The organism is Streptomyces sp. WM6378 (assembly GCF_001279695.1).
GTDB lineage: Bacteria > Actinomycetota > Actinomycetes > Streptomycetales > Streptomycetaceae > Streptomyces.
Genome location: NZ_LGDD01000268.1, coordinates 1 through 56,289, shown reverse-complemented (window position 1 = coordinate 56,289; position 56,289 = coordinate 1). Strand labels below are relative to the sequence as shown.

At 72.2% G+C, this 56,289-nt stretch carries 51 protein-coding genes, 2 pseudogenes and 1 riboswitch (1 of these 54 only partly in view); of the genes and pseudogenes, 22 read left to right on the top strand and 31 right to left on the bottom strand.

From position 1 onward, the window contains the following. The 4 genes and pseudogenes from ADK54_RS20765 to ADK54_RS48575 all read right to left on the bottom strand — a co-directional run. A protein-coding gene (locus tag ADK54_RS20765; RefSeq protein WP_053727162.1) for a hypothetical protein crosses the window boundary here: on the bottom strand, positions 1 to 57 show its beginning. 468 nt of this gene lie to the left of the window's left edge; the window shows 57 of its 525 coding nt (coding positions 1-57); it begins with the start codon at positions 55 to 57; its stop codon lies off the left edge, out of view. Between the two features lie 133 nt (positions 58 to 190). Next, positions 191 to 1,033: a helix-turn-helix domain-containing protein gene (locus ADK54_RS20760; protein ID WP_053727161.1), complete on the bottom strand. Its 843-nt coding sequence runs from the start codon at positions 1,031 to 1,033 to the stop codon at positions 191 to 193. Next, positions 1,030 to 1,344 carry a DUF6879 family protein gene (locus ADK54_RS48580; RefSeq protein ID WP_324610187.1) on the bottom strand — a complete coding sequence of 105 codons (315 nt, stop codon included), beginning with the start codon at positions 1,342 to 1,344 and terminating at the stop codon, positions 1,030 to 1,032. Before ADK54_RS48580 ends, ADK54_RS20760 begins: the two co-directional genes overlap by 4 nt. A gap of 61 nt (positions 1,345 to 1,405) precedes the next feature. Next, a pseudogene (locus tag ADK54_RS48575) lies at positions 1,406 to 1,756 on the bottom strand (DUF6879 family protein); the annotation flags it as partial. Between the two features lie 459 nt (positions 1,757 to 2,215). On the opposite strand from ADK54_RS48575, the gene ADK54_RS20750 reads away from it, so the two are divergent. Further along, a complete protein-coding gene (locus ADK54_RS20750; protein WP_078966505.1) occupies positions 2,216 to 2,782 on the top strand; it encodes a DUF1990 family protein in 567 nt (188 codons plus the stop codon). Positions 2,783 to 2,971: 189 nt separating this feature from the next. After that, on the top strand, positions 2,972 to 4,057 hold the full coding sequence (corA, locus tag ADK54_RS20745; protein ID WP_053727193.1) for a magnesium/cobalt transporter CorA: 1,086 nt from the start codon (positions 2,972 to 2,974) through the stop codon (positions 4,055 to 4,057). Between the two features lie 24 nt (positions 4,058 to 4,081). Here the strand turns inward: corA and ADK54_RS20740 are convergent, their stop codons facing one another. Beyond that, the gene (locus tag ADK54_RS20740) at positions 4,082 to 4,351 is read right to left on the bottom strand and encodes a hypothetical protein (protein WP_078966509.1); all 270 of its coding nucleotides are present in this window, start codon (positions 4,349 to 4,351) and stop codon (positions 4,082 to 4,084) included. Positions 4,352 to 4,484: 133 nt separating this feature from the next. After that, positions 4,485 to 4,946, bottom strand: a complete 462-nt coding sequence (locus ADK54_RS20735) for an RNA-binding S4 domain-containing protein (protein WP_078966504.1) — start codon at positions 4,944 to 4,946, stop codon at positions 4,485 to 4,487. A 79-nt stretch (positions 4,947 to 5,025) separates the two neighbouring features. Between ADK54_RS20735 and ADK54_RS20730 the strand changes: the two genes are divergently transcribed. Continuing rightward, positions 5,026 to 5,256 (top strand): DUF2277 domain-containing protein, encoded by a 231-nt coding sequence (locus ADK54_RS20730; protein ID WP_053727158.1) that lies wholly within the window; start codon positions 5,026 to 5,028, stop codon positions 5,254 to 5,256. A 52-nt stretch (positions 5,257 to 5,308) separates the two neighbouring features. On the opposite strand, the gene ADK54_RS20725 is transcribed toward ADK54_RS20730, so the two are convergent. The 4 genes from ADK54_RS20725 to ADK54_RS20710 form a co-directional block, all read right to left on the bottom strand. Then, entirely contained in the window at positions 5,309 to 5,935 is a 627-nt protein-coding gene (locus tag ADK54_RS20725; protein ID WP_053727157.1) for a DedA family protein, read from the bottom strand. A 307-nt stretch (positions 5,936 to 6,242) separates the two neighbouring features. Then, entirely contained in the window at positions 6,243 to 6,701 is a 459-nt protein-coding gene (locus ADK54_RS20720) for a DoxX family protein (protein ID WP_053727156.1), read from the bottom strand. A gap of 82 nt (positions 6,702 to 6,783) precedes the next feature. Continuing rightward, positions 6,784 to 8,457, bottom strand: coding sequence for an alkaline phosphatase D family protein (locus ADK54_RS20715; protein WP_053727155.1), 1,674 nt, complete (start codon positions 8,455 to 8,457; stop codon positions 6,784 to 6,786). Between the two features lie 102 nt (positions 8,458 to 8,559). Continuing rightward, positions 8,560 to 9,228 (bottom strand): HNH endonuclease family protein, encoded by a 669-nt coding sequence (locus ADK54_RS20710; protein WP_053727154.1) that lies wholly within the window; start codon positions 9,226 to 9,228, stop codon positions 8,560 to 8,562. Between the two features lie 251 nt (positions 9,229 to 9,479). On the opposite strand from ADK54_RS20710, the gene ADK54_RS20705 reads away from it, so the two are divergent. After that, entirely contained in the window at positions 9,480 to 10,232 is a 753-nt protein-coding gene (locus tag ADK54_RS20705; protein ID WP_053727153.1) for an ABC transporter permease, read from the top strand. A gap of 255 nt (positions 10,233 to 10,487) precedes the next feature. Continuing rightward, on the top strand, positions 10,488 to 11,069 hold the full coding sequence (locus ADK54_RS20700) for a TMEM165/GDT1 family protein (RefSeq protein WP_053727152.1): 582 nt from the start codon (positions 10,488 to 10,490) through the stop codon (positions 11,067 to 11,069). Between the two features lie 88 nt (positions 11,070 to 11,157). Here ADK54_RS20700 and ADK54_RS20695 read toward each other — a convergent pair whose 3' ends face one another. Both ADK54_RS20695 and ADK54_RS20690 read right to left on the bottom strand, forming a co-directional pair. Continuing rightward, complete coding sequence (locus ADK54_RS20695) at positions 11,158 to 11,832, bottom strand: HAD-IA family hydrolase (protein WP_053727151.1); 675 nt, start codon at positions 11,830 to 11,832, stop codon at positions 11,158 to 11,160. Positions 11,833 to 12,052: 220 nt separating this feature from the next. Then, positions 12,053 to 12,898 (bottom strand): peptidoglycan-binding domain-containing protein, encoded by an 846-nt coding sequence (locus ADK54_RS20690; protein ID WP_053727150.1) that lies wholly within the window; start codon positions 12,896 to 12,898, stop codon positions 12,053 to 12,055. A 193-nt stretch (positions 12,899 to 13,091) separates the two neighbouring features. On the opposite strand from ADK54_RS20690, the gene ADK54_RS20685 reads away from it, so the two are divergent. Continuing rightward, positions 13,092 to 15,134, top strand: a complete 2,043-nt coding sequence (locus ADK54_RS20685) for an MDR family MFS transporter (RefSeq protein WP_053727149.1) — start codon at positions 13,092 to 13,094, stop codon at positions 15,132 to 15,134. A 22-nt stretch (positions 15,135 to 15,156) separates the two neighbouring features. Here ADK54_RS20685 and ADK54_RS20680 read toward each other — a convergent pair whose 3' ends face one another. Then, a complete protein-coding gene (locus ADK54_RS20680; RefSeq protein WP_053727148.1) occupies positions 15,157 to 15,660 on the bottom strand; it encodes a GNAT family N-acetyltransferase in 504 nt (167 codons plus the stop codon). Between the two features lie 60 nt (positions 15,661 to 15,720). After that, positions 15,721 to 16,050: an antibiotic biosynthesis monooxygenase family protein gene (locus ADK54_RS20675; protein ID WP_053727147.1), complete on the bottom strand. Its 330-nt coding sequence runs from the start codon at positions 16,048 to 16,050 to the stop codon at positions 15,721 to 15,723. Between the two features lie 204 nt (positions 16,051 to 16,254). Between ADK54_RS20675 and ADK54_RS20670 the strand changes: the two genes are divergently transcribed. Beyond that, positions 16,255 to 17,256, top strand: a complete 1,002-nt coding sequence (locus ADK54_RS20670; RefSeq protein ID WP_078966503.1) for a serpin family protein — start codon at positions 16,255 to 16,257, stop codon at positions 17,254 to 17,256. On the opposite strand, the gene ADK54_RS20665 is transcribed toward ADK54_RS20670, so the two are convergent. After that, the gene (locus ADK54_RS20665) at positions 17,222 to 18,310 is read right to left on the bottom strand and encodes a DUF2330 domain-containing protein (protein WP_053727146.1); all 1,089 of its coding nucleotides are present in this window, start codon (positions 18,308 to 18,310) and stop codon (positions 17,222 to 17,224) included. The genes ADK54_RS20670 and ADK54_RS20665 overlap by 35 nt on opposite strands. A gap of 193 nt (positions 18,311 to 18,503) precedes the next feature. On the opposite strand from ADK54_RS20665, the gene ADK54_RS20660 reads away from it, so the two are divergent. Further along, positions 18,504 to 20,564, top strand: coding sequence for a bifunctional glycosyltransferase 87/phosphatase PAP2 family protein (locus ADK54_RS20660; protein ID WP_078966502.1), 2,061 nt, complete (start codon positions 18,504 to 18,506; stop codon positions 20,562 to 20,564). Here the strand turns inward: ADK54_RS20660 and ADK54_RS20655 are convergent. The 3 genes from ADK54_RS20655 to ADK54_RS20645 all read right to left on the bottom strand — a co-directional run bounded on the left by ADK54_RS20655 (position 20,468) and on the right by ADK54_RS20645 (position 23,542). Continuing rightward, complete coding sequence (locus ADK54_RS20655; RefSeq protein WP_053727145.1) at positions 20,468 to 21,178, bottom strand: pyridoxamine 5'-phosphate oxidase family protein; 711 nt, start codon at positions 21,176 to 21,178, stop codon at positions 20,468 to 20,470. The genes ADK54_RS20660 and ADK54_RS20655 overlap by 97 nt on opposite strands. Before the next feature lie 62 nt (positions 21,179 to 21,240). Then, complete coding sequence (locus tag ADK54_RS20650) at positions 21,241 to 22,212, bottom strand: phosphotransferase family protein (RefSeq protein ID WP_053727144.1); 972 nt, start codon at positions 22,210 to 22,212, stop codon at positions 21,241 to 21,243. Between the two features lie 82 nt (positions 22,213 to 22,294). Further along, positions 22,295 to 23,542 carry a cytochrome P450 gene (locus tag ADK54_RS20645; protein ID WP_053727143.1) on the bottom strand — a complete coding sequence of 416 codons (1,248 nt, stop codon included), beginning with the start codon at positions 23,540 to 23,542 and terminating at the stop codon, positions 22,295 to 22,297. A 237-nt stretch (positions 23,543 to 23,779) separates the two neighbouring features. Between ADK54_RS20645 and ADK54_RS20640 the strand changes: the two genes are divergently transcribed. Together ADK54_RS20640 and ADK54_RS20635 are read left to right on the top strand one after the other, a co-directional pair. Then, positions 23,780 to 24,949, top strand: a complete 1,170-nt coding sequence (locus ADK54_RS20640; protein ID WP_053727142.1) for a steroid 3-ketoacyl-CoA thiolase — start codon at positions 23,780 to 23,782, stop codon at positions 24,947 to 24,949. A gap of 475 nt (positions 24,950 to 25,424) precedes the next feature. Further along, positions 25,425 to 26,636 (top strand): alpha/beta hydrolase, encoded by a 1,212-nt coding sequence (locus tag ADK54_RS20635; RefSeq protein WP_053727141.1) that lies wholly within the window; start codon positions 25,425 to 25,427, stop codon positions 26,634 to 26,636. On the opposite strand, the gene ADK54_RS20630 is transcribed toward ADK54_RS20635, so the two are convergent. From ADK54_RS20630 to ADK54_RS20600, 7 genes are all read right to left on the bottom strand, one after another. Continuing rightward, entirely contained in the window at positions 26,633 to 27,055 is a 423-nt protein-coding gene (locus ADK54_RS20630; RefSeq protein WP_078966501.1) for a transglycosylase SLT domain-containing protein, read from the bottom strand. The genes ADK54_RS20635 and ADK54_RS20630 overlap by 4 nt on opposite strands. A 308-nt stretch (positions 27,056 to 27,363) precedes the next feature. After that, positions 27,364 to 28,182 carry an ECF transporter S component gene (locus tag ADK54_RS20625; RefSeq protein WP_053727140.1) on the bottom strand — a complete coding sequence of 273 codons (819 nt, stop codon included), beginning with the start codon at positions 28,180 to 28,182 and terminating at the stop codon, positions 27,364 to 27,366. Next, positions 28,179 to 29,942 carry an ABC transporter ATP-binding protein gene (locus tag ADK54_RS20620; protein WP_053727139.1) on the bottom strand — a complete coding sequence of 588 codons (1,764 nt, stop codon included), beginning with the start codon at positions 29,940 to 29,942 and terminating at the stop codon, positions 28,179 to 28,181. The genes ADK54_RS20625 and ADK54_RS20620 overlap by 4 nt, the downstream gene beginning before the upstream one ends. Continuing rightward, the gene (locus ADK54_RS20615) at positions 29,939 to 31,297 is read right to left on the bottom strand and encodes an energy-coupling factor transporter transmembrane component T (RefSeq protein WP_234392149.1); all 1,359 of its coding nucleotides are present in this window, start codon (positions 31,295 to 31,297) and stop codon (positions 29,939 to 29,941) included. Before ADK54_RS20615 ends, ADK54_RS20620 begins: the two co-directional genes overlap by 4 nt. 7 nt (positions 31,298 to 31,304) lie before the next feature. Then, entirely contained in the window at positions 31,305 to 31,949 is a 645-nt protein-coding gene (locus tag ADK54_RS20610) for an SCO2322 family protein (RefSeq protein ID WP_234392148.1), read from the bottom strand. Further along, the gene (locus ADK54_RS20605) at positions 31,949 to 33,175 is read right to left on the bottom strand and encodes a prenyltransferase/squalene oxidase repeat-containing protein (protein WP_053727138.1); all 1,227 of its coding nucleotides are present in this window, start codon (positions 33,173 to 33,175) and stop codon (positions 31,949 to 31,951) included. Before ADK54_RS20605 ends, ADK54_RS20610 begins: the two co-directional genes overlap by 1 nt. A gap of 114 nt (positions 33,176 to 33,289) precedes the next feature. Next, a riboswitch (cobalamin riboswitch) is annotated at positions 33,290 to 33,406 on the bottom strand. Between the two features lie 429 nt (positions 33,407 to 33,835). Next, on the bottom strand, positions 33,836 to 34,930 hold the full coding sequence (locus ADK54_RS20600; RefSeq protein ID WP_053727137.1) for an MBL fold metallo-hydrolase: 1,095 nt from the start codon (positions 34,928 to 34,930) through the stop codon (positions 33,836 to 33,838). Between the two features lie 286 nt (positions 34,931 to 35,216). On the opposite strand from ADK54_RS20600, the gene ADK54_RS20595 reads away from it, so the two are divergent. From ADK54_RS20595 to ADK54_RS20575, 6 genes and pseudogenes are all read left to right on the top strand, one after another. Further along, positions 35,217 to 36,677: an aldehyde dehydrogenase gene (locus ADK54_RS20595; protein ID WP_053727136.1), complete on the top strand. Its 1,461-nt coding sequence runs from the start codon at positions 35,217 to 35,219 to the stop codon at positions 36,675 to 36,677. Further along, positions 36,677 to 36,910 (top strand): ferredoxin, encoded by a 234-nt coding sequence (locus ADK54_RS20590; RefSeq protein WP_053727135.1) that lies wholly within the window; start codon positions 36,677 to 36,679, stop codon positions 36,908 to 36,910. The genes ADK54_RS20595 and ADK54_RS20590 overlap by 1 nt, the downstream gene beginning before the upstream one ends. Before the next feature lie 186 nt (positions 36,911 to 37,096). Next, entirely contained in the window at positions 37,097 to 39,694 is a 2,598-nt protein-coding gene (gene lanKC / locus ADK54_RS20585) for a class III lanthionine synthetase LanKC (protein WP_053727134.1), read from the top strand. Between the two features lie 51 nt (positions 39,695 to 39,745). Next, positions 39,746 to 39,880 (top strand): SapB/AmfS family lanthipeptide, encoded by a 135-nt coding sequence (locus tag ADK54_RS44990; RefSeq protein ID WP_107090581.1) that lies wholly within the window; start codon positions 39,746 to 39,748, stop codon positions 39,878 to 39,880. Positions 39,881 to 39,968: 88 nt separating this feature from the next. Continuing rightward, the gene (locus tag ADK54_RS20580; RefSeq protein WP_234392147.1) at positions 39,969 to 41,624 is read left to right on the top strand and encodes an ATP-binding cassette domain-containing protein; all 1,656 of its coding nucleotides are present in this window, start codon (positions 39,969 to 39,971) and stop codon (positions 41,622 to 41,624) included. After that, positions 41,624 to 43,006, top strand: a pseudogene (locus tag ADK54_RS20575) (ATP-binding cassette domain-containing protein); the annotation flags it as partial. The gene ADK54_RS20580 and the pseudogene ADK54_RS20575, both read left to right, overlap by 1 nt. A 213-nt stretch (positions 43,007 to 43,219) precedes the next feature. Here the strand turns inward: ADK54_RS20575 and ADK54_RS43635 are convergent. Both ADK54_RS43635 and ADK54_RS20570 read right to left on the bottom strand, forming a co-directional pair. After that, positions 43,220 to 43,828: a response regulator transcription factor gene (locus tag ADK54_RS43635; RefSeq protein ID WP_078966500.1), complete on the bottom strand. Its 609-nt coding sequence runs from the start codon at positions 43,826 to 43,828 to the stop codon at positions 43,220 to 43,222. A gap of 463 nt (positions 43,829 to 44,291) precedes the next feature. After that, positions 44,292 to 44,909, bottom strand: coding sequence for a TetR family transcriptional regulator (locus ADK54_RS20570; RefSeq protein ID WP_053727132.1), 618 nt, complete (start codon positions 44,907 to 44,909; stop codon positions 44,292 to 44,294). A 235-nt stretch (positions 44,910 to 45,144) separates the two neighbouring features. On the opposite strand from ADK54_RS20570, the gene ADK54_RS20565 reads away from it, so the two are divergent. The 4 genes from ADK54_RS20565 to ADK54_RS20550 all read left to right on the top strand — a co-directional run bounded on the left by ADK54_RS20565 (position 45,145) and on the right by ADK54_RS20550 (position 49,057). Further along, a complete protein-coding gene (locus tag ADK54_RS20565; protein ID WP_053727131.1) occupies positions 45,145 to 46,470 on the top strand; it encodes a glycosyltransferase family 4 protein in 1,326 nt (441 codons plus the stop codon). 73 nt (positions 46,471 to 46,543) lie between these two features. Next, entirely contained in the window at positions 46,544 to 47,299 is a 756-nt protein-coding gene (locus tag ADK54_RS20560) for a class I SAM-dependent methyltransferase (protein ID WP_053727130.1), read from the top strand. Continuing rightward, a complete protein-coding gene (locus ADK54_RS20555) occupies positions 47,296 to 48,372 on the top strand; it encodes a prenyltransferase (protein WP_053727129.1) in 1,077 nt (358 codons plus the stop codon). The genes ADK54_RS20560 and ADK54_RS20555 overlap by 4 nt, the downstream gene beginning before the upstream one ends. A gap of 88 nt (positions 48,373 to 48,460) precedes the next feature. Next, positions 48,461 to 49,057 carry a hypothetical protein gene (locus tag ADK54_RS20550; RefSeq protein WP_053727128.1) on the top strand — a complete coding sequence of 199 codons (597 nt, stop codon included), beginning with the start codon at positions 48,461 to 48,463 and terminating at the stop codon, positions 49,055 to 49,057. Here ADK54_RS20550 and ADK54_RS20545 read toward each other — a convergent pair. The 4 genes from ADK54_RS20545 to ADK54_RS20530 all read right to left on the bottom strand — a co-directional run bounded on the left by ADK54_RS20545 (position 49,054) and on the right by ADK54_RS20530 (position 52,788). Further along, the gene (locus tag ADK54_RS20545) at positions 49,054 to 50,064 is read right to left on the bottom strand and encodes an LLM class F420-dependent oxidoreductase (RefSeq protein WP_053727127.1); all 1,011 of its coding nucleotides are present in this window, start codon (positions 50,062 to 50,064) and stop codon (positions 49,054 to 49,056) included. The two genes, ADK54_RS20550 and ADK54_RS20545, sit on opposite strands and share 4 nt — an antisense overlap. 100 nt (positions 50,065 to 50,164) lie before the next feature. Further along, positions 50,165 to 51,013, bottom strand: coding sequence for a DUF5336 domain-containing protein (locus tag ADK54_RS20540; protein WP_053727126.1), 849 nt, complete (start codon positions 51,011 to 51,013; stop codon positions 50,165 to 50,167). 144 nt (positions 51,014 to 51,157) lie between these two features. Continuing rightward, positions 51,158 to 52,138, bottom strand: a complete 981-nt coding sequence (locus ADK54_RS20535; protein ID WP_053727125.1) for an N-acetylmuramoyl-L-alanine amidase — start codon at positions 52,136 to 52,138, stop codon at positions 51,158 to 51,160. Between the two features lie 56 nt (positions 52,139 to 52,194). Next, positions 52,195 to 52,788, bottom strand: coding sequence for a class I SAM-dependent methyltransferase (locus tag ADK54_RS20530; RefSeq protein WP_053727187.1), 594 nt, complete (start codon positions 52,786 to 52,788; stop codon positions 52,195 to 52,197). A 224-nt stretch (positions 52,789 to 53,012) separates the two neighbouring features. On the opposite strand from ADK54_RS20530, the gene ADK54_RS20525 reads away from it, so the two are divergent. Further along, complete coding sequence (locus ADK54_RS20525) at positions 53,013 to 55,172, top strand: acyl-CoA dehydrogenase (RefSeq protein WP_053727124.1); 2,160 nt, start codon at positions 53,013 to 53,015, stop codon at positions 55,170 to 55,172. A gap of 15 nt (positions 55,173 to 55,187) precedes the next feature. Continuing rightward, a partial coding sequence (locus ADK54_RS20520) for a thiolase C-terminal domain-containing protein (RefSeq protein ID WP_053727123.1) occupies positions 55,188 to 56,289 on the top strand: 1,102 nt, incomplete at its 3' end.

The following is a 56,289-nucleotide window of genomic DNA, read 5'->3' as shown; positions in this document are numbered from 1 at the left end:
CCTGTCCGACTTGGACTCGGTGAGGGGAGTTGCTGGTGATGGGCCGGGAACGGTCATGGGGTGCCTCCGTCGTGGGGTGCTCGAAGAGGCGCGGGCGCGCCGTGACCAGCAACGTAGGAAGAACCCCGGGGCGTCGGCTGGGCGATTGCGTGCGATTGCGTACGGCAGGCAGCAGGTTCGCCGCGATTGCTCACATGGTGTTGGGGGACGCTCGGGCTCGCGCGATGATCCTGTGCGCGTGCGGGCCGTACACGGCTGACTCGGCCAGCCAGTCCCACGCTCGTTCGTACAGCTGGATCGAGTCCTCGTCACCGATCCACATCTCTGTGTCGATTGTTTCCACGATGACGAGACGGCGGTCATAGATCCAGAAGCCATGGGCCGGAGTACGCCGCAACTGTGCGCCCAGGGGCACGATCCCAAGCTCGATGGTGTCCAGGCCGATCAGGCTGATGAGCCGGTCCAGCTGCGCGGCATGAACCTCGGCGGAGCACATCCGCACGTACAGGGCTGCCTCCCACACCAGGAACCGAAACCTCTTGCCCGGCTCGTAGAGCGCTTGTTGGCGGCGCATGCGCGTGCGCACCGCGTCGTCAATGTCCTTTGCGATCTGCCGGAATTCGGAGTTGGCCGCAAAGGTGGCCCGGGCGTAGTCCGGCGTCTGGAACAGGCCGGGGATACGCGCGACTTCCAGCCCGCGGATTGTCTTGGTGTCCGCGGTCTCGGCGATGGCGAGTTCCTGCCTGGCGCGGTGCCCTGTCGCCAACTGCCTGCGCCACGAGCGGTACTTCGTCTCGATCCCGGACAACCGACCGGTCAGCTCGCCTGCCAGGTCCGGTCGGCCAACCGCGTGCGCCCAGGAGTTCAGGTCGCTCGTGGTTGGCGTCTGCTTCCCGAGTTCCAGGCGGGACACCTTGGAGCGCTGCCAGCCGAGCCGTTCGGCGATCCCTTTACCGCTCAGGCCTGCCTCGGTGCGCAGTTCGCGCAGTCGCGCACCGAGGGCGTGCCTTGCGCTCTGGAAATCCGTGGTCACATCGTGGAACGTACCCGCCGCTGGAACTCCTCGGTACGTACCGCGTGATGCCAGGCCTTGTCGCGGGCCTGGCAGGCGGCGAGGACTTCGGTGGGGTCTTCGCTGACGATGACGCCCAGGGTGGTGTCCTGGTCGTCGAAGACGAAGCGGACCAGGGTGCGGGAGTCGAAGAGCCAGAAGTCCCAGTCGGGCAGGCCGAGCTTCTCGGCGTCCACCCGGGCTAGGTTGCGGATGTCCTCGCCGGCGAGGACATTGCCGAGACCTGAGGCCAGGAGGTACCGCTGTCCTTCCGTCGGCGGGTCGTCGACCAAGGCGTACTCGCTCGAACCGCTTCCCCTGCTCGGTCTGCTCGCGGACGTTGGTGCGCCAGTCGTCGAACGGCTCGGCGGCGATGTCCTCGCCCGCCTGCCAGCGCTGCCACTTGGCGCCCTTGCGATCGGATGCGTACCCGCGGCGCGTCTCAAGGCGCCATGCCGTGTGCTTGAAGTCCTTGAAGAGGTGGGTCACTTCGGTGAAGGGCACCAGGTCGGCTACTGCCTCCCGCGGGGCATAGCGGGTGAGGAGGTTCCGGGGGACGACGACGAAGGTCTCGGACTCCTTCACGTCGCGCAGCCGCGCCAACTGCTCCGGGTCGGTCACCCGCTCTCCTTGGACCAGGACGTTGTCGGTCCCTTCGACCTCGTACAGCGTGGGGCACTCGCCGTCGTCACTGGTGGTGCCCATGAACCGGAGCGTCATGTTGCTGCCTTCCATCCGGGCTGGTTGGTAAGCCAGGATGCGACGGACCACCCCCGCCCCGCTCAGCGATTGCGGCAGATTGCGAAGCGGAGGCTCCCGGGGGCCGGTTGCGCGCAATCTGGGGGCGGCGGGGGCGGCCATGGCGACCCGCTCCGTCCAGCGACAAAATGGGGGCGCGCCGCGTTCAGCGGGAAGCCCCGCCGGGGTGCGGACGGGGCTTCTCGGCCGGGGCCACAGCGCGCTCGGGGATGCGCTCGGCGCCGGAATTCCGGCGGGTCAAGAGCGGGGAGGACTCCGCCGGATGGCTGAGATTACGCCTGTGGTTGGCTGAAACGTAACCCCTGTGCAGGGTGGGGTCCGGCGGATTCATGGGGTCCCGGGGGCTTGGTGGTTCGGGTGCGGTGCCGTGTGGTTTCGGGATGGAATGTGGTGCGGGGTGAGCACATGGCCGGCGTGAAGCGGAGTCTGCGAAGGGCCTACCGCCGTGCCCTCGCTACGGAGCCCGGTTACGCCGAGGTCGGCGCGACGGAAGGCCTCGTGCTGCCCGGCGGATACCGGACCTTCCGGCGGCGGATCCTCGTCGGGTACGGGCAGGACACCTTCGAGCGGGCCGGGGCGCACGTGCTGGCCTGGGGCGCGCAGCGCGGCGCCGGGTTCGGGGTGTGGCCCGCCGCTCCCGCCGTGCCCGGCGCGACCGCGCTCGTCGTCCTGCGGCTGCCGGGGCTGCCGTTCCCGCGCCTCGTCATCCCGTGCCGCGTCGTATGGACCGTACGCGCCGCCGAACGCATCGGATTCGCCTACGGCACCCTGCCCGGGCACCCCGAGTGCGGCGAGGAGTCGTTCGTCGTGGGGCGCGAGCCCGATGGGCTTGTCTGGTTCGAAGTCACTGCTTTCTCGCGGCCCGCTCGCTGGTACTCCCGCCTCGGCGGGCCCCTCACGCGGCTGCTCCAGGACCTGGCCACCCGGCGCTATCTCGTGTCGGTGGCGGCCGGCGTCCGCCGGGGAACGTAGGCGGGGCCCGCCTCGTCTCCCAAGGAGGGCGCCTGCCAGGTGGGCCCCTCCTGGCCGGGGTGTCTCCCGGCCAAGGCGTCTCCCGGGCGAAGTGTCTCCCGGCCAAGGCGCCTCCCGATGTGGTGCGTACAGGAGACGGTGGCACACTGGCCGCTCGTTCGGTGACGGGAAGGGAAGCTGGTCGTGGCGATGATGCGGAATCTGCGGAGGGCGGTGCGCCGCGCCTACCGGCGGACCGTCGACCTCAGCCATCCGGCGCGCTCGCCCCTGGGGAGCGCCGTCGTCAACTGTGCGGTGTACGTCGACGGAGTGCGGCAGAAGGACGACTGCCCCGTCGACGAGGCGCTGCGCCGGGTGCGCAAACTGGGCGACGGGGCCTTCGTCTGGATCGGGCTGCACGAGCCGACCCAGGAGGAGTTCGCCGGGCTCGCCGAGCTGTTCGGGCTGCACCCGCTGGCCGTCGAGGACGCGGTGACCGCGCACCAGCGCCCCAAGGTCGTGCCGTACGACGACATCCTGTTCTCCGTCTTCAAGACGTGCCGGTACGTCGAGCACGAGGAGCTCACCGCCAGCAGCGAGGTGGTGGACACCGGCGAGCTGATGGTGTTCACCGGATCCGACTTCGCCATCACCGTGCGGCACGGCATGCACGGTTCGCTCGGCCCGCTGCGGGAGGAGCTGGAGCAGGAGCGCGAGCGGCTCGCCAAGGGGCCCTCCGCGGTGTTGCACGCCATCGCCGACCACGTCGTCGACGAGTACCTCGCCGTCGTCGACGCCATGCAGAGCGACATGGACGCGGTCGAGACGGCCGTGTTCGCCGAGAACGCCGGACGCGGCGACGCGGGCCGGATCTACCAGCTCAAGCGCGAACTGCTCGAACTGAAGCGGGCGGTGGCTCCGCTGGACCGGCCGCTGCAGAAGCTCGCCGGTGAAGCGATGCCTTCGGTCGCCCCGGAGGTCAGGCCGTACTTCCGCGACGTCGCCGACCATCTGCTCCGTACCACCGAACAGATCGCCGCCTTCGACGGGCTGCTCGACTCCATCCTCCAGGCCCACCTCGCCCAGGTCACGGTGGCCCAGAACGAGGACATGCGGAAGATCACCGCGTGGGCGGCCATCGTCGCCGTGCCGACCATGGTGTGCGGCATCTACGGCATGAACTTCGAGAACATGCCCGAACTGCACTGGCGGTACGGCTACTTCATGGCGCTCGGGCTCATGGCGGCGGCCTGTTTCGTCATTCATCGGGGGTTCCGGCGCAACGGCTGGCTTTAGTCAGTCAGCCGTCGCGCCGCTCGGTCAGTTGCGGTGGCGGGAGAACAGGCCCTGGCGTTCGCGCCGGTATCGGCGCTCCCAGCGGTCCATTCGGTCCCGGCGGGCGCGGTAGGCGCGGTAGTCGGCGTCCATGCGGCCGGCCCCGCCGCCTCCGCCTCCGCCGCCCGAGCCGGAGGCCGGGCCGCCGCCCGGGCGGCGCAGGACGGTGAGCAGTACGGCCACGACGGCCACCCAGAAGATGATGCTGCCGAGGCTGAGGCCGAATCCGTACAGGATCAGAGCGAGAAGGATCATCCAGAGGATCATGGTGGGTCCTTGAGGGACGGATCGGGGGCTTCCCCTGGCCCCCGGTTCAAGCCACCAAGCTACTCCGCAACAGGGGAAGTTGGCCCCTGAGTTAATCGGCGCGGAACTCCGGCCGGTGCCCTCAGCCCGCCGTGCGGCGGCTCTCCGCGAGGCCGCGCAGGCGCTCCATCTCGCGCCGGTCGCGCTTGGTCGGCCGGCCGAGACCCCGGTCCCGAACGCCGGCCGCGAGCACGTCCGCGCGGGCGGGCGGCGGCGGGCTGTTGTCGATGTACGCCTCGACCGCGACCGGGGCGCCGACGCGCTTGCGCAGCAGCGTGACGACCTTGACGATCCGCTCCCGGCCGTCCATGCGCAGCCGCACCTCGTCGCCCACCTTGACCTGGTGGGCGGCCTTCACGCGCTCGCCGTTGACCTGGACGTGACCGGCCCGGCAGGCCGTGCCCGCCTGGGAGCGCGTCTTGGTGAGCCGGACCGACCAGATCCAGCTGTCGACGCGTACGGGGCCGGTGCTGGTGCCTGTGCCGTTCGCCTGTTCCGCCATGCCTTCGACTTTAGACGGATGCCCTGGCGGAACCTCGCGCATTTCGGACGCGGACCACGGGGGAGCGGGCGGCTCCCAGGAGCCCGGGGTCGTTGTCAGTGGTGTCGGTCACACTGGGGGCATGTGCAGAAGCATCAAGACGCTCAGGCCGCCGGCCATGCCGGAGGAGGCCACCGACGACGACATCAGGGCCGCCGCCCTCCAGTACGTACGCAAGGTGTCCGGCTTCCGGGTGCCCGCCGCGCACAACCGGGAAGTGTTCGAGCGCGCGGTGGACGAGATAGCCGAGGCGACGCGTGAGCTCCTCGCCGGGCTTGAGGTGCGGGGAGCCGCCGCGAGGAGGCCCGCGTAACGCTGCCGAGGGCCCGTAACCGGGGTGCCTGAAGGTGTGGCGCGCGCCCTCGTCAGGACGCCGAGGCCGCCGCCGGGGCCGGGCGCTTCATGACGTACGCCGCGAGGCCGCCCGCCGCGAACAGGGCGAGCACCGACACCGCCGTGCCCAGCCAGGTCGCGCCCAGCCACTGCCCGCCGAAGTAGCCGAGCCCCACGCTGTACGTCGCCCAGGCCACGCCCGCCAGCGCCGACCAGGGCAGGAACTCGCGGACCTTGCGGTGCGCGGCGCCCGCGCTCAGCGAGACGACCGAGCGCCCGGCGGGGGCGAAGCGCGCGATGACGACGAGGCCGCCGCCGCCCCGGCTGAGTGCGATGCCGAGTCGTTCCTGCGCCCGGGTCAGGCGGCGGGAGCGGGCGATGGCGCGCTCCAGGCGGGCGCCGCCGCGCCGCGCGAGACGGTATGCGATGAGGTCGCCGAGGACGGAGGCGGTCGCGGCGCACGCGGCGAGGGCGAACAGATCGGCGTGCCCGGTCTGAGTGGCGGCGCCGGCCCCGGCGGACCCGGCCGCCGTGGTCGCCGCCGTGATCACGAGCACGCCGCTGGGCAGCACGGGAAGGAACACGTCGAGCAGCACGGAGAGCGTGACCACGGCGTAGATCCAGGGGCTGGACGTCAGCGCCCCCACACTCTCCAGCACGTTCGCTCCTCTGCGGCTTCGTCGGTTCCCCGGGACCCGGAATACCGCGGTGTCGCGGGGAAGCGGCAGGGGCAGCGGTACAGCCGTACAGCGTACGCCCGGGCCCCTGTGCGTTTCTTTCAGGGGTGGGTGGTGGCACAGCACAGGGGGAGTCGAGCGAGTCATGATCGCCAGGAGCGGCGACCGGGAAGCCGACGGGTGACGGCATGCCGCTGCCCGGAGTTCGGCGGCTGAACTCCGGGCAGTGGAGCGGGCGTTGGGGCATGAGCCTCAGGGGTGCCCGCTCGGGCGGTGGCCGTCGGTCCGCTCAGGCGGTGACGGTCTCGCGCTGGGCGTCGGCGGCCGGCCGGGCGGAGCGGCGGGCGCCGAGGAACTGGTCGAGGGCGAGCGCGCCGGGACCGGTGAAGACGAGCAGCAGGAACGCCCAGCAGTACATCGCGGAGGCCTCGCCGCCGTTCTGCAGCGGGAGCAGCGCGTTGGACTGGTGGACGCTGAAGTAGGCGTACGCCATCGAGCCGGACGAGACGAGGGCCGCCGGGCGGGTGAACAGGCCGGTCAGGACCAGGACGCCGCCGACGAGCTGGATCACCGCGGCGTACCAGCCGGGCCAGGTGCCCGCGGGGATCGAGCCGCCGCCCATCGCGCCGCCGAAGACGCCGAACAGGGACGCGGCGCCGTGGCAGGCGAAGAGGAGGCCGATGACGATGCGGAACAGGGCGAGCGCGTAGGGGCGCGCGCGCTCGGCGTCGAGCGTGGGGGAAGCCATGGGGGGCTCCTTCGGTTGGGGACGTGACCGATGGGGTCCACAGGTTAGGCAGCCCTCAGTAGTGCTTGCAAGTTCAACATTCTTAATGTCTTGTTTCAGTCGGGTGAATTGAGCCAGCTGTGGTGTCGGGGGTCAGTGGCCGGTCCAAGATGGTTTTCAGTTGGACTGGACCAATCCGCAGGCCTCTCGCGCGGCGCGCCCGGTCGAGCCGCAGGCGTGCCGAGCGGCCGTGCAGCGTAAGGGTCATGAGCTGATTGCCGAACCATGGTCCACCGGTCCTGCGCCAGTCGAGCGGCGGCCGAACCACCCGCCCGTGCCGGGCCAGGGCGCGCCCGAGCCGGCGGCCGAAACGGCTCCAGCCGAAGCGGAATCCGGCCCGCACGGGGGCCGGAACGGAGTTGTGGACCGGCGAACAGGTCAACTGGGCGATACGCGCGGTGAGTTGGGGCACGGAATTTGGCCAGAAGGGCTCCGCCACGTATGCGTGGTGCACATCACCCGACAGGACGCTGATGGTGGCGGGCGCGCCGGGATCCGAGCCCGCGCGGACGATCAGCTCGGTGAGGAACTCGAACGAGGCGGGGAACGCGGCCCAGTGCTCCAGATCGGCCCGGCGCCGCAGCTTCTCGCCGATCCGCGCCCAGCGCGGGCCGCGCGAGCCCGCGCACAGCGCCGCGTCCCAGCCCTCCGCGTCGTGGATGAGCGGCGGGAGCAGCCACGGCAGCGAAGTCCCGATCAGGAGGTGGTCGCAGCCGCCCGGCGCCGGCAGCTGCGCCCGGAGCCACCGCGCCTCGCCCTCGTCGAGCATCGCCCGCCGCTCCTCGTCCAGGACGCGGGCCGCCCGGGTGTCCACCATCAGCAGCCGGGTGCGGCCGAAGTCGCGCCGGTAGCTCCAGCGCACGGCCGCCGGGTCCGCGTCGGCCAGCGCGGCGAACGCGCGCAGCGCCTCCGTGCCGTCCGGCGTGCCCCGCACCGCCGCGTACAGCGGGTCGGCGGCGAGCTCGGCGGGGGACAGGTTGCCCAGGTGCTGGTGGACCCAGTACGACATGAGGCCGCTGATCACCCGCTCCTGCCACCAGGGCGTGGCGCGCATCTCGGCGAGCCAGGCGGCGCTGGTGTTCCAGTCGTCGATCACGTCGTGGTCGTCGAAGATGTGGCAGCTCGGGACGGTCGACAGGAGCCAGCGCACCTCGGGGTCGAACCAGGACTCGTAGTACAGCCGGGTGTACTCCTCGTAGTCCGCGACCTGGGCGCCCGGCGCGTCCCGCAGGTCCCGGCGCGCGCCGAGCCAGCGGCGGGTCCGCGCCGAGACGCTGTCCGCGTACACCTGGTCGCCGAGGAGCAGCAGCACGTCCGGCCGCTCGGCCTCCGGGTCGGCCGCCAGGCCCGCCGCGAGCGCGTCCAGCGCGTCCGTGCCCCCGGGCTCGGGCGCGCGCCGGCACGAGCCGAAGGTGACGCGGAGCCGCGCGGGGCCCGGGACCGGGATCGTGCTGGTCGGGAAGCGGGAATCCGGCGGTGGCCAGACCGGCCGCCCGTCGAGCAGCACCTCGTACGCGGTGGCCGTGCCCGGCGTCAGGCCGGCCAGCGGGACCAGGGCGTAGTGGTGCCCGGCGATCTGGAACGTACGCGAGGAGCCCTCGGTGCCGTCCGCGCAGCGCACCCGGGCCGTGCAGGGCCGGTCGGCCTCGACCCAGACCGTGGCGGCCCCTCGCTGATCCACGTACCGCAGCAGCGGCCCCAGGCGAAGCCCGGCCATGTGGTGCCCCCTCCGTCGCCGGTCGTTCGTACGGTACGGAACGACGGAGGGGGGCGACAGGTTTCAACAGCCGCCCAATTCAGGGCAGTTGGGGTCAGGCTGTCAGCAGCCGTTGAGGATGCCCTGCAGCGCGGACTTCTCGGCGGAGTCGACGGTGAGGTTGTGGTAGTGCTTCACGTCGACCCACATCCGGGCGTACGTGCAGCGGTAGGAGGTCACCGAGGGCAGCCACTTGGCCGGGTCCTTGTCGCCCTTGGCCTGGTTGACGTTGTCGGTGACCGCGATCAGCTGGGGGCGGGTCAGGTCGTTGGCGAAGCCCTGGCGCTGGGGGGTGGTCCAGTTGTTGGCGCCCGAGCGCCAGGCCTCGGCGAGCGGCACGAGGTGGTCGATGTCCACGTCGGAGGCGGCGGTCCAGGTGGCGCCGTCGTACTCGGAGTACCAACTGCCGCTGGTGGCCGCGCAGCTGGAGTCGGTCTTGACGTTCACGCCGTCCCGCTTGAGGACGACCTCGCGGGTGTTGCAGGTGCCGGACTGGGTGATCCAGTGCGGGAACTTGTCGCGGCTGTAGCCGGTCAGCGAGCCCTCCGCCCGCACGGTCAGCTGGCCGAGGTAGGTGCGGGCGGTGGCGGCGTCGACCGGGGTGGGCGGCGAGGCCACGGCGGCCGGGGCGGTGATGAGGGCGGCGCCCGCGGCGAGCGCGGCAGCGGCAGCGAGGACGGCCGTGCGACGCGCGTAGACGCGGGGCGTACGGTTTCCTGTGGCGGCTGACATGCGAACTCCCTTGAAGTGGGGGGAACTTGACCGGCAACGGGATGGGCGGCCCGGCCAGCGTGACGGCGCCAGGTTTCCTTCGGGTGGGCGCCAGGTAACAGCGTGGCGACATGGGCACGTCAGATCAAGAGTCCGGACGGCACCGGAAGGAAAGGGAACTGACGGTCCGTTCGCGCGACGGCGTCCTGCCGGGCCGCACCGCCCCCGCGAGGGGTGACGTCCCGGCGAGGCGTCCGTCGTACGGTTGGCGCGTGCTGCTGCCGGTGAATGTCACGCTCGGGGTCGTCCTCGTCGCCCTGCTCCTCGTCGCCGCGGGCGTCGCCGCGGCCGCGCACCTGGGGCGGCACCGCGAGATCCTGATCGCCGGGGTCCGGGCGGCCGTTCAGCTCGCCGTGGTCGCCCTCGCGATCCACTGGGTGGTCGGCTCGGTGCCGCTGCTGCTCGGATTCCTGGCCCTGATGTACGCCGTCGCCGTTCGCACCGCGGGGCGCCGCATGACCGCCAACACCACCTGGTGGTGGGCGGCCGCGCCCATCGCGGCCGGTGTCGTCCCGGTGGTCGCGGCGCTGCTGCTGACCGGGCTCGTCCCCGTCAAGGGCATCGCGCTGATCCCGGTCACCGGCATCCTCATCGGCGGCGCGCTCACCGCGACCGTGCTCGGCGGCCGCCGGGCGCTCGACGAGCTGACCGCGCGGCGCGGCGAGGTGGAGGCGGGCATGGCGCTCGGCCTGCTCGACCGGGACGCCCGCCTGGAGATCGCCCGGCCCGCCGCCTCCGACGCGCTGCTGCCCGGCCTCGACCAGACCAGGACGGTGGGCCTGGTCACCCTCCCGGGCGCGTTCGTCGGCATGCTGCTGGGCGGCGCCTCCCCCGTGCAGGCGGGCGCGGTCCAGCTCTTCGTCCTGGTCGCACTCATGGCCGTACAGGCGGTCGCGGTGTCGGTCGTGCTCGAACTGGTCGCGCGCGGCAAGGTGCACCGGGACGTACGGGACCAAAGTCCCTGATGGGGTGCGTACGGCATGCCGTACCCTTGAGGGCGCAGAAGGGGAGTAGCTCTTCGCCGGAACGTCGACATACTGCCGAGTCCCTCAGGGGTTCTTGGCCGGCGCCCGGAGGCGAGTGCCCGCGAGGGACCCGCCAGCGAGACCTTCGGCCGCAGTGACATGACCATTCATGGCGCTGCCGTGCCGAAGCGACCCCGGATTCTGTCCGATCTGCTCTCGGTGCGGCCGTGCCCGACCGATTGAGGAACTCCTTCCGTGCTCAGCTTCACGATCATGGCGATCACCTTCGGTGTGATCTTCCTCGCCGAACTCCCCGACAAGACCGCGCTCGCGGGCCTGATGCTCGGCACCCGCTACAAGGCCTCGTACGTCTTCGTCGGCGTAGCGGCCGCCTTCGCCGTCCACGTCGTCCTCGCCATCGCGGCGGGCAGCGTCCTCACCCTGCTGCCGCACCGGCTGCTCCAGGCGATCGTCGGCGTGCTCTTCCTCGCGGGCGCGGCGATGCTGCTCTTCAAGAAGGGCGAGGACGACGAGGAAGTGAAGGCGCCCGCCGACCAGTCGTTCTGGAAGGTGTCGGGGGCGGGCTTCATGCTCATCCTGGTCGCCGAGTTCGGCGATCTGACCCAGATCATGACGGCCAACCTGGCCGCGCGCTACGACAACCCGCTCTCCGTCGGCCTCGGCGCGGTGCTCGGCCTGTGGGCCGTCGCCGGGCTCGGCATCGTGGGCGGCAAGGCCCTGATGAAGCGCGTGCCGCTGCGCCTGATCACCAAGGTGGCGGCCTGCCTGATGCTGGCGCTCGCGGGCTTCAGCCTGTTCGAGGCGATCGCGGGCTGAGGTTCCTCTCGTAGGCATGCGGATGTGAAAACGGCCCCCGTGGTAGGACGGGGGCCGTTTGTTCATGGGGCTGCGCCAGGCGGGTGGGTCAGCCGTTGATCTCCAGGCGGAGGGTGCCGTCCGCCTGGGCGGTGACCGTGAGGTGCGTGAGGTCGGGGACGTACGCGGTGGGCTCGTGGGCGTTGGCGCGCGGGCCGACGCCGACGACGCGCATCCCCGCGGCCTTGCCCGCCGCGATGCCGGCCTCCGAGTCCTCGAAGACGATGCAGTCCGCCGGGGCGAAGCCCAGCTCGGCCGCGCCCTTGAGGAAGCCCTCCGGGTCCGGCTTGCTCGCGCCCACGCTCTCGGCGGTGACCCGCACCTCGGGCATCGGCAGGTCCGCGGCCGTCATGCGGGCCCGGGCGAGCGCGGCGTCGGCCGAGGTCACCAGGGCGTGCGGCAGGCCGGCGAGGGCGGCCATGAAGGCGGGCGCCCCGGCAACCGGCACGACACCGTCGGTGTCCGCGGTCTCCTCGGCCAGCATCACCTTGTTGTCGGCGTGGTTCTGCTCCACCGGCCGGTCCGGGAGCAGCACGGCCATCGTGGCGTAGCCCTGGCGGCCGTGGACGACCTTGAGCGCCGCCTCCGGGTCGAGGCCGTTGCGCTCGGCCCAGCGGCGCCAGCAGCGCTCGACGACTGCGTCGGAGTTCACGATCGTGCCGTCCATGTCCAGGAGGAAGGCGCGGGCGGTCAGGACGGTGGTGGTCGTGGTGCTGGCCGACATCGGCGGACTCCAGGGCGCGGGAGCGGGGGCACAGAAACACAAAGGTGATCCCCGCCCGCCGGTCAGGGAGTACAGGCAGGGATCACTTTGTTCCACCACGATACAAAACGCGGAGGGGGTTGTGCCACCCGGCCCCCTTTTGTCGCCCGGGCGGGGGTCGGTCGGGGGCCGGCGCGAGGCGTTCGGGGTGACCGTTCCCCCGGCCGGGAGCGGAAGCCGCCTACGGCCGGTCCGTCATCGACTCCAGGGCGCGGCGGGTCGCCGGGCCGTAGACGCCGGCGGGGTCGCCGTCGACGCCCGTGTACGACTGGAAGTCGCGCACCGCACGCTCCGTACGGGACCCGAAGCCGCCGTCCGGGGTGCCGGTGTAGAGCCCCAACTGGCCCAGTCTTTCCTGGAGTTCGAGCACCGCAGGCCCGCTGTCGCCGCGCCGCAGCGTCGTGCTCGGCGGCGGCGCGAGCGGATGGCCGTCGGGGGAGTTCGAGGGCTGCCCGGATGCGGGAGCCGAGGGAGTGGGCGCGGGCTTCGGCGGGGCCGGCGGCGCCGGCTTGGACGCGGACGGCGTCGGCGAGGGCCGTGCGGAGGGGGAACGGCTCGGGGCCGCCTTCCTCGTACGGGAAGGAACGGCCGAGGGGGCCTCGGCGGAAGCGCTGTCGGTGCCGCTGTACGGGACGCCGCTGTCCGCGACGTCGGGCAGCGCCTGCTTCGGCGTCGCGTCCCCCGCGAACAGGGTGCTCGCGAACGCCGCCGTACCGATGACGACCGCGGCAGCGGCGCCGATGGCCAGCGCGGCGAGGCGGCGCCGTTTGCGAGGCGCCTGCGCGGGGCCCGGGGGCTCCGGATCCGCGGCCGGGGCTTCCTCCGCCGGGACCGCCCCGAGCCGCATGGTCTGCTCGGAGACGGCCTCGGGGGCGTGGGGCGGTCCGTCCGCGGAGTTCGGCAGCATCACGTACGGCCGGATCCGCAGCGGGTCGAAGTCCTCCGCTGCGGCGGCCTCGGCGGCGCGTTCCGCGTGCAGGGTCTCGGCGGCGCGCTCGGCGCAGGCGCAGCCGGGTCTGCCGTCCACCCCGCGTTCCGCACCGCATTCAGGACAGCCGTGTCCGGTCATCGTCGGGTCCCCTCCCCATGGACTGCGAGCGATTATGCCCGGCGGCCCGCGGGCACTCAGGGTGCGCGGACGACTCCGGCAGGCCATTTCCGTACATTCCGATCAAGATGGTGGGAGCGAGTCGGAGCACACACACGGATGGGACGTGGCCATGGCTCAGGGAATCGCTCCCGCCACCGTCGCCCCCGGCGCGGGGCAGGATCGGCGGACCGTACGGGTCGCCATCGGCGCGCTGCTGCTCGGCATGCTGATCGCCGCGCTCGACCAGACCATCGTCTCGACCGCGCTGCCGACCATCGTCAGCGACCTGGGCGGAATGGAGCACCTGTCGTGGGTCGTCACGGCCTACATGCTGGCCGCGACCGCCGCGACACCGCTCTGGGGCAAGCTCGGCGACCAGTACGGCCGCAAGAAGCTGTTCCAGGGCGCGATCGTCATCTTCCTCATCGGCTCGGCGCTGTGCGGCCTGGCGCAGAACATGGGGGAGCTGATCGGCTTCCGTGCGCTCCAGGGGCTCGGTGGCGGCGGCCTGATGGTGCTGTCCATGGCGATCGTCGGCGACATCGTCTCGCCGCGCGAACGCGGCAAGTACCAGGGCCTGTTCGGCGCGGTCTTCGGCGCGACCAGCGTGCTCGGCCCGCTGCTCGGCGGGTTCTTCACCGAACAGCTCAGCTGGCGCTGGGTGTTCTACATCAACCTGCCCATCGGGGCGATCGCCCTCCTCGTCATCGCCGCCGTGCTGCACATCCCGGCGCGCGGAACCCGGCACACCATCGACTACCTGGGCACCTTCCTCATCGCCTCCGTCGCCACCTGCCTGGTCCTGGTCGCGTCCCTCGGCGGTACGACCTGGGCCTGGGGATCGGCGCAGATCATCGGGCTCGCGGTGCTCGGCGTGGTGCTGCTCGCGGCCTTCATAGCCGTCGAGCGCAAGGCGGTCGAGCCGGTGCTTCCGCTGAAGCTGTTCCGGATCCGCACCTTCACCCTCGTCGCGGTCATCAGCTTCATCGTGGGCTTCGCGATGTTCGGCGCGATGACGTACCTGCCGACGTTCCTCCAGGTCGTACAGGGCATCTCGCCGACGATGTCCGGCGTGCACATGCTGCCGATGGTCCTCGGCATGCTGCTGACCTCGACGGCGTCCGGCCAGATCGTGTCGCGCACGGGCCGCTGGAAGGTGTTCCCCATCGCGGGTACGGGCGTCACGACGATCGGCCTGCTGCTCCTGCACCGGCTCACCGAGACGAGCCCCACCTGGGAGATGAGCGTCTACTTCTTCGTCTTCGGCGCGGGCCTCGGCCTGGTCATGCAGGTCCTCGTCCTGGTCGTCCAGAACGCGGTCGACTACGCGGACCTGGGCGTCGCGACCTCCGGCGCCACCTTCTTCCGCTCCATCGGAGCCTCGTTCGGCGTCGCCATCTTCGGCACGATCTTCACCAACCGGCTCACCGGCAAGCTCGCCGACGCGCTGGCCGGACAGCAGCTGCCGCCCGGCGTCGGCCCCGGCACCATCGCCGCCGACCCCCGCGCGATCGGCCAACTCCCGCCCACCGCACGGCAGCCCGTGCTGCACGCGTACGCGTCCTCAATCACCGACGTCTTCCTGTACGCGGCGCCGGTCGTCCTCATCGCCTTCGTGACGGCGTGGTTCCTGAAGGAGGACAAGCTGCGGGGTGCGGTCACCGCGCCCGACACCAGCGAGACCCTCGCCTCGAACCCCGTCCAGCGGTCGTCGTACGACGAGTGCGCGCGGGCCCTCTCGGCCCTGGGCACGCGCGAGGGCCGCCGCAAGATCTACGAGACGATCACGGCCAAGGCGGACCTGGACCTCCTCCCGGCCGCGAGCTGGCTGCTCCTGCGCATCAAGAAGTACGGGTCCGCCGACCCCGGGGTGCTCGCCGAGCGCGTCACCGTTCCGCTGCACGTGATCACCGAGGCGGCCCGCCAGGTCGAGGAGCGCGGGCTCGCCCGGCGGGACGGCATGCCGCTGGTCCTCACGGACCAGGGCCACGAGGTCGCGCTCCGCCTGGCGACGGCGCGGGAGGAGTCCTTCGCCGAACTGCTCGGCGACTGGTGGGGCCCGAACCGCCCCAGGGACCTGGAGAAGCTGGTGGCGGAACTGTCGTCGGAGCTGTCGGGCTCGGACGGGGAACAGCCCACGGGGCCCCCGGCTCCGAGGGACCACGCGGCGTGAGCCCGCGGGGGCGACGGTGGGCTCACAGCTCCTTCGCGAACCACCGCTCGCTGTACGGGCCCTCGCTGTACGCGGCCACCTCGCGATAGCCGTGCTTGGCGTAGAGCCCGCGGGCCTCGACGAGGTCGTGCCGGGTGTCGAGGGCGAGCCGCCGGGCGCCGAGGCGGCGGGCCGCGTCCTCAAGGGCGGAGAGCAGCGCCGCGCCGCCGCCGGTGCCGCGCGCGAAGGGGCGGACGAACACGCGGGTGAGCTCGGCCGTGGCCGGGGCGGTCCCGTCGATGACGGGCGCCTCGCCACAGAGCAGCACACCCCCGCACGCCGCAGGCCGCCCCTCGTACCGCCCGACCACGAAGTCCCCGGTGGGCGGCCGCAGTTGATCGGCCCCGTCATCGGTGAGCCCCTGCTCGATCTCCTCGACGGTGGCGGGCCGGCCGTACCACCGGCTCGCCACCTCGTCGTAGTAGTCGCGCCGCAGCAGGCTCGCGTCGGGGGTGTCGGGCCGCTCGGTAGCCATGATCCAACTCATGGCCACTACCTATCCCGGGTGCGGCGGCCTTGGCCACCGAATTAAGCGGGCCGCCGGGCTTCAGGCCTTGGGCGCGGCCTGCTGCACGACCTCGAAGGACCACAGCTCGGATCCGGAGGCGGCGGGCTTGGGCCGCTCGCCGCCCTCGCCCTGGGCGCCGCCGTGCGCGCCCCGCATGGAGGTGGCCATCCAGTTCTGGAAGTCCTCCTCGCTGCGCCAGCGGGTGTAGACGAGGTACTGGTCGGTGCCCTCGGCCGGCCGAAGCAGCTCGAACCACTCGAACCCGTCCGAGTTCTCCACCGACCCGGCCCGAGAGGCGAACCGCTTCTCCAGCACCTCCCGCTGCTCTTCCGGCACGGTCAGTACGTTGATCTTTACGACGCTGGGCACGCGACACCTCTCGTCAGAAGGCCGCCGGGGGCGGGGGCCTTCGCCTCGTCCTTGTGCGATCAGTGTGCTACACAGCTTCCCTTTGGGTGCGGCGGGGCGACACGGGAGGTTGAGTTGACCGGCGTTGAAGGGCTGACCAGGCACGGAGCGGCCGTACGCGAGCTGGCAGGGTGCTGGTTGCCTCACCTCCGCGAGGGAGACTTCGTGTGCTCGCCCGCCGGTCTGTGGCTCGCCCTCGGTGTGGTCGCGGCCGGCGCGCGCACCGAGACCGCGGACGAACTCCGTGCGCTGCTCGGCGTCGCCGGGGACGAGGCCGCCGACGCGGTCACCGCCTCCGCCCGGTATCTCGCGGCCACGGACGCGCTCGTCGTGGCGACCCGGGCGTGGGCCCGTGTGCCGCTGTACCGCGCCTACCGGGAGTCGCTGCCCGGCATCGTCTTCGGCCGCGTCCCGGACCAGCGGGAGTGCGACGCCTGGGTACGGGAGGCGACCGGCGGGCTCATCGAGGCCCTGCCCGTCACGCTCGACGCGGATACCGCCCTCGCCGTTGTCAACGTCCTCGCGCTGAAGGCGCGTTGGGAGCGGCCGTTCCTGGCGTGGAGCACGCGGCCGTGCCCGTTCACCGATGCCCGGGGTGTCGAACACGAGGTGGCGACCATGCACGGCGCGGTCGAGCCGGCGGACGCATGGCGGGCGCCGGGCGGCGTACGCGTCGTCGAACTGCGCACCGCAGGGACCGGCGTACGAACCGGCGCCCGGGTGCGGTTCCTGCTCGGGCCGCCCGGCGTCGAAGCCCGCGATGTGCTGCCCGCCGGGTGGGCCGAGGAGCGCGAACCCCTGGGCGCCGACGAGATACGCCTCGCCCTGCCCCGCCTCGACCTGCGCACGCGTCTGGACGTCGTCCGCCAATTGACCGCCCTGGGCGTGGAGTTCGCGACCGACGACGAACTGGCCGACTTCTCCGGGATGTCGCCCGAGCCGTTGCGGGTCGGCCAGGTGGTGCAGGAGGCCGTCGTCAAGGTCGCCGAGGAGGGCATCGAGGCCGCCGCGGTCACGGTCGCCGCCATGGACTGGATGGGGGCGGACGAGGAGCCCCGCCGCATCGAGCGGATCGCCTTCGACCGCCCCTTCGGGATCGTCGTCCTCGATGCCACCGGCGAGGTCCCCCTCTTCACCGCCTGGCAGTCCTCCGCGCCCGAATCGTGAGGCCACCCCCGGCCCCCAGCGCCGCCAGCACACCCCCCGCCGTCAAAAGCCAAGCCGGTACCCCGCCCACCGTCGTCAACTCATCGGTGTACCAAGCCCGTTGGAAGGGAGTGTCGTCCGGTGCTGCCCTCAGCTCGTGGTCGCCGGTGATTTCGGGCGGGTGCGGGAAGTACTGGGTCAGCGTCGTCAGGTAGACCGGGTTGGTGCGGCCCACCAGGTCGGCCAGGGAGCCCGAGGGGTGCTCGATCCGGCCGGCGAACAGGGTCTCCGGGGCGGCGCCGCCGATCGGTGACGCCGTTTCCATGCGGTGGGCCGCCAGTACGTACAGGTTCAGGGTCTGCGGGGTCTTCGCCAGGCGGGACAGGCGCATCGGGTAGACCAGGTGGTCGCTGGTGAAGGTGAGGCTCAGGGGGTCCAGGGGGCCGCCCAGGGTCTGGCCCGGCTGGTCGGGGGCCAGGCGGATCGCCACGTACTCCCACTTCTGCTCGACGTACGGGCGCAACTCGGTGGCCAGCGCGGGCGGGAGCTGGAAGCCGTTGCGGGTCAGCCAGTCGCGCAGGGCCGTCGGATCGGTGGCGGTGAGGCGGGCCACGTCGAACGGGCCGAGGCGCTCCCTGCCGACCACTTCGACGGGAGGCTTCGCCGCCGCGTTCGGGGCTCCGTCGCCCACGCTGCGGGTCTTGGCGAACGGCCAGTCGCCGTCCCTGGGCCAGAAGTGCGAGCGGGTGCGGTGCACCGGCTCCGAGAGCTCCTCCAGCTGATCGAAGAGGTGGCGGTCGCCGAGCTTCACCGTCGCCCGGCTCGGCACCGGCATGATCCACGCCGCCTTCGGCGCGTTCCCGTCGACGGTGAGCCGCATGACGATCTGCTCGGTGTGCCCGTCCCAGCGCACCGCCGACGTCTCCTGCTTCACGCTCAACTGCCGCCCGCTCTGCGGCACCATCGCCCCGCAGCCACAGGCGTACGCGGGCGCCACCAGCGAGCCCAATTGCAGTGCCACCAGCGCCAATGCCACCAGCAGCGCCCGCCGCCAGTGTCTGTGGCCGTCCCGCATCTCCGCGTACCCCCGTGTTGATCGATCGACGGGAGCTACGACGGCGTTGCGGGGTCTTCGGTTCCGGTACGTTGCCCGTTCCGGCCACATCCGCGTGACAGTCAGGCGAAGAGGCGGTTGACGGAGTCTTCATTCCCGGGCGGTGCCAAGGTGGGGAAACAACCCAACGGTTCGGTGGGAGGTTCGGCGGGGCGTGGCGAATGCGGAGCACGGCGGCGGACGTGACAGCGCGGTGGACACCGGCACGGTGGACCCGGGAATCCGAACGGCCCGCGTGGTCCTGTGGCTCCTCGCGGGTGTGCTCGCGGCAAGACAGATCGCCGCCGTACTGAGCCGGTCACCCGGCGAACGGCTGACCGACCTGGAGACCTGGACCCGCGCGGGCGGCGCCCTCCAGGCGAAGGGCTCCCTCTACGGAGCCGGCACCGATCACTTCACCGGCACGCCCTTCGCCGGACTCGTGCTCAAGCCGCTCGCGCACGCCGCCGAGCAGGCGCTCGGCGTCGGCTGGACGTTCGGCACGCTGCTGCTCGTCGTCGTCCTCGGCCTGGTCGTGGCCCGCGCCCTGCCCGGCCCGGTCCCGCGCCGCAGCTCGCTGCTCGCCGCGCCCGTCACGGTCAGCCTGCTCATGGTGTCGCTGCCGGTGCGCAACGCCTTCCACCTCGGCCAGACCGGCATCATCCCGGTCCTGCTCGTGCTGCTCGGCCTGTTCGTCGTACGCGGCGAACGCTTCTGCGGAGTGCTCGTCGGCCTCGCCGCCGCCCTCCAGCCCACGGTGCTGCTCTTCGTCCCGCTGCTCTGGCTGACCGGCCGCAGGCGCGCGGGCGCCGCCACCCTCGCCGCCTTCGCCGCCGCCACCGCGCTCGCCTGGGCCGCCCTCGCGCACGACTCGTGGACGTACTGGGTGCACCACGTGGCCGGGGCCGGGCTCGGCGGCCCGGCCGACAGCCTCGCCAACCAGTCGCTGCACGGGGCGCTCCTGCGCCTCGGCGTGCACGGCCCGCTGGAGATCGTCCTCTTCCTCGCCCTCGCCGCGGCCGTGATCACGCTCGGCGTGCGCCGCGCGGTCCGCTACGCGCGCGACGGCCAGCTCCTGCTCGCCGTCGCCCTCACCGGCTGCGTCGCCGTCGCCGTCTCGCCGACCGCCTGGCAGCACCAGCTCCTCTGGGTGCTGCTCGCCGCCGTCGGCCGGGCCGGGCGCCGGGCCGCCGACCGCAAGGTCTGGCCCGCCCTGGTGATCCTCACCCTGACGCTGCCCGCCGACGTGATCCTGCCGTACATGACGGTCCTCCAGCCGCTGCGCGACAACCTGCTGCTCATCGTCGCGCTCGCCGCGGCCTGCGCGGTGCCGTTCGTGCCGCGCGCCGACGAGCGCTTCCGCACCCCGGTCCCCGCGACGTACGTGAGGCCCGTCCCGGCCCGCTGGGCGCGGCTCCCGCTGCTGCCGTTCTGGCACCGCGCGCTGACCCGCCCCAACCTGATCCTCGAACTCGTGGTGATCCGGGTCGGCTACTCCGGCTACTCGTCCATCAGGTCCGCCGTCGACGGCAGCCGCGCGACCGCCGAGGCCCACGGCCACGCGGTCGTACGCCTGGAACGCACCCTGGGCATCAACATCGAGCACTGGGCCAACTCGGGCTTACGGCAAGCGAGTTGGCTGAAGAACTTCTTCGACTTCTACTACGAGTCGTTCCACTTCGTGATCCCGCTGGCCATCCTCGCGGTGCTGTACGTGCGCCGCCCCGCCGACTACCGCTGGGCCCGCGCCGCGCTCGGCTTCGCCACGCTGCTCGGCCTGGTCGGCTTCTGGTTCTTCCCGCTCGCCCCGCCGCGCCTGATGCCGGGCCTCGGCTTCGTCGACACGGTGCACGGCCCGCAGGACTTCGGCAAGCCCGACTACGGCGTGATGACGGACGTGACGAACCAGTACGCGGCGATGCCCTCGCTGCACTTCGGCTGGGCGCTGTGGTGCGGCGTCGTCATCGTGCTGTGCGCGCCCAAGCCGTGGATGAAGCTGCTCGGCGTGCTGCACCCGCTGTTCACGGTCTGCGCGATCCTCGCCACCGCCAACCACTGGGTGCTCGACGCGGTCGGCGGCGCGGCGGTCGTCGCGGCCGGCTTCGGGCTCGTGTACGTCCTCGCAGGCCCGCGCCGCATTCAGCTCCCCGGGCTGCCGTCGCCCAGAGCCGCGACATGGTCGGGCACGGCGATGCCGACGGGAAGCGCGGGATCGGCCTCGGGCGCCCCGAAGTAGCTCCGCAGCGGCACCACCCCGGCCCACAGGCCGAGTTCCGCGTCGGGCCCGTCCCCGTCGTCGGGCGGGCCCGCGGCCACCTTCACGGACGCCTCCTCCAGGGAAAGGGCGAGCAGTGAAGTGGCCGCCAGTTCACGGGAGTTGGGCCGCCGCGCGTAGTCCCACTGGCCCGGCGCGCAGTGCTCGGTGACGACCCTGAGCCCGTGCAGGAGCTCGTCCCCGCCGGTGATGAGCCGGGGCACGGCGTAGACCATCGCGCTGCGGTAGTTCACCCCGTGCTCGAAGACCGAGCGGGCGAGCACGAGCCCGTCGATGTGCGTGACGCTCACGCAGACCGTCGCCGCCGGCGCCTGAACGATGCTGCGGCTGGCGACCGAGCCGTGCACGAACAGCGTCCGGCTCTCGAAGTCCACGCCGTACGCCGTGGGCACCACCATGGGCGTGCCGTCGACGACGACCCCGAGGTGGCACACGAACCCGGCCCTCAGGATCGCGTCGAGATCCGCGACCCGGGTACTGCCCTGGTCACGCAGCCGCCGGTGCCGGGTCCGCTCGGTGACGGCCAGTTCCACCGGTGTCGGCTGATTGTGTTGATCCGGTCGCTCTATGTCCATTTTCCTGCCGATTCAGTTGCGTGAGTGCTCCAGATCAACTGTTTCAGCAGGAAGGGCGGTCATCAAGAGGCGTTGGCCTCCCGTGTGCAGAGGTCGAGCACGGCCTGGAGGTACGTCTCCAGGCGCTCCTTGACGAGGTCCGGGGTGAGGTCCGTGCGGCCGAGGGCGCGCCACGGGTCGGCGACCTTCTCGGCGTCCGGGGCGAAGGCGAGGGCGTCGAGGAGGCGCCAGTACAGGCGGTCGTACGGGTCGGGTGCGAGCTGTCCGCCCGCCGCGACGTACTGCTCGGCGAAGGCGAGCCCGGCCGGGGCGCCGTGGAGCAGCGCGAGGTTGGTCGAGCAGTGCGCCACGTCGAGGTCGGCCGGACCCCAGGACGTCTCGACCCAGTCGACCACGCCGCTGACGCCCAGCTCGGGGCCGGCGCCGGTGAACAGGACGTTGCCGGGATGGAAGTCGCGGTGCAGGAACACCGGCTGATATGTGGGTGGTTGGCGCCGGATGACGTCGACGGCGCGCCGCCAGACGTCGGGTCGGCGGGTGTCTTCGGGTGCCTCGACTTCGTCGGCGGAGGTCCAGGCCTCGTAGTCCCGGGGCCGCTCGGACGCGCCGACCTCGACGCGGTGGATGTCGAGGAGCTGGCGGGCGAGCAGCGGAGCGCGCTCGTCGGCCCCGGACGCGTCGAGGCGTACCTCGCCCGGGAGTAGCGACATGAGCAGCGACGGGTGGTCGCAGTGCGCGCCCTCCGGGTCGACGGCGATGAGCTCGGCGGCCGGTACGCCGGTACGGGCGAGCAGGGTCAGGACGGCGGCCTCGCGCGTGAGCAGCCCGGGGGCGTGCCGTACGTAGAACTCCTTGACGAAGGAGCGGAGCACGGCCGAGCGGGGCCGCTCCCCGGCGACGTACAGGCGCCGCATCTCGGAGGTCCACCCGCCGCGCAGCGCGACCGCGTGCTCGATGCGCGCGCCCAGGCTCTTCTCCGCCCACAGCCGGGTCGCGCCCCAGCCCTGATCTGTGTCGTCCACCCCGTTGATCATGGGACGAGCGTAACGGGGCGCCCGGGAGGAGACAGGGGCGGGGCGTAGGGGGGATGGCCCCTGCCTCCCGGTTCTGGGTGGGTCAACTCCGGGTTACCTGAAGCCCCTTGATGCCGTTCAGCCAGGCCGAGCGGAGCCGGCGGGGGTCGCCGGCCAGGCGCAGGTCGGGCAGGACGTCGGCCACCGCGTTGAAGATCAGGTTGATTTCGAGGACCGCCAGGGACTTGCCGAGGCAGAAGTGCGGGCCCCCGCCGCCGAAGCCGAGGTGGGGGTTGGGGTCCCGGGTGATGTCGAAGCGCTCGGGGTCCTCGAAGACCTCGGGGTCGTTGTTGGCGGAGGAGTAGAAGATGCCGACGCGGTCGCCGGCCTTGATCTTCTGGCCGCCGAGTTCGGTGTCCTGGGTCGCCGTCCGCTGGAAGGAGACGACCGGGGTCGCCCACCGCACGATCTCCTCGGCCGCGGTGTCGGGGCGCTCGCGTTTGTAGAGTTCCCACTGATCGGGGTGGGTCAGGAACGCGTGCATGCCGTGGCTGATGGCGTTGCGGGTCGTCTCGTTGCCCGCCACCGCGAGCAGGATGACGAAGAAGCCGAACTCGTCCGAGAGCAGGTTGCCCTCGCCCTCGGCCGCGACCAGGGTCGAGACGATGTCCTTCGCCGGGCACTCCTTGCGCGCCGCCGCCAGGTTCATCGCGTACGAGACCAGCTCCATCGCGGCCTCGGCGCCGATCTCCTCGGTGATCGCGTACTCGGGATCGTCGTACGCCGCCATCTTGTTGGACCAGTCGAAGATCTTGGTCCGGTCCTCCTGGGGGACGCCGATCAGTTCGGCGATGGCTTGGAGGGGGAGCTCGACGGCGATGTTGGTGACGAAGTCGAAGGTGCCGTTGTTCTTGTTGGCTTCCGATAGTGCCGCGTCCACGATGCTGCGGGCGCGGTCGCGCAGGGCCCCCTCCAGGGAGCGGATCGCGCGCGGAGTGAAGCCGCGCTGGACGATCTGGCGGACCCGGGTGTGCTCGGGCGGGTCCATGTTCAGCATGATCAGCTTCTGGACGTCGATCTGCTCGCGGCTGATCGACTCGTTGAAGCGGATGACCGCGGTGTTGGTGTTGGAGGAGAACAACTCCGGGTGCGTGGACACGTATTTGACGTCGGCGTGCCGCGTCACCGCCCAGTAGCCGTCGTCCTGGAAGCCGGCGATGCCGGCCGGCTGGGCGCACCACCACACCGGGGCTGTCTTCCGCAGCTCGGCGAACTCCGGGTGCGGCACGCGGGATTGGAGCAGGTCGGGGTCGGTGAAGTCGAACCCGTCGGGCAGGTGGGGGCAACGCATTGGCCACTCCATGTCTGACGGTCCATCAGAAGTTGTCCGAAAGGTAGTAACGGGTTCTACAAGAGGCAAGGGTCGCGGCAGCATCTGTTGCGCACTGAACTCCCTACGCGGGACGTGCACAACCCTTGCGTACCCGGGGTAGCTCTCATAAGACTGCACTCAGAACTAGAACGCGTATCAGTTCGTGGCCGTGCGGTGCCGGGACACCCAGCGGCTGTGTCAGGAGAGGACGAGCTCATGGCCGCGGAACCCGTCATCGTCGAAGCCGTACGCACGCCCATCGGCAAGCGCGGAGGCGCGCTCGCCAATCTGCACCCCGCCTACCTGCTGGGCGAGACCTACCGCGAACTCCTCGGCCGCACCGGCATCCACGCCGACTGCGTCGAGCAGATCGTCGGCGGTACGGTCACGCACGCCGGCGAACAGTCCATGAACCCGGCGCGCAACGCCTGGCTCGCGGTGGGGCTGCCGTACGAGACCGCCGCGACCACCGTGGACTGCCAGTGCGGATCTTCGCAGCAGGCCAGCCACATGGTCGCCAACATGATCGCGGCGGGCGTCATCGACGTAGGGATCAGCTGCGGGGTCGAGGCGATGTCGCGGGTGCCGCTCGGGTCGGGATCCAAGCACGGCCCGGGCAAGCCCTGGCCGGACGAGTGGAACGTGGACCTGCCGAACCAGTTCGAGGCGGCGGAGCGGATCGCCCGCAACCGGGGCCTGACGCGCGAACGCGTCGACGCGCTGGGCCTGTTGTCGCAGGAGCGGGCGGCGGTGGCGTGGGGCGAGGAACGCTTCAAGCGGGAGACGTTCGCGGTTCAGGTGCCCACGACGGAGGAGGAGCAGGCGGCCGGGCAGGGCATGTGGCGGCTCGTCGACCGGGACGAGGGGCTCCGCGATACGTCCCTGGAGGCGCTCGGCCGGCTCAAGCCGGTCATGCCGACGGCGGTGCACACGGCGGGCAACTCCTCGCAGATCTCGGACGGTTCGGCGGCGATCATGTGGGCCTCCAAGCGGATGGCCCGCGCCCTGAAGCTCAAGCCCCGGGCGCGGATCGTCGCCCAGGCACTGGTGGGGGCCGACCCGCACTTCCACCTCGACGGCCCGATCGACGCGACGCGGGCGGTGCTCGGCAAGGCGGGCATGTCGCTGCGGGACATCGACCTCGTCGAGATCAACGAGGCGTTCGCGTCGGTGGTGTTGAGCTGGGCGCAGGTCTTCGAGCAGGACCTGGAGAAGGTGAACGTGAACGGGGGTGCGATCGCTCTGGGGCACCCGGTGGGGGCGACCGGGGCTCGGCTGATCGCAACGGCGTTGCATGAGCTTGAGCGGCGGGACAAGGAGTTCGCGCTGGTGACTATGTGTGCGGGTGGGGCGTTGGCTACGGGGACGATCATTCAGCGGCTGTAGTTCTCCCCACCCCGCCCCTTCCCGAGACCCTCCGGGGGGTTGAGATGGGCTGAGGTTCGTTACCGGGGGCGCTGCCCCCGGACAACCCCCGCTCCTCAGGCGCCGGAGGGGCTGAGTGTGGTCCGCTTTCGACTGCGGATCGTCTGTGGCTGGTCGCGCGGTTCCCCGCGCCCCTGGGGGGGTTGTCCCTGGCGGAGTGCGGCGGGAAGCCCCGCCGCTCCTAGCGCGGTTGGAGTGGTGGGGCTCGGGCTCGGCTCTGGGTCTGAGCGGAGCCTGCGAAGCCGGACCATTGGCCGTCCCATGGGTTGAACTCGCCTCTCTGCATGGCGAGTTGGGGCGCCCACGGGATCGCCGGCCGGCCCGGTAGGGGGGTCGGGGTGGGGGAAGGGGCCTCCCCATGGTGGGCCTAGGCACCCTTCCGGTGCGGGGGCTGGTCGGATGGTCCCGGGTGGGTGGGACCGGCCAGGGTTTGCGTATGACGAAGTCAATCGCTCGGGCCGCCGTTGCAACTGCCTTGCTGGTCAGCACAGTTGGGGCAGCCGCGCCGCTCGCCCAGGCCCGCACCCAGGAACACCGCGGCGACCTCCTGTCCCTCACGCCCGTCTCCGACCTCACCCCCGCCCAGGTCTCCGGCTTCCTCAAGGACGCCGGTGTCGACAGCGCCACGGTCCGCTACGGCGTGCGGGGGTACCGGGTCACGTACCGGACCATCACCCCGCAGGGGCGCCCCACGACCGCCACCGGCCTGCTCGTGCTGCCCGTCGACGGCCGGCGCGGGCGGCTCGATCTCGTCGCGGACACCCACGGCACCATGGTCGACCGGGACTACGCGCCCTCCGTCGGCGAGGACGACGGCCGGCTCTCGCCGTATCTGCACGCCTCCGACGGGCGAGCCGTCGCCGCGCCCGACTACCTGGGGCTCGGGAAGGGCCCCGGCCGGCACCCGTACATGGACACCGCCTCGTCCGTGTCCGCCTCGCTCGACATGCTGCGGGCCACCCGTACCGCCGCCCGCGAGCTGGGCCGGCCGCTGACCGGGGACGTGTACGGCACCGGGTTCTCGCAGGGCGGGCAGGTCGCCATGGCGCTAGGCAAGGCGCTCAGCCAGGGGGCCGATGCCCATTTCCGGCTGAAGGCACTGGCGCCGGTCTCCGGACCGTACGACCTAGCGGGGCAAGAGGTGCCTGCCCTCTTCGACGGCCGGGTCAATGACACCAGTGGGGTGCTTTACATGTCCTACTGGCTCACTGCCCAGAATCGGCTCCGCCCCCTCTACAAGGAGCCCGGGGAAGCCTTCCGCGCGCCCTACGCGCGGGTCGTCGACGGGCTGCTCGACGGGACCCACACCGAGGAGGAGATCCTGGGCGCGTTGCCGGGCAATGTGAAGGACCTGCTCACGCCCGCTTTCTACGCGCGGCTCCAGCATCCGCGCGGCGCCCTCCTCGACGCCATGCGGGACAACGATCACACCTGTGACTGGAAGCCCGCCGTGCCGGTGCGGCTCTACACCGCCACCGGGGACACCGACGTGCCGATCGCCAACACGCTCAGCTGCGCCCGGCAACTGGCCGCACACGGAAAGAAGGCCCCGGTCGTCGACCAGGGAGCGGTCGACCACAACGGGGCCTTCAAGAAGTCGGGGCCGCAGATCGTGCGGCTCTTCGACTCCATTGCCGGTACGGCTTAGTACCAGCTGTTCTGCTGCCAGAAGTTCCAGGCGCCACACGGGCTGCCGTAACGCTCGTTCATGTAGCCCAGGCCCCACTTGATCTGGGTGGCCGGGTTGGTCTGCCAGTCGGCGCCGGCCGAGGCCATCTTGTTGCCGGGCAGGGCCTGGACCAGGCCGTACGCGCCGGAGGAGGCGTTGGTGGCGGACGGGTTCCAGCCGGACTCGTGGTTCACGATCTTGCTGAAGCACTGGAACTGCGCGTCCGGCATCATCTGCTTTGCAATCGCCTGGGCGCTCGTCGGTGCGGCCTGGGCCGGGACGGCGGCCATGGCGACACCGGCAGCGGCGAGCAGCGTGGCGCCGGCGGCGGCAATGGACTTCTTACGAGCGGTGAAACGGGCGGCGAAAGACAAGGCGATACCTAACTTCGGGGACATTGGCCGTCGCGCTCCGCCGGAGGTTCGAAGACCTCCACGGCGAGGGAACCCGTAATGAATCAGCCCGGCGAGCGGACCGGGCGGTTCCGGCGACTCGAACAGTTGTAACTGGCTCGATGGGCGGCCGCAATGACCCCGTTTACTAGTGGGAGTCGCACGACAGGTGAAACGTCCCTGGGGGTGTAAGGGACGGATAAATGCAGGTCAGTGCGGGCGTGAGAGGCCCTGTGGATCACGTTCTGGGGCCACTATCCCGCCTCGTAGAGGACCAAGGTCCTGTGGGCGGCCTCACCCCGGCGGGACCCTTTTCAGGCCTCGAATGTGACCTGGGCCTCGAAGGCGGCGCGCCTCGTCGCACGCCTCAACGCCTTGAGCGCAGTGGCGCCGAGAGTGAGGGTCAGTACGACCGTGAGCGCCGCCCGGCCCAGGTCCCAGCCGAGCGAGGTGGCCGCGCAGTAGGCGAAGAAGCGGATCAGGTTCTCGTGGAGTGCGTCGCCGGGGTGGAAGGAGATGCCCGAGGCCATGCCGCCGATGAAGGTCCAGCCCTGGAGGTTCATGACCGTGCCGTACGCGAGTGAGGCCAGCGCCCCGTAGAGCGCGAGCAGGGCCAGTTCGGCCCGGCCGCGCAGGCGGTGCGGGCCCGGCAGCAGGCCCGCGCCCATCGTGAACCAGCCCATCGCGAGCATCTGGAACGGCATCCACGGCCCGACCCCGCCGGTCAGCAGGGCCGAGGCGAACATCGTCACCGAGCCGAGTACGAAGCCGAAGCCCGGGCCGAGCACGCGGCCGCTCAGCACCATCAGGAAGAACATCGGCTCCAGGCCCGCCGTGCCCGCGCCCAGTGGGCGCAGCGCGGCGCCCACCGCGGCGAGCACGCCGAGCATCGCGACGGCCTTGGCGTCCATGCCGTCGTCGGCGATCGTGGCGATCACCACACCCACGAGGAGGGGGAGCAGGGCGGCGAAGAGCCAGGGGGCGTCCTGGGCGTGCGCGAGGCCGGAGTCCGCGTCGGCGAGCAGCGGCCAGCCGAAGGCCGCGATGCCGATGAGGGTGATGAGGGAGAGGGCGATCACCGCGCGCGGGCCCAGGCGGACAGGTCGTGCGCTCCCCTTCACGACAGGGGTCATGACAGGCTTCCCGACAGGGCCTCGCGTACTTGCGGGACGGTGAGCCAGTGCTGCGGGGCGAGGATCTTGGCGACCTGCGGGGCGAAGGCGGGGGAGGAGACGACGACCTCGGCCGTCGGGCCGTCCGCCACGACCTCACCGCCCGCGAGGATCACGACACGGTGCGCGAGCTCTGCGGCCAGCTCCACGTCGTGGGTCGCGAGCACGATGGCATGGCCCTCGGCGGCGAGCGCCCGCAGCACCTCGACCAGGCGGGCCTTCGCCGCGTAGTCCAGGCCGCGGGTCGGCTCGTCCAGGAGGAGCAGGGGAGGGCAGCCGGTCAGGACGATCGCCAGCGCGAGCGCCAGGCGCTGGCCCTCGGAGAGGTCGCGGGGGTGCGTGTCGTCCCGTACGCCCGGGAGCAGCGCGGTCACCAGGTCGCGGCAGCTTCCCGGGGTCGCCCCGGCGTCCTCGTCCGCGGCGGTGCACTCCGCGGCGACGGTGTTCGCGTACAGCAGGTCCCTTGGTTCCTGCGGTACGAGGCCGACCTCGCGGATCAGTTCGCTCGGTGGGGTGCGGTGGGGGGTGCGGCCGCCCACGGTGACGCTGCCCTGGGTCGGCTCGATCATCCCCACGAGGGTGCCCAGCAGGGTCGACTTTCCGGCGCCGTTGCGGCCCATCAGGGCGATGGTCTCGCCCGGGGTGACCTTGAGGTCCACGCGGCGCAGCGCCTCCACACGGCCGCGGCGTACGCCCAGGGCGGTGGCGGTCGCTGTGGTGGGCGGGCTGGGGGTGCCCGGGGGGCGGCGGAACAGGTTGGCCAGGGTGCGTTTTGCGGCTGCGGGCCGGTGGGCGGGCACCCGGCCTGCGGCCGGGTCGTCTTTCCCACCCGCATGGCCGTGGTGGGGAGGCGGCTGCGGGGTGTCACCGTTGGTGTGGGGCGGCTGCGGGGGTCGCGGGGTGTGGGTGGCCAGTTGGTTGCGCAGGGTGGTGGCTCTTCGGCGGGCGTCTCGTACTGACAAGGGGAGCGGATCCCAGCCGGCCAGGTGGCCCAGGGCCACCACCGGGGGGCGGACGGGGGAGATCTTCATGATGTCCGCCGGGGTTCCCATCGCCGGGGGCGCGCCAGGGGCGGGGAGGAGGATGACCTGGTCCGCGTACTGGACCACCCTTTCCAGGCGGTGTTCCGCCAGCAGGACCGTCGTGCCCAGGTCGTGCACCAGGCGCTGGAGGACAGAGAGGACGTCCTCCGCCGCGGCGGGATCAAGGGCCGAGGTCGGCTCGTCCAGGACCAGGACCTTCGGGTGCGGGGTGAGGACCGAGCCGATCGCGACGCGCTGCTGCTGGCCGCCGGAGAGCGTGGCGATCGGGCGGTCGCGCAGTTCTGCCAGGCCGAGCAGGTCCAGGGTCTCCTCGACGCGGCGGCGCATCACCGCCGGAGCCAGGCCCAACGACTCCATTCCGTAGGCGAGTTCGTCCTCGACGGTGTCGGTGACGAAGTGGGCGAGGGGGTCCTGGCCCACCGTGCCGACCAGGTCGGCGAGTTCGCGCGGCTTGTGGGTGCGGGTGTCGCGGCCGTCCACGGTGACCCGGCCGCGCAGGGTGCCGCCGGTGAAATGCGGGACGAGCCCGGAGACCGTACCGAGCAGCGTCGACTTGCCCACCCCGGACGGGCCGACCAGAAGGACCAACTCCCCCTCGGGGACGGTGAGTTCGACGCCCCGCACGGTCGGCTCCTCAGCGGAGTCGTACGTGACCGACACGTTCTCGAACCGGATCACGGGGACTCCTTCGGTGGAACGGGTGCGACGAACGCCGGGAGCAGACCGGCGAGCAGGGACAGCGCGGGCCACAGCGGCAGGCCCGGCGCGGTCAGCGGGACGACCCCGAGCGTGAGGGCCTGTGGAGCGTACGTACCCGCCCAGACCATCAGCGCCGCGACCGCCGCGCCGGAGCCGGCCACCAGCCAGGAGCGGAGGCCCCAGCGGTCGGGGCGGTAGCGGGTACGGATCTGGCGGCGGCCGCCGAGGCGGAGCCCGGCGAGCGAGGCGAGCAGGCCCGCGGCGAGGACGGGAAGGCCGTACGCGGCGCCTTCGGAGGCGAGCAGTCCGTACGTTCCCGCGCAGACTCCCAGGAGTCCGCCGAGGGTGAGGACGGTGGTGGTGAGGCGTACGGGGGCGGGGACCTGGGCGGTGCGGCCGTAGCCGCGCGCGTCCATCGAGGCGGCCACGGCGACCGAGCGCTCCAGGGCGCCTTCGAGCACCGGCAGGCCGATCTGGGCGATCGCCCTGATGCCGCCGGTGGGGCGGCCGCGCAGCCTCCGCGCGGTACGCAGCCGTACGACGTCGGCGACCATGTTCGGCGCGAAGGTCATCGCGACGACGACCGCGACCCCGGCCTCGTACAGGGCGCCGGGCAGGGACTTGAGGAGCCGGGCCGGGTTGGCGAGGGCGTTCGCCGCGCCCACGCAGATCAGCAGCGTGGCGAGGCGCGCCCCGTCGTACAGGGCGAAGAGCATGCCCTCCGCGGTGACCCGGCCGCCGACGCGGATACCCTTCGCCCAGTCGGGGAGCGGGAGTTCGGGGAGCGTGAGCAGCGTGTGGCTGCCGGGGATCGGGGAGCCGAGGACCAGGTTGAAGGCGAGGCGCAGGCCGACGACGAACAGGCCGATCTTGATGAAAGCGGTGTACGAGCGGGCCCAGGGGGCGTCCGTCTTGCGAGCCGCCACGACGTATCCGGCGACGCCGACGAGGAGGCCGAGCAGGAGGGGGTTGTTCGTCCTCGACGCGGCTGTGGCGAGGCCCAGCGCCCAGAGCCACCAGGCGCCGGGGTGCACGGCGTTGCTCCGGCTGGCCTCGGGGGCGGTCAGCCTCCGGCTCGGGGTTCGGGGGGTGGCCCCGGGCCGGGGGGCGCGGGTTTCGGCCCCGGGCCGGCGGGGGTGCGCCCGGCCTGCGGCCGGGCCGTCTTTCCCACCCGCACCACCCGTACTACTGAGTGGATACGTGCAGGCCTCCCCGCGGGAGGTTCCCGCCGTCGGCGGCTGCCGATCGTGGGGGCTGGCCAGGGGGCTCGCGGCCGCGTCGGGTTCCGCGTTCGCCGGGGTCGGGCTAGGCGGGAGGGGCTTCTCGTCGGGCATCCCCGGGTCAGTTCTTACGGCGGCGGGATTGCCAGATCGCTGCCGCGCCCAGGGCCACGACCGCTGCCACTCCTGCCAGGAGGCCCACCGAGGGGCCGCTGTTGTGGGTGGTCTTCGCGGGCTCGGCGGGCTTGGCCGCCGACGGGTCGGCCACCTGCTCGCCGCAGCCCGTGCGCGGGTAGTCGGCGATCGCGCACAGCAGGGCCGCGCTGTTGTAGCGGAGCGGCTTGGCCACGGCGGCCAGGGCGTCGGCGCTGGTGGCGTCGGGGGACACCTGGGCGCAGGCGGTGCGCGGGGTGGGCGGGGTCTCGCCCTGGTCGGCGTCCTGGGGCGTGCCGAAGTCGATGACCAGCGCGACCCGCTTCGTGCCGTCCTTGGTCGGCGTCGCACCGCACACCGCCTCGAAGGACGGCGTCGTACGCGGCTGGGACGCGTCCTTGGAGTCCGCGCTCACCGCGAAGCGGAAGCCCTGGACCGAGCCGTCGCCGGGGTGCGCGGACGCCGGGCCCTGGGTGGCGTACGTCCAGTTGTCACCGGTCAGGTCCCAGAAGGACCAGTACCGGTACCCGGCCGCCTGCGCCGACCCCGTACCGGCGGCGAGCGCCACCAGCGTGAGGAGCAGGGCCGCGAACGAAGCGAGTCGCGTCCGCATCACAGCTGCTGGTTCTTCTTGCGGCCGCTGATCAGGAAGCCGACGCCGATACCGGCGACCAGGCCGACGCCGACGATCCACCAGACGGAGATTCCGTCGTTCTTCTTTTCCTTGGACTCCGCGGCGGGGGCCGATGACGGGGCCGCCTGGGGGGCCGGGCCCGTGGCGTTCAGGGACTGGATCAGGTTCGTGCCGCCGAAGTTCTTCGGGTCCGCGCCGGTGGCGTCGGCGGCGAAGACGAGCTGGGCGTAGGCGGCGGGGCCGTTCTCCTTGGCCCAGGCGGCGGCGTTCTTCGACAGCCAGTCGGCGGAGGCCTTGGCCTGCTGGGCCATGCCGTCGGCGGCCAGGGCGACGACCGCGTCCGCGGTGTTGCCGAAGTCGGGCTGGTCGGCGGCGCCCGGCATCGTGGACTTCAGGAACCCGGTCGGGGCCAGCGTCTTGGCGAGGTAGGCGGCGCCGTTGTGCGCGGCCTGCTCGGAGGTGGTGGCCTTCTCGCAGGCGGTGCCCTTAGTGTCGGCCTGGCCGGCGGTGGCGGTGAGGCCCTTGCCGAGCGCGCCGGTCACGGCGGCGGCGGTCGCATCGGCGTTGGCGTACAGCTTCTGAGTCTTGGGGTCCGGCTGGAAGGCGAAGGCGCCGGCGCCGGCGGGGTCGTCGCAGGGCAGCGCGAAGGTGAGCAGCGCGTCGAAGGGGGACTTGCCGCCCTTCGCGGACTTCACGTCGGCGGGCTTCTCGCCGGCGGCGGCGAGTGCGCCGATCACGATGCCGGTGGAGTTGGCGTCGCTGCCGCCCATGCCCGGGGTGTACGGCCAGCCGCCGTCGTCCTGCTGCACCGACTTCAGCCAGGTGATGCCCTTCTTGACGGCGTCGGTGTGACCGCCGACCGCGACGAGGGCCTGCACGGCGGCGGAGGTGGCGTTGGTGTCCAGCTTCGTCGCGTCGCAGGCCTTGGCGGTGTCCGCGCGGAACGACATGAAGGAGCCGTCGGCGCACTGCTGGCCGGCGAGCCAGGCCACGGCCTGCTCGGCGGGCTTGACGTTCGCCTTCTCCTGGGCGAGGAAGGCGAGGGACTGCCGGAAGACACCGTCGTACTGGGGGTCCTTCGTGCCGTACAGGCCCGGCGGGACCGCCGCGGGGGACGGCGTGCCGTCGGCGAATGCCGCCGGGGCGGCACCGCCAAGGACGGCGGTGGCGGCGGCGAGCGCTGCGGCGCAGCGGCGTACGGTCATGGCGGGCGGTGCCTCTCCTGCGGGGGAGCGCGGGCACGGGCGCGCGCTGGCACCCGGCTCCGGCTCCGTATGCCTCGACGGTGCCGGTCACCTGCGGTGTGCGGGTGACGTGTGAGCCGGTCATGCGGTGACGGGGCATTCCGGCTTGGCCTGGCGGCTTCACGGCTGCGGGTCAGCGCCGGGTTTGCACCGGCTTCCCCCCCCCGTACGGGCATGACGACGACGCGACCACCCTACCGGGCGGGGGTCGGGCGCCCTGCGGGGCCTTCCCCCACCCCGGGTGGTGATGCGGCCCGGCGGGATGCACTGGGGCTCCGCCCCAGACCCCGTTGGGGCCCCACTCCACCCCTTCCCGAAACCCTCCGGGGGTGAGGGGTGGGGTGGGGTCTGTTTGTTGGGGGGCACCCCCGGACCCCTGCGCAGGGTGGGACGGTTTTCGGCTGCGGACCGTGCGTGGCTGGTCGCGCAGTTCCCCGCGCCCCTCAGCAGGGTTGACCCTGGCCCGCACCGGAGCATTTCAGCCCGTCCGGCGTTTGAGGACGAGCGCCCTTCAGGCGCGAACGGGGTCTGGGGCGGAGCCCCAGGGGCGACCACCGGGCCGCACCCGGACATCTCACCCCCGGAGGGTCTCGGGAAGGGGCGGGGTGGGGGAAAGGCCCCCTAAACCGCCCGGTACCGCACCACTCCGCCCCCCACCACCCGCTCCGCCCGCCCCAGCTTCTCCAGGCGCCGCACATGCGCCTCCGCCTCCGACACCGCGATCGTGCGCGACCCGTACGGGATCTGGGACCACGGCCGGTTCCACTCCATGCGTTCCGCGAGTTGCCAGGGGGTGAGGGGGGTGGAGAGGAGGGCCAGCAGGCCCTTCAGGCGGTCCTCGTGGTGGGCCAGGAGCTCCCTCACCCGCGAGGCCGGCTCGGTGAAGGCGTGCTGGTGGGCCGGGAGCACCTCGGCGACTCCGAGGCGGCCGATGCGTTCGAGGGAGTCGAGATAGTCGCCGAGGGGGTCGGCTGCCTCCCCCAAGCTCTCAACTCCGGTCGAGGAGGGGGTACCCCCGGCCTCGTCGGGGTCCTCGTACAGGCCGATGTGCGGAGTGATGCCGGGCAGCAGGTGGTCGCCGCTGAACAGGCGCCCGTTTCCCGGGAGTTGGGAGGGGTGGGCCTCCTCCAGGTGGAGGCAGACGTGGCCCGGCGTGTGCCCCGGCGTCCAGATCGCGCGGAGCCGGCGCCCGGCGAGCGGCAGCAGGTCGCCGGGCACGATCTCGCGGTCGGGCAGCGCGGCCCGCAGCCCCGGCAGGGTCCGCATCCGGCCCGAGGCACGGGCCTCGCGCAGCGGGGCGATGTGTTCCTCGGGCGCGCCGACCCCGGCCAGCTTGGCGCACAAGTAGTCCAGCCAGACGCCCGGTTCGGCCTCGCGGGTGCGGCGTACGACGGCGGTGTCGGCGGCGTGCATCGCGATCCACGCGCCGGAGGCCTCGCGGACCTGGCCGGAGAGCCCGTGGTGGTCGGGGTGGTGGTGGGTGATGACCACGCCGTGGACGGCCGAGACGTCCGTGCCGAGCGCGCGAAGGCCGGCGGCCAGGGTGTCCCAGGAGGCCGGGTCGTCCCACCCGGTGTCGACGAGCACCGGGCCCCGGTCGGTGTCGACGAGGTGGACCAGGGTGTGGCCCAGCGGGTTGTCCGGGATGGGCACCTTGATGGAGTGGACGCCGCCACCGTGGTCGGTCACCTGAGGCGCGGCTGGCTCCTGCGGCATGGAGTCCTCGTCTCTCCGGGAGTCCCGCTGGGCGCACGGAATCCCTCTGGGTGCACGCCCGGCGGCACGCTTCCCCCTCACTATAACTAGAACTGGTTTCAGTGGTTGGCTGGGTCAACCAGTTTCCAGTAATCGGACACGGCCCAACCGGTGGTACCACTACGTTGCTCGGTCCGTGGACTCCTGCAACTAGAACTGGTATCAGTTCTGAAACAGAGTCAGGTAACCAAAGCAGGCGAACGAAGTCAGGCAGCCGTCAGGAAAAGCCCCGCAGGAGGCACCAGGCATGACCGAGCTCGTGGAACACGGACAGCTTTTCATCGGCGGGGAGTTGACCGACCCCCTCGGCTCCGACGTCATCGAGGTGATCTCGCCCCACACCGAGCAGGTCATCGGCCGCGTCCCGCATGCGTCCCGGGCGGATGTGGACCGGGCCGTGGCCGCCGCGCGCAAGTCGTTCGACGAAGGACCCTGGGCGCGGGCCACGCCCGAGGAGCGCATCGAGGTCGTGACGCGGATCAAGGACGCGATCCTGGTCCGGCACGAGGAGATCGCCAAATCGATCAGCTCGCAGAACGGCTCCCCGTACTCCTGGAGCGTGCTCGCGCAGGCGCTCGGCGCGATGATGGTGTGGGACTCCGCCATCACCGTCGCCCGCCAATTCCCTTACGAGGAAAGGCGATCCGGGGCCCTCGGTCCGATCCTCGTGCGGCGCGAACCGGTCGGCGTGGTGGCGGCCGTCGTGCCGTGGAACGTCCCGCAGTTCGTGGCCGCGGCCAAGCTCGGGCCCGCGCTGCTCACCGGCTGCTCGGTGATCCTCAAGCCGTCTCCCGAGTCGCCCCTGGACTCGTACATCCTCGGCGAGATAGCGGCCGAGGCCGGGCTCCCGGAGGGCGTCCTCTCGATCCTGCCCGCGGACCGCGAGGTCAGCGAGTACCTCGTCGGGCACCCCGGCATCGACAAGGTGTCCTTCACCGGGTCCGTCGCGGCCGGCAAGCGCGTGATGGAGGTCGCCGCGCGCAACCTCACCCGCGTCACCCTGGAGCTCGGCGGCAAGTCGGCCGCGGTGATCCTGCCCGACGCGGACCTGGCGGCGACCGTCGCGGGCGTCGTCCCGGCCGCCTGGATGAACAACGGCCAGGCGTGCGTGGCCCAGACCCGCATCCTGGCGCCGCGGAGCCGTTACGACGAGATCGCCGAGGCGTTCGCGGCAGCGGCCGGCGCGCTCGTCGTCGGGGATCCGCTGGATGCCGCCACCCAGGTCGGGCCGCTGGTCGCCAAGCGGCAGCAGCAGCGCTCGCTCGACTACATCCGGATCGGACAGGAGGAAGGCGCCAAGATCCTCACCGGCGGCGGCCGTCCGGCCGGGCTCGACCGGGGCTGGTACGTCGAGCCGACCCTCTTCGGCGGGGTCGACAACACGATGCGCATCGCCCGCGAGGAGATCTTCGGCCCGGTCATCTGCCTGCTGCCGTACGGGGACGAGGCCGAGGCGCTCAGGATCGCCAATGACTCCGAGTACGGGCTCAGCGGCAGCGTGTGGACCGGCGACGTCGAGCACGGGATTGACTTTGGTCGCAAGGTTCGTACCGGGACCTTCAACGTCAACACCTTCAGCCTCGACATGCTCGGGCCGTTCGGCGGCTACAAGTCCTCCGGTCTGGGGCGGGAGTTCGGGCCCGAGGGCTTCAGTGAGTATCTGGAGCACAAGATGATCCACCTGCCCGCCGGGCACGGAGGCGAGTGATGGGCGACCGCTGGCACGTCGAGGTCGACCGGAGCGTGTGCATCGGCTCCGGCATGTGCGTCAACCACGCCCCGGCCGGCTTCGAACTCGACACCGCACGTCAGTCCCACCCCCGCACCCCCGACACCGACGCCAACGAACAGATCCTGGCCGCCGCCGAGGGCTGCCCCGTCGAGGCCATCCTGATCACCCTGCACGACTCCCGCGAAACGGTGTTCCCGCCCGAGGAATAGCCCCGGAACAGTCCTGTTTGCCCCCTCCCGTTCGATCCCCTGCGAACACAGGTTGATCCATGCGTAGCGCACGGCGACCTCATGACAGGCGTGACTGTCCGGGCCCGTCGGCGGCGTGGAAAAGTCGTCCACGCCGTCGAGGGGGGGAGCGCCAACTCGATGTCATGACGTCGAGGGGGAGGCACCATGGACAAGCGGTACGAGGTCTTCTGTCTGGCGGACAGGTATTTCTACGAGACCCCGGACCGCTTGTCCTCCTCGCGCACCGACGGCAGCACCGGCGACGGCAGCACTGTCGACGGCGCCAGCAGCGGCCGGGTGCCGCTCTTCGAGGCCGCGCAGCGCACCGTCCCCGAGGGCTGGACGGCCCAACTCGCAGGAGACTGGCTGCACTTCAGCCCCGACGGCATACCGGGGCGCAGAGTGCGGCCGCAGCAGGGCTGGAAGATCCACGTCTCGGCCTGTCTGGACAACGCCGAGAAGACGGCGTCGTACGTGTGGGACTACTGCGTGGCGCGCGCCATACCCTTCAAGTTCGTGCCCGGACGCCGGCCGCTGCACCTGCGCAACTCCAAGTACGCGGGCCGCGGCTCCAGCGGCAAGTTCGCCACGATCTACCCGGCGGACGAGGCCGAATTCCGGTTGATACTGGAGGAGTTGGGCGCCCTGCTCGCGGGGGAGCCGGGGCCGTACATCCTCAGTGATCTGCGCTGGGGCCAGGGTCCGCTCTACGTCCGCTACGGCGGGTTCACCAAGCGGCACTGCGTCGATGCCAACGGCACCCTGGTGACCGCGATCGAGAACGGCGACGGGGTGCTCGTGCCCGACCGCCGCGACCCCGTCTTCCATCTGCCCGACTGGGTCGCCCTGCCCGAGTTCCTGGCGCCGCACCTCGCCGCCCGCAACGCGACCACCACTGGCGACCTGCCCTACCGCATCGAGCGCGCCCTGCACTTCTCCAACGGCGGCGGCGTCTACGCCGGGACCGACACCCGCACCGGCGAGAAGGTCGTCCTCAAGGAGGCCAGGCCCCACGCCGGGCTCGCCGCGGACGGCGCCGACGCGGTGACCCGCCTGGAGCGCGAGAAGGCCGCCCTGGAACAGGTCGACGGGCTCGGCGTCGCACCCGCCGTACGCGACTGGTTCACCCTCGGCGAGCACCGCTTCCTCGTCATGGACTTCCTCGAAGGACGCACCCTCAACTCCTTCTTCGCGCACCGCCACCCGCTCATCGGCGTCGAGCCGGACCCGGACGCGGTCGCCGAGTACACCCAGTGGGCGCTGCGCGTCCTCGGGGCCGTCGAGGACGCGGTGGCCGCCGTGCACGAGCGGGGCATCGTCTTCAACGACCTGCACATGTTCAACATCATGGTCGACCCCGACGAACAGGGCGTACGGCTCCTCGACTTCGAGGCCGCGCTGCCCGTCGACGACCACCGCGGCCAGTCCATGGCGCATCCCGGCTTCATCGCGCCCCTGGACCGCAAGGGCTTCGACGTGGACCGCTACGCGTTGGCCTGTCTGCGGCTCGCGCTGTTCGTGCCGATGACGAGCCTCCTGGTGATCGACCGGTCCAAGGCCGCCCACCTCGCCGAGATCGCCGCCTCCCAGTTCCCCGGCCTGCCCGCCGGCTGCCTCGACGAGGCGGTCCGGGTCATCGAGGGGGAGAGCGCGCCGATGGGCGGGTGCGTGCCCGTCGAGCCGGGCGACTGGCCCGCGAGCCGCGACTCCATGGCCGCCGCCGTCCTCGCCTCCGCGACCCCCGAGCGCGACGACCGGCTCTTCCCCGGCGACGTCGCCCAGTTCGCCGACGGCGGCGGGCTCGGCCTCGCGCACGGCGCCGCCGGAGTCCTCTACGCGCTCGCCGAGACCGGCGCCGCCCGCTACCCCGAGGGCGAGGAGTGGCTGCTCGCGCACACCGCGCCGCCGCCGTCGGGCACTCCGCTCGGCCTGTACGACGGGCTCGCCGGAGTCGCCTTCGTCCTCGACCGGCTCGGCCACACCGAACGGGCCCACGAGCTCATCGAGTCCGTCCTGGCCGAGAACTGGCAGCGCTTGGCCCCCGAACTGCACGGCGGAATAGCCGGATTGGGCCTCGTGCTCGATCAACTCGGCTTCAAGGAACAGGCGTTGAAGGCGGCCGAGCTGCTCGCCGCCCGCACCGACGGCGGCCGCCGGGCCGGGCTCCTGCACGGCGCCACCGGCCCCGCCCTGTTCCTGCTCCGCCTGTACGAGTCCACCGGCGACCCCGCGCTGCTCGACCGGGCCGCCGAGGAGCTGCGCCGCGACCTCGACCGTTGCGTCACCAACCCGGCCGGCACCCTCGTCGTCAACGACAGCACGCGCACCCTGCCCTATCTGGGCGGAGGCAGCGTCGGCATCGCCGCCGTGCTCGACGACTTCCTGGCGCACCGCCCCGACGAGGCGTTCCGCGAGGCGCGGGACAAGATCCTGCCTGCCGCGCGCTCCCGGTACTACGGCCAGTCCGGCCTGTTCAACGGGCGCGCCGGGATGGTCCTCCACCTGGCCAGGACCGGGGCGCCGCCCGCCTGGCTCGCCGAGCAGATCGACGGCCTCGCCTGGTACGCCCTGCCCTACCAAGGCCGACTCGCCTTCCCCGGCGACCAGATGATGCGGCTCTCCATGGACCTCGCGACCGGCACGGCGGGCTGCCTCCTGGCGCTCGGCGCGGCCCTCGCCGACCGGCCCGTCGGACTGCCCTTCCTGGCCCCCACCCCCGCCGCCCCACCGGGCGGCCCCACAGACGGCCCCACCCGGGGCTGAAACCCCGTCCCCCACGGACGGCATCGCACATCGCCGACAAAGGAGAATGCAATGTCCCTTCTCGACCTGCAGAACCTCGACGTTGAGCTCGACATCGACGAGGGCGACGGCGGCGGCCACGGCGGCGGAAGCTCGCTCAGCCTGCTGCTCTGTGACAGCGTCGCCAGCCTGACGCTCTGCCTGTAATTCACCGCGTGATCAGGTGATGCAGTGAACGACGCGGCCCCGCCCGGCACCGCTCGCCGGCCGGGGCCGCCGCATGCGGGAGGCCGCCTTGCTGTTGCGTGAGACCGTCCGGCAGAGCGCCGGCCCCGGCACCCTGATCCTGCTGCTCAGCTGCGCGTCGGCCGGCGCCGGGCTCGCCCTGCCCGCGGCACTCGGCCGCGCCCTCGACCTGGTCCTGGCCGGACGGCAGGCCGAAGCAGGACCCTCGATCACCCTGTGCGTCGTCCTCACCGTGCTCGCGGTCCTGATCGGCGCCTACGAATCCGCCGTCACCGCGACCGCCACCGCCCGCAGCGCCGCCTGGATCCGGCGCCGGGTGCTCGGCCACGTACTGGACGCCGGCACTCAACAGGCTTGTTCCGAGGGTGAGTTGGTGGCTCGCCTCACCGGCAACGCCGTCCAGGCCGCGACCGTACCGGTGTCGATCGCGGGCACCCTCGCGGCCGTCGTCACCCCGGTCGGCGGCCTGATCGCGCTCGCCCTGACCGACTGGTGGACCGCCCTGGTGGTGCTCGCGGGGATGCCCCTGTTCGCCCTGCTCCTGAAGGTGTTCGTCCGCGGCTCCGGCGCCAGCAGCGCCGGGTATCTGGGCACCCAGGGCGAGATCGCGGGCCGCCTCCTCGAAGCGGTGCGCGGCGCCCGTACGATCGCCGCCGCCGGACACCCCGAGCGCGACGCGGCCCGCATCCTGGCCCCGCTGCCCGAACTCTCCCGCCAGGGCCACCGCATGTGGGAGGTCCTCGGCCGCTCCACCGCCCAGGCCGCGATCCTCCTGCCGCTGCTCCAGCTCGCCGTCCTCGCGGTCGCCGGACTGCGCGTCGCGCGCGGCGACCTGAGCGTCGGCGGCCTCCTCGCCGCCTGGCGGTACGCGGCCCTCGCCACCGGCACCGGCGCCCTGGTCGGCATGGTCAACACCCTGACCCGCGGCCGCACCGCCGCCGCCCGGCTCCAGGACGTCCTGGGCGGCGGCACGACGGCGTACGGAAGCGATGAACTACCCAATGGCAATGGTGAGTTGACGCTCCGAGGCGTTGTGCACGGACCCCTGCGCGGGGTCGATCTGACGGTGCCGGGCGGGGCCGTGGTCGCCGTCGTCGGGCGCTCGGGCAGTGGCAAGTCGGCGCTCGCCGCCGTCGCCGGCCGCCTCGCCGACCCGGAGTCGGGAACCGTCGCCCTCGACGGCGTGCCGCTGCCGTCCCTCACGCGGGCCGAGCTGCGCCGCGCCGTCGGCTACGCCTTCGCCCGGCCGGTGCTGCTCGGCGGCACAGTGGGCGGCACCATCGCGTACGGGGCCGAAGAGCCGGGCGAGGCCGGGGTGCACGCCGCCGCCCGCGCCGCCTGCGCCGACGGCTTCATCCGTACGATGCCCGACGGCTACGCCACGCCCTGCGCGAGCGCCCCGCTGTCCGGCGGAGAGGCCCAACGCCTGGGTCTGGCACGGGCGTTCGCGCATCCCGGCCGACTGCTGATCCTGGACGACGCGACCTCCAGCCTCGACTCCGCCACCGAGCTCAAGGTCTCCCAGGCGCTGCTGCGCGGCACCGGCACCCACCTGATCATCGCCCTGCGGGCCTCGACGGCGGCCCGCGCGGACCTCGTCGTATGGCTGGAGGACGGGCGGTTGCGCGCGGTCGCGCCCCACCGTGATCTCTATCAACTCGCCGACTACCGCGCTGTGTTCGGGGAGGCCGACGCGTCGTGCTGATGAGTCTGCTGAGGCGGCGCAAGCGGGTGCTGCTGCGCCTCGCCGGATGGTCGCTGCTCGAATCCGCCCAGACCTTCCTCCTCGGCTTCGCCCTCGCCCGCGCCCTGGACGACGGCTTCCTCGCGGGCCGCGCCGCCATGGGGACCGGCTGGCTCGCGGCGGCCGCCGTCGCCGTGTTCGCCGGGGCCTGGGGGACGCGCCGGGTGTACGGGGCGGTCGCCGCGTTCGTCGAGCCCGTACGGGACGAACTGGTGCGGGCGGTGGTGACGCGCGGCCTGCGCGAGGCGGGCGACGCCGCGCTTTCCCGCCTCACCCAGCAGGTGGAGCTGGCCAGGGACACCCTCGCCGGGCTCGTGCTCGTCGCCCGCACCTTCGTCTTCACCGCCGCCGGGGCCCTCTTCGGCCTCTTCGCCCTCGCGCCCGTCCTGCTCCCGGTGGTCGGCGGCCCGCTGCTCGTGGGGCTCGCGCTCTTCGCCCTGACGCTCGGCCCGCTCGCCCGCCGCCAGGAGGAGTTCCTGGCCGCCGACGAACGCCTGGCCGCCGAACTCGGCCTGACAGCAAGCGGGTTGAGGGACATCGAGGCATCGGGCGCCCACGAGCGCGCGGCCAAGAGCGCCGGGGAACGCATCGACGACGAGTACCGCGCGGCGCGCTCGCTCGCCCACTGGGGCGTGGCCCGCACCTTCGCCGTGGGCATCGGCGGGCGGCTGCCCCTGGTGCTGCTCCTGGTCACCGCGCCCTGGCTGCTGCGGCACGGGGTCACGGCGGGCGGCCTGGCGGGCGCGCTCGCCTACCTCACCCAGTCGCTGCTGCCCGCCCTCCAGGCCCTGGTGCAGGGCCTCGGCACCTCGGGCGCCCGCCTCACGGTCGTGCTGCGCAGGCTGACCGCGGGGGAGGAGGAGCCTCCGGCTCGGGTGCGGTACGAGAGTGAGTCCTGGCCGGTGCGGCTGCGCGAGCTCGTCTTCGCGTACGGGCCCGGCGCGGCCCCGGTCATCGACCGGCTCGACCTGGCCGTACCGGCCGGCGAGCGGCTGGCAGTGGCCGGGCCCAGTGGCATCGGCAAGTCCACCCTGCTCGGGCTGATCGCCGGGGTGCTCCGGCCGGACGCCGGAGAGGTCGCGACGGGCTGCGACCGAGTCCTCGTACCGCAGGAGGCGTACGTCTTCACCGCCACCCTCCGCGAGAACCTCGGCTACGTCTGCCCGCAATCGCCTTCGGACCAGGCCCTGTTGGCGTCGGCCGAGGCGGTCGGGGCGGGGCCGCTCCTGGCGCGGCTCGGCGGGCTCGACGCCGTGCTCGACCCCGCCGCGCTCTCCGCCGCCGACCGCCAGCTCATCGCGCTGGCGCGGGCGCACGTCTCGCCCGCGCCCCTGGTGCTGCTCGACGAGGCGACCTGCCATCTGGACCCGGCCGCCGAGGCGCGCGCGGAGCGGGCGTTCACCGGACGCACCCTCGTGGTCGTGGCCCACCGCACCGGATCGGCCCGGCGCGCGGACCGCGTACTGCTCATGGACGGGGCCCGCGCCGAACTCGGCACCCACGAGGAACTCCTGGCCCGCTCCGCGTTCTACCGCGACCTCACCGGGGCCGGCCCCTCACACCCACCCCTCCCCCTGGGAAATCCGTATCGCGTCGACCCGGTTGCGCGCGCCGGTCTTGCGGGTGATGGCGGCCATGTAGTTGCGCACGGTGCCGTTGGAAAGGTGGAGCCGGTGCGCGATGTCGGAGACCGAAGCTCCTTCCGCGGCGAGTGAGAGAACGCTCAACTCTCGCCTGGTGAGCGGCATTTCGGCCGCCCTGAGGAAACTGAAGCCGAGCGAGTCGTCGACGAACCGTTTCCCCTCGGCGACCTGTCTGATGGCGAAGACCAGGTGCTCGGGTGTGCCCCCCTTGTCCACATAGCCGCGTGCGTTGGCATCGGCGGCCCGTTTCAGCGGTCCCGGACGGTGAGCGTCGGCCAGCACCAGGAGTCGGCACTTGCCGGTGCCGGGACGGCAGCCGGTGAGTTCGCCGAGCGGTGCGATTCCATAGGACTCCGAACAGTCCAGGTCGGCCGCGCAGACGTCCGGGCTCAATAATCGCGCCAGCGCCGGGGCGCCGCGCCAAGCCGAATGCTGAACCTCCAGGTCGGGTTCGCGTGCGAGTCGTTCGGCCAGGGCCGACCTCAAGAGGCACGCGTCGTGCACGAGAAGTACCCGGATCACGTTTCCCAGCTCCTTCCAGACTTACCGCTACCGGCGCCTTCGTTGGGCACGCAACGATTCTGGGCGGCGGTTACCCCTGTCATGGTCCGGGCGAACGGATCGGTGGGGAGCACTGGGGGCGCGCACCCGCGCACGCAGGGCGCGCTGCGCGCTGGTGGGGCGCATGTCCTGGGGGGCGAGTCGTCCCCCAAATCCCCCTTCTGGCCAGGGAGTTGAGCCTTCCCCGGCTCGCGCGGCGGGGGAGCGCGTGCCCTCTGCGAGGCGGGCGGATTTTCGGGTGCGGGCCGGTGGGGGCTGATCGCGCCCACGCGGCGGAGCCGCAGAACGTCACAGCCCCGCGCCCCTTAGGGCCCTGCGCCTCGGCGGGTAGCGCGACACCCCCGGGTGTGCGGCTCGTCGGCTGCGGACCGTGCGTGGTGCGACCGGCCCCCACCGGCCCGCAGCGAAAGGCTTCCGCGGGGTGCTACGCCTTCGGGGGTGCGGTCAGGTCGATCAGCTTGCAGACCGTTTCGATGTCGATCTTGACCTGGGCGATGGACGCACGGCCCGAGAGCCAGGTGATCAGGGCCGAGTGCCAGGTGTGCTCGATGACCCGGACCGCCGAGAGCTGCTCCGGGGTCGGACGGTCGAGCCCCATCGCGTCCAGGATGATCGCCGTGGTCTGCCGAGAGACCGTGTCCACCTCGGGGCTCACCGAGCGGTCCGCGAAGGTGAGGGCCCGCACCATGGCGTCCGCCAGGTGCGGCTCGCGCTGGAGCGCGCGGAAGGCCCGCATGAGGGTTTCGGCCACCCGCTCCGCGGAGCCCTCGCCGGACGGCGGGTGCTTGCGCAGGGTGGAGTGCAGGTGCTGGAGCTGGTCCTGCATCGTGGCGACCAGGAGATGGATCTTGGACGGGAAGTAGCGGTACAGGGTGCCGAGCGCGACGCCCGCGGCCTCGGCCACCTCGCGCATCTGGACCGCGTCGAAGCCGCCCCGGCTGGCCAGCTGGGCGCTCGCGTGCAGGATGCGGCGGCGCCTGGCCTCCTGGCGTTCCGTCAGGGGAGGGGTGGCCGCGGTGGCCGCCTTGACTTCCGCTGTCATGTGTCCCGTTCCGTTTGTCCGGTTCTCTGCCACGGTGTTCGGCGGCCCAGCATGGCAGGGGCCCCGCCGTGGCGCGAATCACCTGATCCGGCTCTTACAGTCGCGCTACCTGCCGGTAGATTCGAAGCTCCTTGAGTGATCAAAGAACGCTCAAGAAGGATCAAGTCTGGAACTTGTTCTAGATTAGCGCGAGCGGTTACGCTCCGGCGAAACGCAGTGATGAAGGGGGCCGCGAGTGACCGCTGAGGCCATAGAGGCAAGCCCCCGCACCGGGGACGCCGGCCGTGAGGGCGAGCGCCCGCTGCGGATCGCGCTCCTCACCTACAAGGGGAACCCGTTCTGCGGCGGCCAGGGCGTCTACGTCCGCCACCTCTCGCGCGAGCTCGCGCGGCTCGGGCACAGCGTCGAGGTCATCGGCGCCCAGCCCTACCCCGTGCTCGACGAGGGCGTCCCGCTCACCGAGCTCGCCAGCATGGACCTCTACCGCTCGCCCGATCCGTTCCGCACGCCGTCCAAGGACGAGTACCGGGACTGGATCGACCGCCTGGAGGTCGCCACCATGCGCACCGGCGGCTTCCCCGAGCCGCTGACCTTCTCGCTGCGCGCCCGGCGCCACCTGGCCGCCCGGCGGGGCGAGTTCGACGTCGTCCACGACAACCAGACCCTCGGGTACGGGCTGCTCGGCGACGTCGGCGCACCCCTGGTCACCACGATCCACCACCCCATCACGGTCGATCGACAGCTCGAACTGGACGCGGCTCCCGACTGGAAGCGCCGCGCCTCCGTGCGCCGCTGGTACGGCTTCACGCGGATGCAGAAGCGGGTCGCGCGCCGGCTGCCCTCCGTACTCACCGTCTCCGGCACCTCCAAGGGCGAGATCGTCGATCACCTCGGGGTGCGCGAGGACCGCATCCGGGTCGTGCACATCGGCGCCGACACCGGCCTCTGGTCGCCGGACCCGGCCGTCGCCGAGGTGCCAGGACGCATCGTGACCACCTCCAGCGCCGACGTGCCGCTCAAGGGCCTGGTCTTCCTCGTCGAAGCCCTCGCCAAGCTGCGCACCGAGCATCCGGCCGCCCACCTCGTCGTCGTCGGCAAGCGCGCCGAGGACGGCCCGGTCGCCCAGGCCATCGGGAAGTACGGGCTCGGCGACGCCGTCGAGTTCGTCAAGGGCATCACCGACGCCGAGCTCGTCGACCTCGTACGGTCCGCGCAGATCTCTTGCGTCCCTTCGCTGTACGAAGGCTTCTCGCTGCCCGCCGCCGAGGCCATGGCCACCGGCACCCCGCTGCTCGCCACGACCGGCGGCGCCATCCCGGAGGTCGCCGGCACCGACGGCGAGACCTGCCTCGCGGTGCCGCCCGGCGACGCGGGAGCGCTGGCCGCGGGCCTCGCCCGACTGCTCGGTGACGCGGCGCTGCGCCGGCGGCTCGGCGCGGCGGGCCGCGAACGGGTCCTGGAAAAGTTCACCTGGGCCCGCGCCGCCCAGGGCACCGCCGAGCTCTACCGCGAGGCGATCGAGGCCCAGGGCCGTGTCCCGGCCCGGAAGCCCGCCAGGTGACCGGGCGCCCCGCGCCCACGACTACCGGCCGCTCCGCGGCCACAGGTGATCTCCATCGGAAAGGGCAGACCCCGTGCTGACCGTCGACTTCTCCCGCTTCCCGCTCGCCCCGGGCGACCGCGTGCTCGACCTGGGCTGCGGCGCGGGCCGGCACGCCTTCGAGTGCTACCGGCGCGGCGCCCAGGTCGTGGCCCTCGACCAGAACGGCGAGGAGATCCGCGAGGTCGCCAAGTGGTTCGCCGCGATGAAGGAGGCCGGTGAGGCGCCGGAGGGGGCGACCGCCACCGCCATGGAGGGCGACGCGCTCAACCTGCCCTTCCCCGACGAGTCGTTCGACGTCGTGATCATCTCCGAGGTCATGGAGCACATCCCCGACGACAAGGGCGTGCTCGCCGAGATGGTCCGCGTCCTGAGGCCCGGCGGCCGCATCGCGGTCACCGTGCCGCGGTACGGGCCCGAGAAGGTGTGCTGGGCGCTCTCGGACGCGTACCACGAGGTCGAGGGCGGCCACATCCGGATCTACAAGGCGGACGAACTCATCGGCAAGATGAAGCAGGCCGGCCTGAAGCCGTACGGCACCCACCACGCGCACGCGCTGCACTCGCCGTACTGGTGGCTCAAGTGTGCCTTCGGCGTCGACAACGACAAGGCGCTGCCGGTCAAGGCGTACCACCAGCTCCTGGTCTGGGACATCATGAAGACGCCCGGCATCAGCACCGTCACGCGGCTCGCCGAGCGGGCGCTCAACCCGGTCGTCGGCAAGAGCTTCGTGGCGTACGCGACCAAGCCGCACCTTCCCGCGCTCGCGGAAAAGAGCGCCGCCAAGTGACCTCTCCGGAGCGCACCGAACACCTCGTGCTGCCCGGGGTGCTCACCGCCGGGCAGGCCGGGCAGACGGTCGCCACCCTGCTCGGCGCCCAGCGTGCCGACGGCGCCATCCCCTGGTTCCGCGGCCACCACCTCGACCCCTGGGACCACACCGAGGCCGCGATGGCGCTTGACGCGGCGGGCGAACACGCCGCCGCCGAGCGCGCCTACGACTGGCTCGCCCGGCACCAGAACGAGGACGGCTCCTGGTACGCCGCCTACCACGACGGCGAACACGACCGGGTCACCGACCGCGGCCGCGAGTCCAACTTCGTCGCCTACATGGCGGTCGGCGTCTGGCACCACTACCTCGCCACCGGCGACGACACCTTCCTCGACCGCATGTGGCCCGCGGTCTACGCGGCCGTGGAATGGGTCCTCGCCCTCCAGCAGAGCGGCGGGCAGATCGGCTGGAAGCGCGAGGAGGACGGCAGCGCCGTCACCGACGCGCTGCTCACCGGCAGCTCCTCCGTCCACCACGCGCTGCGCTGCGCGCTCGCCATCGCCGAACAGCGCGAAGAGCCGCAGCCCGACTGGGAGTTGGCGACCGGCGCGCTCGCCCACGCCGTCCAGCACCACCCCGAGCGCTTCCTCGACAAGTCCCGCTACTCCATGGACTGGTACTACCCGGTCCTCGGCGGCGCGGTCACCGGAGCCGGCGCCAAGGCCCGCATCGAATCGATGTGGGACGACTTCGTGGTGCCGGGCCTCGGGGTGCGCTGCGTGCTGCCCAACCCGTGGGTCACCGGCGGCGAGAGCTGCGAACTGGCCCTCGCGCTCTGGGCGATGGGCGAGTCCGACCGGGCCCTGGAGATCCTCCAGTCGATCCAGCACCTGCGCGACCCGGCGACCGGCCTGTACTGGACGGGCTACGTCTTCGAGGGCAACCGCGCGGTGTGGCCGGAGGAGCTCACCACGTGGACGGCGGGCTCCCTGCTGCTCGCGGTGGCGGCACTGGGCGGGGACGAGGCGACGACGGCGGTGTTCGGCGGAGACCGGCTCCCGAGGGGCCTCGCACCTCACTGCTGCGGCTAGGACGACCCGTACGGAGTCGCCCGAGTGGCGCAGTGCGGCGGGCCGGGTGAGGCTGCCGGGGAGGCCGAAACATCCCCCGGAGGTCATCGTGCCCAGTACGTTCCCCATCCGCCGCATAGTCGTGGCGGTCGTCCTTTCCTGCACCGTCCTGGTGTCGACGACCGCCTGCGGAGGAGAGACCAGAACCCCCCAGAGCACCAGCCAGAACGCCGCTGAGAAGGCCGCCGCCCCGGTCGCGGCCCAGAGCAGCGCGTCGCCGACCGCGTCGGCCGAGCGGCAGAGGCTCGCCAAGACGCGCTTCGTCGCCAACGCGGGGCTCGCCGCGGGTGCCGCCTACCAGTGGATCGTGAAGCCGTTCAAGGCCGGCAAGTTCAAGAAGGGCGCCAAGGGCCGTACGTTCGCCCTCGTCAAGGCGGGCCTGGCCGGCGCGTTCACGTACAACCGCCTGAAGGCCGCCACCGAGAACGCCAAGGGCGACCCCTTGCTCTCCAAGGCCCTCGCGCCACTGTCCTCCGGCATCGACTCCCTCAAGGACCTGGGCGGCAAGCTGCGCAAGGGCGACGCGAGTGACGCCGATGTCGGCAAGTTCGAGAACGTGATCGGCGGCGTCAAGGACGCGGGCCAGAAAGCGGGCGCGCCGGTTACGGACCAGGTGCCCTCAGCCAGTCAGCTCAGCGGCGGCTAGGCGTTCAGGTCGGCCAGTACGCGCAGCGTGTTCGGGTCCGGTGAGGTGACCAGCAGGTCCGTCACCGGGCCCTTGCGCCACAACTCCAGGCGTTCCGCGATGCGTTGGCGGGGGCCCACCAGGGAGATCTCGTCGGCGAAGGCGTCCGGCACGGCCAGGACCGCCTCGTCGCGGCGGCCCGCCAGGAACAGGTCCTGGATGTGGCGGGCCTCGTCCCCGTACCCCATGCGGGCCATCAGATCGGCATGGAAGTTGCGGGCGGCGTGGCCCATGCCGCCGATGTAGAAGCCCAGCATCGCCTTCACCGGGAGCAGCCCCTCGGCGACGTCGTCGCACACGTGGGCCCGCACCATGGGGGCGACCAGGAAGTCGTCGCGCAGCCCCGTCAGCGCGGTGGCGTACGCGTCGGTGCGGGTCGGCGACCAGTACAGCGGGAGCCAGCCGTCCGCGATGCGGGTCGTCTGGGCGATGTTCTTGGGGCCCTCGGCGCCCAGCAGTACGGGGATGTCCGGGCGCAGGGGATGGGTGATGGTCTTGAGCGGCTTGCCCAGGCCCGTACCGTCCGCGCCGCCGTACGGATGCGCGTGGAAGCGGCCGTCGAGCTCGACCGGGGCCTCACGGCGCAGCACTTGGCGGATGACGTCGACGTACTCCCGGGTCGCGGTGAGCGGGCTGGAGGGGAACGGGCGGCCGTACCACCCCTCGACGACCTGCGGCCCCGAGAGCCCGAGGCCCAGCATCATCCGGCCGCCCGAGAGGTGGTCCAGGGTGAGGGCGTGCATGGCGGTGGCGGTGGGGGTGCGCGCGGCCATCTGCGCGACCGCGGTGCCGAGCCTGATGCGGGAGGTGTGCGCCGCGATCCAGGTCAGCGGGGTGAAGGCGTCCGAGCCCCAGGCCTCCGCCGTCCACACCGAGTCGTAGCCGAACTCCTCGGCCGCGCGGGCGAGTTCCAGGTGGCCGGGGTTCGGGCCGCGCCCCCAGTAGCCGAGTGCCAGTCCCAGGCGCATGTGCCGTCCCCTCCCAGTGATCTGACGATCCGTCAGGGGACTGTAGGGCAACGGTCCCCCGCCCGGAAGGGGGCGGGGGGCCGTTGAAGTGCCGGGCGGATCAGCCGCGCTGGATGCCCGTGGTGTCCTGGAGGACGCCGCGGCGGCCGTCCTGCGTCTGGGCGACCAGGCCGGGGCCGCGCTGGTCGACGGCCAGGTACCAGGTGCCGGGGGCGAGTTCGGCGATCGGGGTGGGCGAGCCGTCCTCCGCGTACAGCGGGCGGGCGACGGGCACCGCGAACCAGAACGGGGCGAAGTCGCCGGCCGGGGCGGCCGGGGCCTGGCTGTCCTTGTTCAGGTCCGCGGCCGGAGCCGGGGCCTGCGCGCCGAACGGCTGGGCCTGGGCCTGCGGCTGGCCGCCGAGGCTCGGGTCACCGGGCTGCGCGCCGTACGGCTGCTGGGCGCCGGGGTAGCCGTAGCCACCGGCCGGCTGGGCCGCGCCCGGGTAGCCGTAGGGCTGCGGGGCGGCCGGGCTCGGGGCGCCCATCAGCGGCGCCTTGAGCGCGGCGACCAGCGGCGAGGCCACGGCGGCCGCGGCGAGCGCCAGCGTGGCGATCAGGCCGAGGATCATGCCGGCGCCGGAGCCGTGCGCGTCGATGATCGTCCAGAACGCGGTCCACGCGGCGAAGACCGTGAACGCCACGCCGAACTGCGTGAGGTCCAGACCCGCGACCTTCTTCGGCTGCGGCAGCGAGCGGCCCACGACCACAAGCACCGCACCGATGATGCCTGCCAGGTACATGCTCATCAGGAGCGAGAGCGAGTCCCAGGCGTTCGGCGCGTCCACGCTGGGGCAGAACTGGCCGGAGCAGCTCGGAGCGGACGTGAGATTCAGGAACGAGGCGATGAACAGCACCACCGCTGCACCGATCACCACGCCGTCGCCTCGTGTGAGGGAGCGGATGTTCACGTAAAAGTCCTCTTTTATGTCGTCTCGTCGGGGCGGTCATCGCTGCCGCCGGTGTACGTGCACACGGCGTGAAGCTCTAGGTGGTTCCCCCTGTGCGGAAGAATCTATCGTCTGGCCCTGTGGGCCGTACGGCGGGTCGGGAGCCTACCCGCCCAGGAACGCCATAATGCCGTCGGCGATCCCCTGGGCCGCCTTCTGGTGCCAGTCCGCGCTCTTGAGAAGTGCCGAATCCCGGGAATCGCGCATGTTGCCGCACTCGATGAACACCTTCGGGACGGTCGACAGGTTGAGGCCGCCGAGGTCGCTGCGGACGTCCAGGGCGGTGCCGTCGCCCACGTAGTTGGACGCGTTCATGCCCGTGTCCTGGACGAACTTCCCCGCGATCCGCACACCGAGTTCACGCGAAGGCCCCACGATCGGGGCGGTGTCGGCGGCCCCGCCCTTCACCTTCGCGGGCAGGATCACGTGGAAGCCGCGCTGTCCCTCGTCCGCGCCGTCCGCGTGCACCGACACGACGGCGTCCGCCTTCGCCTGATTCCCGATCCGGGCCCGCTCGTCCACACAGGGGCCGAATGTCCGGTCGCCGTCCTGGGTGAACACGACCTTCGCGCCCTGCTTTTCCAGGATCGCCCTGATTCGGTGCGACACATCGAGCGTGAACTCGGCTTCCGTATAACCGTCGTTGGTCTCGGTGCCGGTGGTGTCGCATTCCTTCTTGTTCGTTCCGATGTCCACCGGCTCATTGATCTCTTCTGTATGCCGGAAATTATTCGGATTGTGACCCGGGTCGATGACGACGGTCTTTCCGGTGAGCGGTCCGACGCCGGATCCGCTCTTGGACGCGGCGGGCGCCGAGGGGGTGCCGGGGCCGCCGCTCGGCGGAGAGGAGGCCGTCACGGTCACCGTCGCGGCGCCGGCCCCAGGAAGCGCGGACGGTGCCGAGTGGCTCGGCAGGGGGAGCACCTTCGGCGGCTTGTTGTCCTGGCCGCCCGGGCTGCTCATCGCCTGCCAGACGAGCCAGCCCGCGAGGGCGGTCGGCGCGAGGGCTGCGAGGGCGACGAGGGCCCGGCCGCGCACACGGCGCGACCGGCTGTCCGGATTCGATGACTCGCTGTCGTACGGCACGAGGCGATGCTAGCCGCGCGCCCCTCCAGGACCCGGGCACTCGGCGTCCCGAAGTGTCACAGCGCGGCGGACGTGCGGCGCAGCACCCGCAGCGAGTCGGTCGCCGAGACCTCGGTGAACGCGCCGGACTCAAGGGCCCGCAGGTAGATGCGGTACGGGGCCTGGCCGGTGAACTCGTCCACCGGGTCGGGGAAGACGTCGTGGATGACCAGCGTGCCGCCCTCGGCGAGCTTCGGTGCCCAGCCCTCGTAGTCGGCCGTGGCGTGCTCGTCGGTGTGCCCGCCGTCGATGAACACGAAGCCGAGCCGCCCGCCCCACACCCGCGCCACCTGCGGCGAGCGCCCGACCACCGCGATCACGTGGTCCTCCAGACCCGCCGCGTGCAGGGTCCGCCGGAAGGTGGGCAGCGTGTCCATCCGCCCCACCTCCGGGTCGACGACGGTGGGGTCGTGGTACTCCCAGCCCGCCTGCTGCTCCTCGCTGCCGCGGTGGTGGTCGACGGTGACCGCGACCGTGCCGCTCTCGCGGGCGGCCTCGGCGAGCAGGATCGTGGAGCGCCCGCAGTAGGTGCCGACCTCCAGGAGCGGCAGTCCGAGCGCGCCGGCCGCGGCCGCCGCCTCGTACAGCGCCAGGCCTTCCCGTACGGGCATGAAGCCCTTGGCCGCCTCGAAGGCGGCCAGGATCTGAGGCTTGGGAGTGGCCACGGCCCGGCTCCTTTGGGTCGTACGTGTGTGGGCGGTCCATGGTGCCGTACGCCGCCGGAGCCGCCCCCGGCGGGCGGGGTTCCGAAGGTCACGGCGATCTGACCTTCCGTCAGATTGAAACGTGTTCTACTCTTGCGCCGTTCCGGGACCGGCGACGGGTGAGGGCGTCCATGGGCATCGCGATCACGCAAGAACAACGGGAGCTCGCGGAGGCGGTACGCGGCTGGCTGGCGCGGGCTGTGCCCGTCGAGGAGGTGCGGGGGCTCCTGGACGCGCCCGAAGCGGCCGGGGCCCGCCCGCCGTTCTGGGACGGGCTCGCCGAACAGGGGCTGCTCGGCATCCACCTCGGCGAGAAGTTCGGCGGGGGCGGCCTTCCCGAGCTGGCCGTCGTCCTGGAGGAGGCCGGGCGCGGGCTGCTGCCGGGGCCCTACCTGCCCGGGGCGCTCGCCGCCGAGCTGCTGCGCCGTGCCGGGCGGCACGAGGGGCTGGTCGCGGACATCGCCGAGGGCCGCAGGACGGCAGCCGTGGCGCTCGGCGCGGGCACGCTCACCGCCGTCGGCTGCGAGGGCGGCTGGCTGCTCGACGGGACCGCGCCGCCCGTACTGGCCGCCGGGCAGGCCGAGTTGGTGGTCCTCGCGGCCGAGGCGCATCACCGGACGCTGTGGCTCGCGGTGGACGCCGAGGACCTGCGCATCCGCACCCACGCGAGCACCGACCCGACCCGCCCCACCGCGGAGGTGCGGGCCGACGCCGTCGTGGTCGACGCGGGCCGGGTCCTGGACGTGGACTCCGCGCTGGTCCGCGACCTCGCGGCTGTCCTCTTCTCCGCCGAGTCCTGCGGCACGGCGGCCGGCGCCCTGGACATCGCGGCCGAACACGCCAAGGTCAGGGAGCAGTTCGGCCGCCCCATCGGCCGGTTCCAGGCGATCAAGCACCTGTGCGCGGACATGCTCGTACGCCTCGAACAGGCCCGCGCCCTGGTGTGGGACGCGGCCCGCGCCGTGGACGAGCCCGCCGAAGTGCGGGGCCTGGCCGCCTCCCTCGCCGCCACGGCGGTGGAGACCGCCTGCACCTGCGCCAAGGACTGCGTCCAGATCCTCGGCGGCATCGGCTTCACCTGGGAGCACGACGCCCACCTGTATCTGCGCCGGGCCCTGGTCGCCCGCCAGCTCCTCGGCGCCGGCGACACCCACCGGCTGCGGGCGGTCCGCCTCGCGAGCGGCGGCGCCCGCCGGGAGCTGCGGATGGAGCTGCCGCCGGAGGCCGAGAACTTCCGCGGCCCCGCCCGCGCGGTGATCGAGGGCGTACGGCATCTGGACCCCGGCGCGGTGAGGCGAGCTCTCGCACCCACCGGATACGCGGCCCCGCACCTGCCCGCCCCGTACGGACTGGGGGCGGGCCCGGTCCAACAACTCGTCATCCAGGAGGAGTTGAGGCGATCCGGGGTCAAAGTGAGCGACCTGGGGATAGCCACCTGGGTGGTCCCCTCCCTCCTCGCGTACGGGACCGGGCCCCAGCAGGACCGCTTCCTCGGCCCCACCCTGCGCGGCGAGCTGCTGTGGTGCCAGCTGTTCTCCGAACCCGGCGCGGGCTCCGACCTCGCCTCGCTGCGCACCAAGGCCGAGCGCACCCCCGACGGCGGCTGGCGCATCACCGGCCAGAAGGTGTGGACGAGCGCCGCGCAGTGGGCGGACTACGGCATCCTGCTGGCCCGCACCGACCCCGACGCCCCCAAACACGAGGGCCTCACGTACTTCCTCGTCGACATGAAGCGAACGAACGGGATCGACATCCGCCCCCTGAAGGAGATCACCGGGGACTCCCTCTTCAACGAGGTGTACTTCGACGGGGCGCTGCTGCCCGCCGACGCCGTCGTGGGCGAGGTGAACGGCGGCTGGCGGGTCGCCCGCAACACCCTGGGCAACGAACGCGTCCACATGGCCGACCAGTTGACCTTCGACACCGGCCTCGAAGCGCTGATCGCCCGCGCCGGGGAGCTCGACGGGGCGTACCGGGCGCGGATCGGCGCGCTGGCCGCCGAGGCGCACGCGCTGGCCTGCATCGGCCTTCGCACGACCATGCAGCAGACCCTGGGCCTGGAGCCGGGCGCGGGGGCCAGCGTCCGCAAGCTCGTCCAGACCCCGCACCAGCAGAAGATCGCCGAACTCGCCCTTGAGCTCCTCGGCCCCGAGGGCGCGGTCGCCGAGGGCCCCGGAGGGCGGGCCGTGCACGGCTTCCTCATGTCGCGCTGCCTGACCATCGCGGGCGGCACCACCCAGGTCCAGCTCAACGTCGTCGCCGAGCGCATCCTCGGCCTGCCCCGAGACTGAAGGGTCCCCCTTGACATGAAGAGCTACATCGTCGGTGTAGGCATGACCAAGTTCGAGAAGCCGGAGTCCCGGGACTGGCAGTACTGGGACATGGCGAAGGAGGCGGGGAGCGCGGCGCTGGCGGACGCGGGCATCGACTACGGCTCGGTGGAACAGGTCCCGGTCGGCTACTGCTTCCAGGCGTCGACCGCGGGCCAACGGGCGGTGTACGAACTGGGGTTGACGGGCGTGCCGGTCTACAACGTCAACAACAACTGCGCGACGGGGTCCAGCGCGCTGATGCTGGCGCGGCAGTTCGTGGAGGGCGGCATCTCGGACTGCGTACTGGCACTGGGTTTCGAGAAGATGAAGCGGGGCGCGCTGGGCGGCGGCTCGGACGGCGGCGACTTCGCGACCTCGCCGGTGGCCCGCCACTACGGCATCATGGCGGCCCGCCACGGCTTCGAGATGACGCCGCCCACCGCGCAGATCTTCGGAAACGCGGCGCGTGAGCACATGGAGCGGTACGGGACGACCGCGGCGCAGCTCGCCGCGGTGGGCGCCAAGAACCACCGGCACTCGGTGAACAACCCCAACGCGCAGTTCCAGGACGCGTACTCGGTGGAGGAGATCCTCGCCGCGAAGGAGATCCACCGCCCGCTGACGAAGCTGCAGTGCTCGCCGACGTCGGACGGGTCGGCGGCGGCGGTCGTGGTCTCGGAGCGATTCGTGGACCGAAATGGCTTGAGGGGCAAGGCAGTTGAGATAGCGGGCCAGTCGATGACGACGGACACGGAGGAGTCGTTCGCCTCGGGGAGCTGTATCGACGCGGTGGGGGCGCCGATGTCGCGATCGGCGGGGCGGCAGGCGTTCGCCGCGGCGGGCCTGGGCATCGAGGACGTCGATGTGATCGAGCTGCACGACTGCTTCTCGATCAACGAGCTTCTGACGTATGAGGCGTTGGGGATGTGCGGGGCGGGAGAGTCCGGGAAGCTGATCGAATCCGGGGCGACGACGTACGGCGGGCGCTGGGTGGTGAACCCGTCCGGCGGCCTGATCTCGAAGGGACATCCGCTGGGGGCGACGGGGCTCGCACAGGCGGCGGAGCTGGTGTGGCAGTTGCGGGGGGAGGCGGGGG

Bases quoted from the DNA above. Each gene is read 5' to 3' on its own strand.
- ADK54_RS20530 (WP_053727187.1), bottom strand. From the start codon at position 52,788: ATGCCCGTACGGGAAGGCCTGGCGCTGTACGAGGCGGCGGCCGCGGCC.
- ADK54_RS20570 (WP_053727132.1), bottom strand. From the start codon at position 44,909: ATGACAGCGGAAGTCAAGGCGGCCACCGCGGCCACCCCTCCCCTGACG.
- ADK54_RS20655 (WP_053727145.1), bottom strand. From the start codon at position 21,178: ATGGACATAGAGCGACCGGATCAACACAATCAGCCGACACCGGTGGAA.
- ADK54_RS20750 (WP_078966505.1), top strand. From the start codon at position 2,216: ATGGCCGGCGTGAAGCGGAGTCTGCGAAGGGCCTACCGCCGTGCCCTC.
- ADK54_RS20680 (WP_053727148.1), bottom strand. From the start codon at position 15,660: ATGAGTTGGATCATGGCTACCGAGCGGCCCGACACCCCCGACGCGAGC.
- ADK54_RS20640 (WP_053727142.1), top strand. From the start codon at position 23,780: ATGGCCGCGGAACCCGTCATCGTCGAAGCCGTACGCACGCCCATCGGC.
- ADK54_RS20735 (WP_078966504.1), bottom strand. From the start codon at position 4,946: ATGCGCGAGGTTCCGCCAGGGCATCCGTCTAAAGTCGAAGGCATGGCG.
- ADK54_RS20730 (WP_053727158.1), top strand. From the start codon at position 5,026: ATGTGCAGAAGCATCAAGACGCTCAGGCCGCCGGCCATGCCGGAGGAG.
- ADK54_RS20695 (WP_053727151.1), bottom strand. From the start codon at position 11,832: ATGTCGGCCAGCACCACGACCACCACCGTCCTGACCGCCCGCGCCTTC.
- ADK54_RS20635 (WP_053727141.1), top strand. From the start codon at position 25,425: ATGACGAAGTCAATCGCTCGGGCCGCCGTTGCAACTGCCTTGCTGGTC.
- ADK54_RS20525 (WP_053727124.1), top strand. From the start codon at position 53,013: ATGGGCATCGCGATCACGCAAGAACAACGGGAGCTCGCGGAGGCGGTA.
- ADK54_RS20605 (WP_053727138.1), bottom strand. From the start codon at position 33,175: ATGACCGTACGCCGCTGCGCCGCAGCGCTCGCCGCCGCCACCGCCGTC.
- ADK54_RS20625 (WP_053727140.1), bottom strand. From the start codon at position 28,182: ATGACCCCTGTCGTGAAGGGGAGCGCACGACCTGTCCGCCTGGGCCCG.
- ADK54_RS20610 (WP_234392148.1), bottom strand. From the start codon at position 31,949: ATGCGGACGCGACTCGCTTCGTTCGCGGCCCTGCTCCTCACGCTGGTG.
- ADK54_RS20615 (WP_234392149.1), bottom strand. From the start codon at position 31,297: ATGCCCGACGAGAAGCCCCTCCCGCCTAGCCCGACCCCGGCGAACGCG.
- ADK54_RS20715 (WP_053727155.1), bottom strand. From the start codon at position 8,457: ATGGCCGGGCTTCGCCTGGGGCCGCTGCTGCGGTACGTGGATCAGCGA.
- ADK54_RS20595 (WP_053727136.1), top strand. From the start codon at position 35,217: ATGACCGAGCTCGTGGAACACGGACAGCTTTTCATCGGCGGGGAGTTG.
- ADK54_RS20645 (WP_053727143.1), bottom strand. From the start codon at position 23,542: ATGCGTTGCCCCCACCTGCCCGACGGGTTCGACTTCACCGACCCCGAC.
- corA (WP_053727193.1), top strand. From the start codon at position 2,972: ATGATGCGGAATCTGCGGAGGGCGGTGCGCCGCGCCTACCGGCGGACC.
- ADK54_RS20630 (WP_078966501.1), bottom strand. From the start codon at position 27,055: ATGTCCCCGAAGTTAGGTATCGCCTTGTCTTTCGCCGCCCGTTTCACC.
- ADK54_RS44990 (WP_107090581.1), top strand. From the start codon at position 39,746: ATGTCCCTTCTCGACCTGCAGAACCTCGACGTTGAGCTCGACATCGAC.
- ADK54_RS20590 (WP_053727135.1), top strand. From the start codon at position 36,677: ATGGGCGACCGCTGGCACGTCGAGGTCGACCGGAGCGTGTGCATCGGC.
- ADK54_RS20685 (WP_053727149.1), top strand. From the start codon at position 13,092: ATGGCTCAGGGAATCGCTCCCGCCACCGTCGCCCCCGGCGCGGGGCAG.
- lanKC (WP_053727134.1), top strand. From the start codon at position 37,097: ATGGACAAGCGGTACGAGGTCTTCTGTCTGGCGGACAGGTATTTCTAC.
- ADK54_RS20740 (WP_078966509.1), bottom strand. From the start codon at position 4,351: ATGATCCTTCTCGCTCTGATCCTGTACGGATTCGGCCTCAGCCTCGGC.
- ADK54_RS20545 (WP_053727127.1), bottom strand. From the start codon at position 50,064: ATGCGCCTGGGACTGGCACTCGGCTACTGGGGGCGCGGCCCGAACCCC.
- ADK54_RS20720 (WP_053727156.1), bottom strand. From the start codon at position 6,701: ATGGCTTCCCCCACGCTCGACGCCGAGCGCGCGCGCCCCTACGCGCTC.
- ADK54_RS20665 (WP_053727146.1), bottom strand. From the start codon at position 18,310: ATGCGGGACGGCCACAGACACTGGCGGCGGGCGCTGCTGGTGGCATTG.
- ADK54_RS20650 (WP_053727144.1), bottom strand. From the start codon at position 22,212: ATGATCAACGGGGTGGACGACACAGATCAGGGCTGGGGCGCGACCCGG.
- ADK54_RS20710 (WP_053727154.1), bottom strand. From the start codon at position 9,228: ATGTCAGCCGCCACAGGAAACCGTACGCCCCGCGTCTACGCGCGTCGC.
- ADK54_RS20600 (WP_053727137.1), bottom strand. From the start codon at position 34,930: ATGCCGCAGGAGCCAGCCGCGCCTCAGGTGACCGACCACGGTGGCGGC.